Source organism: Dolichospermum sp. LEGE 00240, assembly GCF_015207875.1.
Lineage (GTDB): Bacteria > Cyanobacteriota > Cyanobacteriia > Cyanobacteriales > Nostocaceae > Dolichospermum > Dolichospermum gracile.
Genome location: NZ_JADEVZ010000002.1, coordinates 115343 through 172660, shown reverse-complemented (window position 1 = coordinate 172660; position 57318 = coordinate 115343). Strand labels below are relative to the sequence as shown.

The 57318-nt window shown below is 37.9% G+C and carries 57 protein-coding genes, 2 tRNA genes and 2 pseudogenes (2 of these 61 only partly in view); 43 read left to right on the top strand and 18 right to left on the bottom strand.

The genetic code is table 11. The features are described 5' to 3' along the window. A protein-coding gene (locus IQ226_RS00805; RefSeq protein WP_193890873.1) for a DnaJ domain-containing protein crosses the window boundary here: on the top strand, positions 1-573 show its 3' portion. Its footprint begins 9 nt before the window's first position; only the last 573 of its 582 coding nucleotides appear in the window; its start codon lies off the left edge, out of view; it ends in the stop codon at positions 571-573. A 75-nt stretch (positions 574-648) separates the two neighbouring features. Here IQ226_RS00805 and IQ226_RS00800 read toward each other — a convergent pair whose 3' ends face one another. Then, positions 649-1980 (bottom strand): Rieske 2Fe-2S domain-containing protein, encoded by a 1332-nt coding sequence (locus tag IQ226_RS00800; RefSeq protein ID WP_193890871.1) that lies wholly within the window; start codon positions 1978-1980, stop codon positions 649-651. A gap of 96 nt (positions 1981-2076) precedes the next feature. Between IQ226_RS00800 and IQ226_RS00795 the strand changes: the two genes are divergently transcribed. The 7 genes from IQ226_RS00795 (at position 2077) to IQ226_RS00765 (ending at position 11395) form a co-directional block, all read left to right on the top strand. Next, entirely contained in the window at positions 2077-3342 is a 1266-nt protein-coding gene (locus IQ226_RS00795; protein ID WP_193890868.1) for an ATP-binding protein, read from the top strand. Between the two features lie 99 nt (positions 3343-3441). Continuing rightward, complete coding sequence (locus IQ226_RS00790; protein WP_193890866.1) at positions 3442-6579, top strand: ABC transporter substrate-binding protein; 3138 nt, start codon at positions 3442-3444, stop codon at positions 6577-6579. A gap of 42 nt (positions 6580-6621) precedes the next feature. Continuing rightward, positions 6622-9327, top strand: coding sequence for an ABC transporter substrate-binding protein (locus IQ226_RS00785; protein WP_193890865.1), 2706 nt, complete (start codon positions 6622-6624; stop codon positions 9325-9327). A 26-nt stretch (positions 9328-9353) separates the two neighbouring features. Continuing rightward, positions 9354-9611: a MoaD/ThiS family protein gene (locus tag IQ226_RS00780; protein WP_193890863.1), complete on the top strand. Its 258-nt coding sequence runs from the start codon at positions 9354-9356 to the stop codon at positions 9609-9611. A gap of 37 nt (positions 9612-9648) precedes the next feature. Further along, positions 9649-10056: a hypothetical protein gene (locus IQ226_RS00775; protein WP_193890861.1), complete on the top strand. Its 408-nt coding sequence runs from the start codon at positions 9649-9651 to the stop codon at positions 10054-10056. Positions 10057-10442: 386 nt separating this feature from the next. Next, the gene (locus IQ226_RS00770) at positions 10443-10748 is read left to right on the top strand and encodes a hypothetical protein (protein WP_027400932.1); all 306 of its coding nucleotides are present in this window, start codon (positions 10443-10445) and stop codon (positions 10746-10748) included. A gap of 173 nt (positions 10749-10921) precedes the next feature. After that, positions 10922-11395, top strand: coding sequence for a hypothetical protein (locus tag IQ226_RS00765; RefSeq protein WP_193890859.1), 474 nt, complete (start codon positions 10922-10924; stop codon positions 11393-11395). Between the two features lie 126 nt (positions 11396-11521). Here IQ226_RS00765 and sbcD read toward each other — a convergent pair whose 3' ends face one another. Both sbcD and cysH read right to left on the bottom strand, forming a co-directional pair. Beyond that, the gene (gene sbcD / locus IQ226_RS00760) at positions 11522-12769 is read right to left on the bottom strand and encodes an exonuclease subunit SbcD (protein WP_193890857.1); all 1248 of its coding nucleotides are present in this window, start codon (positions 12767-12769) and stop codon (positions 11522-11524) included. 70 nt (positions 12770-12839) lie between these two features. After that, the gene (gene cysH / locus IQ226_RS00755) at positions 12840-13544 is read right to left on the bottom strand and encodes a phosphoadenosine phosphosulfate reductase (RefSeq protein ID WP_193890855.1); all 705 of its coding nucleotides are present in this window, start codon (positions 13542-13544) and stop codon (positions 12840-12842) included. 194 nt (positions 13545-13738) lie between these two features. Here cysH and psb32 point away from each other — a divergent pair, with 194 nt between their 5' ends. From psb32 to IQ226_RS00720, 8 genes and pseudogenes are all read left to right on the top strand, one after another. Continuing rightward, complete coding sequence (psb32, locus tag IQ226_RS00750; RefSeq protein WP_193890852.1) at positions 13739-14482, top strand: photosystem II repair protein Psb32; 744 nt, start codon at positions 13739-13741, stop codon at positions 14480-14482. 116 nt (positions 14483-14598) lie between these two features. After that, positions 14599-14805: pseudogene (locus tag IQ226_RS24825) on the top strand (IS4 family transposase); the annotation flags it as partial. Positions 14806-15085: 280 nt separating this feature from the next. Then, positions 15086-15259 (top strand): hypothetical protein, encoded by a 174-nt coding sequence (locus IQ226_RS00745; protein WP_193890849.1) that lies wholly within the window; start codon positions 15086-15088, stop codon positions 15257-15259. Further along, the gene (locus IQ226_RS00740; RefSeq protein WP_193890846.1) at positions 15256-17328 is read left to right on the top strand and encodes an AAA family ATPase; all 2073 of its coding nucleotides are present in this window, start codon (positions 15256-15258) and stop codon (positions 17326-17328) included. The genes IQ226_RS00745 and IQ226_RS00740 overlap by 4 nt, the downstream gene beginning before the upstream one ends. A 42-nt stretch (positions 17329-17370) precedes the next feature. Continuing rightward, entirely contained in the window at positions 17371-18009 is a 639-nt protein-coding gene (locus IQ226_RS00735; protein ID WP_193890843.1) for a Uma2 family endonuclease, read from the top strand. Positions 18010-18041: 32 nt separating this feature from the next. Then, positions 18042-18602 (top strand): Uma2 family endonuclease, encoded by a 561-nt coding sequence (locus IQ226_RS00730; protein WP_193890840.1) that lies wholly within the window; start codon positions 18042-18044, stop codon positions 18600-18602. Positions 18603-18706: 104 nt separating this feature from the next. Continuing rightward, positions 18707-19180 (top strand): DNA phosphorothioation-associated protein 4, encoded by a 474-nt coding sequence (locus IQ226_RS00725; RefSeq protein WP_193890837.1) that lies wholly within the window; start codon positions 18707-18709, stop codon positions 19178-19180. A 34-nt stretch (positions 19181-19214) separates the two neighbouring features. After that, entirely contained in the window at positions 19215-20204 is a 990-nt protein-coding gene (locus IQ226_RS00720; RefSeq protein ID WP_193890834.1) for an HNH endonuclease, read from the top strand. A 10-nt stretch (positions 20205-20214) separates the two neighbouring features. On the opposite strand, the gene IQ226_RS00715 is transcribed toward IQ226_RS00720, so the two are convergent. Beyond that, positions 20215-21813, bottom strand: a complete 1599-nt coding sequence (locus tag IQ226_RS00715; RefSeq protein WP_193890831.1) for a DGQHR domain-containing protein — start codon at positions 21811-21813, stop codon at positions 20215-20217. 180 nt (positions 21814-21993) lie between these two features. Here IQ226_RS00715 and dndC point away from each other — a divergent pair, with 180 nt between their 5' ends. The 9 genes from dndC (at position 21994) to IQ226_RS00670 (ending at position 30135) form a co-directional block, all read left to right on the top strand. Beyond that, positions 21994-23610, top strand: coding sequence for a DNA phosphorothioation system sulfurtransferase DndC (gene dndC, locus IQ226_RS00710; protein WP_193890828.1), 1617 nt, complete (start codon positions 21994-21996; stop codon positions 23608-23610). Between the two features lie 195 nt (positions 23611-23805). Continuing rightward, positions 23806-25794 (top strand): DNA sulfur modification protein DndD, encoded by a 1989-nt coding sequence (dndD, locus tag IQ226_RS00705; protein ID WP_193890825.1) that lies wholly within the window; start codon positions 23806-23808, stop codon positions 25792-25794. Positions 25795-25824: 30 nt separating this feature from the next. Further along, positions 25825-26103: a hypothetical protein gene (locus IQ226_RS00700; protein WP_193890822.1), complete on the top strand. Its 279-nt coding sequence runs from the start codon at positions 25825-25827 to the stop codon at positions 26101-26103. Positions 26104-26197: 94 nt separating this feature from the next. Beyond that, on the top strand, positions 26198-26593 hold the full coding sequence (gene dndE / locus IQ226_RS00695; RefSeq protein WP_193890819.1) for a DNA sulfur modification protein DndE: 396 nt from the start codon (positions 26198-26200) through the stop codon (positions 26591-26593). 37 nt (positions 26594-26630) lie between these two features. Next, on the top strand, positions 26631-28136 hold the full coding sequence (locus IQ226_RS00690; RefSeq protein WP_193890816.1) for an AmpG family muropeptide MFS transporter: 1506 nt from the start codon (positions 26631-26633) through the stop codon (positions 28134-28136). Beyond that, a complete protein-coding gene (locus IQ226_RS00685) occupies positions 28121-28522 on the top strand; it encodes an ABC transporter permease (RefSeq protein ID WP_193890813.1) in 402 nt (133 codons plus the stop codon). The genes IQ226_RS00690 and IQ226_RS00685 overlap by 16 nt, the downstream gene beginning before the upstream one ends. Before the next feature lie 108 nt (positions 28523-28630). After that, on the top strand, positions 28631-28768 hold the full coding sequence (locus IQ226_RS00680; protein ID WP_168466401.1) for a hypothetical protein: 138 nt from the start codon (positions 28631-28633) through the stop codon (positions 28766-28768). Between the two features lie 18 nt (positions 28769-28786). Beyond that, entirely contained in the window at positions 28787-29341 is a 555-nt protein-coding gene (locus tag IQ226_RS00675) for an N-acetyltransferase (RefSeq protein ID WP_193890810.1), read from the top strand. Between the two features lie 35 nt (positions 29342-29376). Then, the gene (locus IQ226_RS00670) at positions 29377-30135 is read left to right on the top strand and encodes a HEAT repeat domain-containing protein (RefSeq protein ID WP_193890808.1); all 759 of its coding nucleotides are present in this window, start codon (positions 29377-29379) and stop codon (positions 30133-30135) included. Between the two features lie 278 nt (positions 30136-30413). On the opposite strand, the gene IQ226_RS00665 is transcribed toward IQ226_RS00670, so the two are convergent. Next, complete coding sequence (locus IQ226_RS00665) at positions 30414-30662, bottom strand: plasmid stability protein (RefSeq protein ID WP_193890806.1); 249 nt, start codon at positions 30660-30662, stop codon at positions 30414-30416. Positions 30663-30802: 140 nt separating this feature from the next. On the opposite strand from IQ226_RS00665, the gene IQ226_RS00660 reads away from it, so the two are divergent. Then, positions 30803-31033 (top strand): hypothetical protein, encoded by a 231-nt coding sequence (locus IQ226_RS00660; RefSeq protein ID WP_193890804.1) that lies wholly within the window; start codon positions 30803-30805, stop codon positions 31031-31033. Positions 31034-31086: 53 nt separating this feature from the next. Continuing rightward, on the top strand, positions 31087-31263 hold the full coding sequence (locus IQ226_RS00655) for a helix-turn-helix domain-containing protein (protein ID WP_193890802.1): 177 nt from the start codon (positions 31087-31089) through the stop codon (positions 31261-31263). A 233-nt stretch (positions 31264-31496) separates the two neighbouring features. On the opposite strand, the gene IQ226_RS25800 is transcribed toward IQ226_RS00655, so the two are convergent. The 3 genes from IQ226_RS25800 to IQ226_RS00645 are packed head-to-tail and all read right to left on the bottom strand — an operon-like array spanning position 31497 to position 32103. Further along, the gene (locus tag IQ226_RS25800; protein ID WP_370567058.1) at positions 31497-31670 is read right to left on the bottom strand and encodes a hypothetical protein; all 174 of its coding nucleotides are present in this window, start codon (positions 31668-31670) and stop codon (positions 31497-31499) included. A gap of 15 nt (positions 31671-31685) precedes the next feature. Then, entirely contained in the window at positions 31686-31904 is a 219-nt protein-coding gene (locus IQ226_RS24820; protein ID WP_228039171.1) for a hypothetical protein, read from the bottom strand. Further along, positions 31891-32103: a type II toxin-antitoxin system VapB family antitoxin gene (locus tag IQ226_RS00645; RefSeq protein WP_039200777.1), complete on the bottom strand. Its 213-nt coding sequence runs from the start codon at positions 32101-32103 to the stop codon at positions 31891-31893. The genes IQ226_RS24820 and IQ226_RS00645 overlap by 14 nt, the downstream gene beginning before the upstream one ends. A gap of 259 nt (positions 32104-32362) precedes the next feature. Here IQ226_RS00645 and IQ226_RS00640 point away from each other — a divergent pair, with 259 nt between their 5' ends. Both IQ226_RS00640 and IQ226_RS00635 read left to right on the top strand, forming a co-directional pair. Then, positions 32363-32599, top strand: a complete 237-nt coding sequence (locus tag IQ226_RS00640) for a hypothetical protein (RefSeq protein WP_193890800.1) — start codon at positions 32363-32365, stop codon at positions 32597-32599. Between the two features lie 2 nt (positions 32600-32601). After that, complete coding sequence (locus tag IQ226_RS00635) at positions 32602-33006, top strand: PIN domain-containing protein (RefSeq protein ID WP_193890798.1); 405 nt, start codon at positions 32602-32604, stop codon at positions 33004-33006. A 149-nt stretch (positions 33007-33155) separates the two neighbouring features. Here IQ226_RS00635 and IQ226_RS00630 read toward each other — a convergent pair. From IQ226_RS00630 to IQ226_RS00615, 4 genes and pseudogenes are all read right to left on the bottom strand, one after another. After that, a pseudogene (locus IQ226_RS00630) lies at positions 33156-33608 on the bottom strand (HNH endonuclease). Continuing rightward, a complete protein-coding gene (locus IQ226_RS00625; protein ID WP_026103943.1) occupies positions 33605-33844 on the bottom strand; it encodes a hypothetical protein in 240 nt (79 codons plus the stop codon). Before IQ226_RS00625 ends, IQ226_RS00630 begins: the two are co-directional and overlap by 4 nt. Before the next feature lie 118 nt (positions 33845-33962). Continuing rightward, positions 33963-34340, bottom strand: coding sequence for a DUF6516 family protein (locus IQ226_RS00620; RefSeq protein WP_193890796.1), 378 nt, complete (start codon positions 34338-34340; stop codon positions 33963-33965). After that, the gene (locus IQ226_RS00615; protein ID WP_168644507.1) at positions 34337-34636 is read right to left on the bottom strand and encodes a hypothetical protein; all 300 of its coding nucleotides are present in this window, start codon (positions 34634-34636) and stop codon (positions 34337-34339) included. The genes IQ226_RS00620 and IQ226_RS00615 overlap by 4 nt, the downstream gene beginning before the upstream one ends. Positions 34637-34877: 241 nt before the next feature. On the opposite strand from IQ226_RS00615, the gene IQ226_RS00610 reads away from it, so the two are divergent. The 4 genes from IQ226_RS00610 (at position 34878) to IQ226_RS00595 (ending at position 38063) form a co-directional block, all read left to right on the top strand. Further along, positions 34878-35144, top strand: coding sequence for a transcriptional regulator (locus IQ226_RS00610; RefSeq protein WP_193890792.1), 267 nt, complete (start codon positions 34878-34880; stop codon positions 35142-35144). After that, positions 35141-35440, top strand: coding sequence for a type II toxin-antitoxin system RelE/ParE family toxin (locus IQ226_RS00605; protein ID WP_193890789.1), 300 nt, complete (start codon positions 35141-35143; stop codon positions 35438-35440). The genes IQ226_RS00610 and IQ226_RS00605 overlap by 4 nt, the downstream gene beginning before the upstream one ends. A gap of 559 nt (positions 35441-35999) precedes the next feature. Continuing rightward, a complete protein-coding gene (locus tag IQ226_RS00600; protein WP_228039170.1) occupies positions 36000-36617 on the top strand; it encodes a hypothetical protein in 618 nt (205 codons plus the stop codon). Positions 36618-36824: 207 nt separating this feature from the next. Then, positions 36825-38063, top strand: coding sequence for a GTPase (locus tag IQ226_RS00595; protein ID WP_193890786.1), 1239 nt, complete (start codon positions 36825-36827; stop codon positions 38061-38063). A 52-nt stretch (positions 38064-38115) separates the two neighbouring features. Here IQ226_RS00595 and gcvP read toward each other — a convergent pair whose 3' ends face one another. Together gcvP and IQ226_RS00585 are read right to left on the bottom strand one after the other, a co-directional pair. Then, positions 38116-41013: an aminomethyl-transferring glycine dehydrogenase gene (gene gcvP / locus IQ226_RS00590; RefSeq protein ID WP_370567055.1), complete on the bottom strand. Its 2898-nt coding sequence runs from the start codon at positions 41011-41013 to the stop codon at positions 38116-38118. A 150-nt stretch (positions 41014-41163) separates the two neighbouring features. Next, entirely contained in the window at positions 41164-42057 is an 894-nt protein-coding gene (locus tag IQ226_RS00585) for a rhodanese-related sulfurtransferase (protein ID WP_193890783.1), read from the bottom strand. 79 nt (positions 42058-42136) lie between these two features. Here IQ226_RS00585 and IQ226_RS00580 point away from each other — a divergent pair. After that, positions 42137-42209, top strand: a tRNA-Ala gene (locus IQ226_RS00580). 84 nt (positions 42210-42293) lie between these two features. Here IQ226_RS00580 and IQ226_RS00575 read toward each other — a convergent pair. After that, complete coding sequence (locus IQ226_RS00575) at positions 42294-42926, bottom strand: DUF938 domain-containing protein (RefSeq protein ID WP_193890780.1); 633 nt, start codon at positions 42924-42926, stop codon at positions 42294-42296. An 18-nt stretch (positions 42927-42944) separates the two neighbouring features. Here IQ226_RS00575 and IQ226_RS25540 point away from each other — a divergent pair, with 18 nt between their 5' ends. Both IQ226_RS25540 and IQ226_RS00570 read left to right on the top strand, forming a co-directional pair. Next, on the top strand, positions 42945-43067 hold the full coding sequence (locus tag IQ226_RS25540) for a hypothetical protein (RefSeq protein ID WP_255539946.1): 123 nt from the start codon (positions 42945-42947) through the stop codon (positions 43065-43067). Positions 43068-43130: 63 nt separating this feature from the next. Beyond that, positions 43131-44543 carry a 1-acyl-sn-glycerol-3-phosphate acyltransferase gene (locus IQ226_RS00570; RefSeq protein ID WP_193890777.1) on the top strand — a complete coding sequence of 471 codons (1413 nt, stop codon included), beginning with the start codon at positions 43131-43133 and terminating at the stop codon, positions 44541-44543. Between the two features lie 201 nt (positions 44544-44744). On the opposite strand, the gene IQ226_RS00565 is transcribed toward IQ226_RS00570, so the two are convergent. After that, positions 44745-45164 carry a hypothetical protein gene (locus IQ226_RS00565; RefSeq protein WP_193890775.1) on the bottom strand — a complete coding sequence of 140 codons (420 nt, stop codon included), beginning with the start codon at positions 45162-45164 and terminating at the stop codon, positions 44745-44747. Positions 45165-45365: 201 nt separating this feature from the next. After that, on the bottom strand, positions 45366-48389 hold the full coding sequence (locus tag IQ226_RS00560; protein ID WP_193890772.1) for a valine--tRNA ligase: 3024 nt from the start codon (positions 48387-48389) through the stop codon (positions 45366-45368). A gap of 451 nt (positions 48390-48840) precedes the next feature. Here IQ226_RS00560 and IQ226_RS00555 point away from each other — a divergent pair, with 451 nt between their 5' ends. From IQ226_RS00555 to IQ226_RS00535, 5 genes are all read left to right on the top strand, one after another. Then, positions 48841-51096, top strand: a complete 2256-nt coding sequence (locus tag IQ226_RS00555) for a DUF1796 family putative cysteine peptidase (RefSeq protein WP_193890769.1) — start codon at positions 48841-48843, stop codon at positions 51094-51096. A gap of 123 nt (positions 51097-51219) precedes the next feature. After that, a complete protein-coding gene (locus IQ226_RS00550; protein WP_228039169.1) occupies positions 51220-51516 on the top strand; it encodes a hypothetical protein in 297 nt (98 codons plus the stop codon). Positions 51517-51912: 396 nt separating this feature from the next. Next, on the top strand, positions 51913-52854 hold the full coding sequence (gene cysK / locus IQ226_RS00545; protein WP_193890766.1) for a cysteine synthase A: 942 nt from the start codon (positions 51913-51915) through the stop codon (positions 52852-52854). A gap of 201 nt (positions 52855-53055) precedes the next feature. Then, entirely contained in the window at positions 53056-54204 is a 1149-nt protein-coding gene (gene cas6 / locus IQ226_RS00540) for a CRISPR-associated endoribonuclease Cas6 (protein WP_193890763.1), read from the top strand. A gap of 64 nt (positions 54205-54268) precedes the next feature. Beyond that, positions 54269-55291 (top strand): tRNA-dihydrouridine synthase family protein, encoded by a 1023-nt coding sequence (locus tag IQ226_RS00535; protein ID WP_193890761.1) that lies wholly within the window; start codon positions 54269-54271, stop codon positions 55289-55291. Positions 55292-55329: 38 nt separating this feature from the next. Here IQ226_RS00535 and IQ226_RS00530 read toward each other — a convergent pair. Beyond that, positions 55330-55403 (bottom strand) — tRNA-Arg (locus IQ226_RS00530). 330 nt (positions 55404-55733) lie between these two features. Between IQ226_RS00530 and IQ226_RS00525 the strand changes: the two genes are divergently transcribed. Then, a complete protein-coding gene (locus tag IQ226_RS00525) occupies positions 55734-56396 on the top strand; it encodes an Npun_F0813 family protein (RefSeq protein ID WP_193890759.1) in 663 nt (220 codons plus the stop codon). Positions 56397-56479: 83 nt separating this feature from the next. Continuing rightward, positions 56480-57318, top strand: the 5' portion of a protein-coding gene (locus IQ226_RS00520) for a hypothetical protein (protein WP_193890756.1). The gene runs 19 nt beyond the window's last position; 839 of the gene's 858 nt are visible here — the first part of the coding sequence; its start codon is at positions 56480-56482; its stop codon lies off the right edge, out of view.

Sequence of the window (57318 nt, the reverse complement as noted above, 5' to 3'; positions counted from 1 at the left end):
GAAGATTATTACCGGATATTGGGTTTAAGGTCGGGAGTTTCTTTTGCTGATGTGAAAGCGTCCTATCGCCGATTGGTTCAGCAATATCATCCTGATATCAACCCAGATGATCTCAGAGCGAAAGATAAGTTTATTGCGGTGACTGAGGCTTATAAGTTTCTGCAAACGGTTTTACCACCGGAGGAAATTAAGCCAAGGACTAGTGCTACGGAGGTGCAAACTCAACCAGCAGCACCAAAAACAATGGTTACACCCCATCCACCAAATTTGGAGGAGATTGAACAGCGGTTAAAGTGGAAGACTTATGAACAGTTACAGCGATTTTTACAGGAAAAAAGGTTTCCCCAGGCGATCGCTCTAGCAGAGGCTTTAGTGGCGCGTTTACCGGGGGATGGGGAGGTGCGTCAATGGTTGGCGATCGCTTATCAAATCTGGGGACGAGCCTTAATTACGGAAAAACAACTCCCAAAAGCCAGAATTTATCTGAAAAAAGCCTTAAAAACTGATCCGTACAATAAAGCTTTATGGTCTGAAATTCAGCAAGATTTTCAACGTTTGGAATTGAAGCTTTAGTAATGGGTAATGGGTGATTGGTAATTGATAATTGGTAAGATATTATTATTGATTCATTTTTTATTTTTGAATTGTTTATTTCTCTGCGTGGATGTAATCTACAAAGTAGAATTTAGGAATGAGCGAAAATTTTAGCCAACTGTAAGCTCCTAAACCTAAAAGTGCAGTAATTACCAGTGGCAAACCTAACTGTAACCGCCAATGATCTGGTAATACAGCTACTCCAGATATAACAATTACAAAATATACTAAAAGTCCTATTTGCAACCTTTCTAGATTTTTAACTGCGGTTCGACAACTACTACAATGTTGGGTATGTTGTTTATATCTATTCAACATTTCCCCATGATTATCATTAATAGGTGCAGGTTCACTCACATTAATTCCTACTTCATGCCAAGGTAATTTACCCTGACAATATTTATCAAACCAATTGCGAAATTCAATTACTAATTTATCAGCATTTGTTGGTAACTTATAAGCAGTTTTCCAACTTTCATGTAATTGTTTCTTCTGTAATAAATACTCTTGCTGATTTAGTAGCATCATATCCCCATCTAATACTAGATTTCTTTCATGAATATGATTCCACCAACGAGGAATCAAGCGATGTAAGGTCTTAGCAAAATTGCGAGAAAATTGAGCAACGATTCTTGATTTACCAGGAGATACAGGAATAGCATAAACCAGTAAACCTAATTTTTTGCCAGTATTACCAAGATTAATGGCATATTCTAATCTACAAGGTGGTTCAAATGTAATGGTTGTGGGTAAACCTCTTTCGATATTTACTTCAATTAAATTAATGGTTGATTTGACTATATTAAGAGGTATAGGTCTAGCTTTTTCTCTATTACCTTGAACTCCATGATGAGAAAAAGGAACATGACTAGGATCTGCAACATTTTCTATTAATGTTTGCCAATCGTATTCCAAATCACGAACATAATTCGACCACACAAATCCTTTTTCTGCATCTATTTGTGGTGATAATGGTAAAGGTGTATTTTCTGCTATTGCTGCTGTTTTTTGATCTGGCCACACCCAAAGTAGTTCCTGTTGTTGACGGACTGGAAAGGAAACAACACAAAAATTTTCTTTATTTTTGGCAATAATTTCTGGGTTTTCTGCTTGGGGAACGCGCTGACAAATACCATTTTCATTAAATTCCCAACCGTGATAACTACACATTAAGTTACCTGTTTTAGTTTCTATTCTACCTTCGCTTAATGGTGCGAGACGGTGGGGACATTGATCTAAAAATACCCGATAGGTTTCTGAGTTACTGGGTTTCCAAATCACCAAGCGCATTCCCAGTAAAGTGAGGGATGTTGGTCGCTGGGGATCAATATCTTCGATTGGTATGAGTGGATACCAGTGCTGAAAGAAATTAAATTCAGATTGCATATTGCTTCTAAGAGATAAAACAAGTACACTACTGATAGTATACTGACGTTATCAGTAAAATCTGCTCTTTTCGCCGTCTTCAGAAATAAATTTACTATGTCTTCCAATCCTTTTTTTCCTGGAAAACCAGTTCTCCCAGAAAGTTTCATAGGACGGACATCAGAAATTAACTATGCTTTTGACCAAATCCATAACCGCAGCCATTTCGCCATTTGGGGTGGTCCAGGAATGGGTAAGTCTTCATTTTTGCAGAAATTGGCTTCTGAGGAAACATGGCAAGAATATGGATTAGATCCATCTCAAGGTATCGCTGTCATCCTAGATTGTCAAAGTCTCACTCCCTTCACTTCTAGTGGTTTTTGGCGAGAAGCTTTAAATCTGCTGCACAATAAATTAGACAGTGAACCAAAACTACAAGCTGAAATCAAGCCATTACTTGAAAAATCGGCGACAAATGATAGTCTGCGCCAAGCATTACGGAAATTGGCTAAAAAAGATAAGTTTTTAGTATTGTTGGTAGATAATTTTGATGCAGCATTGATACCAAACGATCAGTACACGGAAACAGAAATGGAAACATTTTTAGCTCAGTGTCGTAGTTTAGCGGTTCATGCGGAAGAAAGTCAATACCTCTCAATGATTGTGGCTTCACTCCAACGCCTCAGTGAATTAGGTCCTAAGCTTAACCCCAATGCTTCTCCTTGGTACAATCACTATTTGTTTCAATCTCTGAAATTGTTTACTACTAAGGATTTAGTTCAACTATTAAATATTATTAGACCACCCACACTACGGGGTGAAATCATGAATATCACCGGTGGACATCCAATGTTAGTCCAAACCGCTGGGTTTTTTCTATATAGAGAACTACAGCCTGGGAGTAATGCCGATATTAAATCATTTGCTGAGAATTTTGAAAGAGATACTCAACAGATTTTCAAAACAATTTGGCATAGATGCAATCCCAAAGAGCAAGTTTTGTTGATGCTGATAGCTTTATTAGATATGGAAGGTCATATAAAGGAGATAAAATTTAAATTAAGTGGGATTGGCCGCATTCTTACACAACATGAACGATCTTTAATCAAGTTAGAAGAACAGGGTGTAATTACTTCCAATTCTACAGAACCCGAAAAATTTTACTCTTTCACTTCATTACTTATGAAAAAATGGGTAATTCAGGAGATTTTGCAGACTCCAGAACAATCAATCAGAGATAGAGAAAAAGAATTTATGAATCTGATTAGTCATGGACAAGTAAACCAAGTTAAAGAAGTAGTTGCTTGGTTAGGAAAAAATCCAGATCAAGTAAAATCTTTCCTGGATTGGATTGTCAAGGTAGTACCAGTATTTCCTGGATGAACATTTATTTGGATGGAGAAGTTAAAATAAACTTCTCTACTAAGTTTATAGCTAATGATTGATTTGAAATTAAATTTATAGATTGCGAGAAAATAAAAAATGCCTAATTTTCCTCCAAATCCTTACATAGTAGGTACAGCGATTAGCGATCCAGAAAGATTTTTTGGACGCGACGATTTGTTAGGTACTATTAATGATAGTCTTCAAACTAATGTAAACCTGATTTTATTACATGGTCAACGACGCATTGGCAAATCATCTGTAATTGCACAGATTCCAAAAAAATTAGCTACAGATGAATTTGTTTTTATCAGTTTCGATTTTCAATGTACAGTAAACTCGTCTCATCAAGAAATTATCCGTTTAATTGCAATTGGAATTATAGAGAGACTAGAAACAAACGAGGAAATTTTAACCCATTTAGCGGAGAATATTTCAACCAATATTGAAATTTTTTATCTTGAGTTTCTACCGACAGTTTATCAACAATTAGGTAATAAAAAATTGGTTTTGCTATGGGATGAATTTGATGTGTTGACTGAAAGAGATACTGAATTATCTACAGATGGTGATAATTTTTGTAATTATATTAGACAATTACTGGAAAAAGATCAGAAGTTATTTATTATCCCAATAGTAGGAAGAAATATATCAAAATTGCCAAAATTAGTTTCTTCATTACGACCAGGAGCAAGTAAAGAAATTGGTTTATTGGATAAAAATCATACTAAAGAGTTAATTATTAAACCTGCTGAGAAATTTTTAAGATATAAAGAAGAAGCAATAGAAGCAATTTTCCAATTATCCGCAGGACATCCTTATGTTACCCAGTGTATATGTTCTGCCATTTATAATCTAGCACGCGATAGCTATAAGAGAACAAATGTGCTTCCCCAGAGTATAAATGGTCATCATGTTGAAAGTATCGTAGATAAAGCAATTGAATTAGCTGAAGGTGGTTTAGATTGGTTCTGGGGCGGATTAACTACTAAGCAGCAGGTTATTTTTGCAGCAGCAGCAGAGGCTCAAAATATAGCTATTCAAGAAAATAAAGCTATCCAAACTCCATTAATGCTATTAAGAAGCTATGGAATAGTGTCAGCAGACTATTTGATTAAAGCATACGCAGAATTAGATGAATATGGTTTTTTAGATGACACACAATGCAGGGTTAAAATAGAATTAGTCCGCCGTTGGTTAGTGAAAACGCATAAGCTAAAAGATGAAATTAGTACCTTAGAAAAAGTTGATGAAGAAGTTGTAAATAAACTTTTGTCAGCAGCTAATGAACTGAGAGGAATAAATAATGAACTAGCGTTGCAGATTTATGAAGAAGCGTTACAAAATAATCCCAACAACTTCACAACTGTAATGTCTTTGGCTGAAGAATATTTGAAGATTGGACAACTCAATCAAGCCCATGAGTTGTATAAACGAGCCTACCAGTTCTATTCTATCAATCATAAACAAGAATCTGTTTTTTCGTCTTTATTAAATTTAGCCAAAAAATACTCAGACGAAGAAAATTTTGAGCAAGCTTTGGAAATTCACACACTAGCTTATGACATTGATAAAGAAAGTAGCAAAGATGCCTTTATAGAGATAGCAGAAGATTATGGACATCAGTTAATAGTTAAGAGAAAATGGGCTGAGGCTGAAGAACAGTTTGAGTCTGTTTTAGAAATTGATCCTCAGAGAAAAATATCTCGACAAAGACTGGAAGAAATTCAAAGTTATAAGTCTAAAACTAATCTTAACGTTGGAGATACAAATTATGTACCTGTAAGTAAACCTTCTGGAACGATTTCCAGGTGGCTTAATCGTGGTTCAATACTCATAGCATCGTGTGGATTAGCTGGAATCATAGTTCTCGGTGCAGGTATTTCTCAAGTTTTCAAAACTTGTCCAACAGGTGAAAGAAAGGAATCAGGTGTTTTTTGTGTAGTAGATAATAGTAGAATTAGTCGAGGCGATCGCACTTTCTTCCCTGAGATTAATAATACCTTTCGTGACAAAGGTATTCAAGCCTTCCAACAAGGTAATTATCCCCAAGCTACTAATCTATTCCAAAAAGCTGTCAAAGCCAATCAAAATGACCCAGAAGTGCTAATTTATTATAATAATTCCCTAGCTCGCCAACAAGGTTCTCCCTTTACCTTAGCAGTAGTTGTGCCATTAGACAAAAACACAACTACTGATACTGCTAAAGAAATCTTACGTGGAGTAGCCCAAGCACAAAATCAATTTAATCAAAATAAAGGGTTAAATGGCAGATTAGTAGAAATTGTGATTGCTAATGATAGCAATAAAGAAAAAGCTAAAGAAGTAGCTCAAGAACTCATCAAGGATTCTTCAATATTGGGAGTGGTTGGACATAAACCTAGTGATGCTACCCAGGCGGCATTACCAGAATATGCAAAAGCCAAACTAGCCGTTATTTCCCCCACCAGCACTAGCATTTTACTAAGCAATCCAGTTTTCTTTAGAGCAGTTTATTCTGATGAAAGTGCGGGTAAAAAACTTGCTGAATATGCTTATAAAAGTCTGAAATTAAAAAAAGCAGTAGTTTTTGGAAATCCGAATAGTTCATATAGTAATAGTATCAGAGAGATATTTACAAATCAATTTGAAAAACTAGGCGGTGAGGTGGTTCATAAACCCCTAATTGATTTAACTGCTTCTACATTTGATGCAGAGAAAGAAGTGGCTAAAAGCGTCTATGGTGATAATGCAGAAGCAGCATTGTTGTTTCCAGACACACAAAGCGTTGAGATTGCTTTCAAGATTGCTAAAGAAATTACCAAAAGAAACGAAACACTCAAAACTCAAAATCCACCAAGACCAGAATTAAAAATGTTAGCTGGAGATACTCTTTATCAGGATGAAACCTTAAGCAACGGTGGGAAAAATGTAGAGGGTTTAATCATTGCAGTACCCTGGTTCAGAGGGATATCACAAGCTCAATCTTTTGCCAAAAAAGCAGATAAGCAATGGGGGGGAGATATTAGTTGGCGAACTGCAACTAGCTTTGATGCAACTTTGGTTTTGATTAAGGCCTTATCTAATAATCCATCTCGTAGTACAGTATTAGGAAGGCTGGAAAATGTCAGTCTTGCTGCCAATGAAACATCAGGCTATCCCCTCAAGTTCACACCACAAAGGGAGCGTCAAGGTGAGTCTATTCTTGTCGAGATTAAAGCAAGTAAATTTGAACAAATTGATCCAGTAAAACCGTGATTTCACAGATGCAATTAAAATGTTTGGAGGTATTATGAAGGTATGATTACTTCTTTTAAGTCTCAAAGAAACCCTTATATTATTGGTCGTCCTATTGACCAACAGTTGTTTTTTGGAAGAGAAAGGCTATTTTCGTCTATTCAAGATGATATTCATCATAACCGTCATATCATCTTGTTATATGGTCAACGACGCATTGGTAAAACATCTGTCATTAGAAATATTCCTGATGGATTCAATGATTTACATGAGTTTGTTTATGTGACATTTAATTTAGAACATTATAGCCAAAAATCCCTGAGTGAAATTTTGGCGGATTTAGCTCAAGAGATCCTTAATGATCTTTCGTTGGATAATGAAAATATTAAACTACCGGAAATTACAGAGTTAGAATTAGCTCCAGGAGTCTTTTCTCATGAATTTCTACAGCAAGTATATAAGTTATTAGAAAATAAGAATCTGGTCTTGGTGCTTGATGAATTTGATGCCTTAATGAATAGTCATGATTCGGAATTGTTAGAGCGGTTTTATCAATATTTATCTTCCCTTGTTAAGATTAATAAAAAATTATTTTTAATTTTGCTAATAGAACAAAAATCAGTAAATAACCACAGGATAAGTAAGATATTTAAGGATGTGCCTGTTCGAGAAATTAGGCTATTGGACGAAGATAGTACAAAAAAGTTGATTATTAACCCAGCAAAAAATATCCTTGAATATGAAGAAGATGCGATAAAAGAAATTTTTGATCTATCCGCAGGACACCCTTATTTCACCCAAGCGATATGTTTTACTATTTTTGGGAGAGCGCGAGAGGAGAATAAATGGACGGTTAGTAGTGAAGATGTAAAAGTCATTATTAACAAAGCAATTGAGTTAGCTGAGGCTGGTTTAACATGGTTTTGGGAAGGATTTTCAATTCTAGAAAGAGTTGTTTTTGCCGCGATAGCAGAAGCGCAAGAAAATTCAAATGATTATGTTGAATTAATAAAAAAATATAGACCTGACACAGAACATAAATTAATTATAGAAACAAACCAAATTCTGAGAAGTAATGGGTTTTTAGATGAAATAAAGGAGAATGTTAGAATAGAATTTGTCCGGCTGTGGATCATACAACGTCACCCACTAAAAGAAGAAATTCATGAGTTAGATAAAATTGAGCAAAAAAAAAATCCTAGTCATATAATTCTCCATTCAAGCACTCATTCCCAAACTATTGAGACTGGCGTTGTCAATCATAGTGGTATTAATATTAATTTACATCAATCAACCGAAAATCAATTAAGTGAAGTTAATATTCCAGATATTCGAGCAAAATCTAGTTTGATTATTTTAACTGCAATAGCATCTGCTGTTTTTATTATTTCTAGTATTATAGTGGCTAGTATTGCTCGCGGATCTAAATGTGAACCAGGTGAAAGAAAGCAATTAGGTGTTTTTTGTGTAGGAGACAATAGTATAATTAATGGTAGAATCAGTAGAGGCGATCGCACTTTATTTACTGAGATTAATAATATCCCGCGCAACAGAGGGATTCAAGCCTTTCGACAAGGTAATTATCAAGAAGCAACTACGTTATTTCAACAAGCTGTAACAGCTAATCGCTATGATCCAGAAGTGCTAATTTATTATAATAATTCCCTGGCTCGTCAACAAGGTATGCCTTTAACATTAGCAGTGGTTGTACCAGTAGACAAAAGCACAATTGTGACTCAAGAAGTATTACGTGGAGTAGCTCAAGCACAAAACCAATTTAATAGTAACAATGGCTTAAATGGCAGATTACTAGAAATTGTGATTGCTAATGACAGTAATATAGAAAAAGCCAAAGAAGTAGCTCAAGAACTCATCAAAGATTCTTCTATACTGGGAGTTATTGGACATATTTCTAGTGATGCTACCAATATGGCATTACCAGAATATGAAAAAGCTAAGTTGGCAGTGATTTCCCCTACCAGCACTAGCATTTCATTAAAAAATCCAGTTTTCTTTAGAGCAGTTTCTTCTGATGAAAGTGCAGGTAAAAAACTTGCTGAATACACTTATAAAAGTCTGAAATTAAAAAAGGCAGTAATTTTTGCCAACCCAACTAACGCATATAGTAATAGTATCAAAAAGATATTTACAAATCAATTTGAAAAACTAGGAGGTGAGGTAGTTCGTAAACCTTTAATTGATTTAACTTCTCCTACATTTGATGCAGAAAAAGAAGTTGGTAAAAGTGTTTATGGTGATCAAGCAGAAGCAGTAATGTTATTTTCTAATACGCAAAAGCTTGATATTACTCTCAAGATTGCCAAAGAAATTACCAAAATAAACGAAACACTCAGGAATAATTCCCAAAATTCACCTAGACGAGAATTAAAAATGTTAGGTGGAGATAATCTTTATCAGGGTGATATCTTAATCAGCGATAGTAAAAATGTAGAGGGTTTAATCCTTGCAGTACCCTGGTTTAGAGAAACACCACAAGCTCAATCTTTTGCAAAAAAAGCAGATAAGCAGTGGGGAGGAGCTATTAGTTGGCGAACTGCAACTAGCTTTGATGCAACTCAGGCTTTGATTAAAGCTTTATCTAATAATCCATCTCGTAGTACAGTATTGAAAGGATTGGCAAATGTTAGTCTTCCTGCCAATGAAACATCGGGTTATCCTCTCAAGTTTACACCAGAAAGAGAGCGGGAAGGTCAATCTATTCTTGTGCAAATTAAGGGGGGTAAATTTACAATAATTCCCAATGATTAAATGATCAGGTTGTATAGAAAAATTATATGTCCCAATCTATCACTGTAACCGTTAAGTTATTTGCTGTTTATCAAGAAGTTTATGGAGTGAATGAACTAGTGTGGGAGTTTCCCTATGGTACACCTGTGCAAACTGTGTGCGATCGCCTAATTGCTGAACACCCAAAATTAAGCAAATGGCGAGAAATAACCCGCTTTGGCGTGAATTTACAATTTGTTGCACCAGATACTATTCTCCAAAATGGTGATGAGGTGGTTTTAATTCCTCCAGTGAATGGTGGTTAATGAGGATATATGCAAATACATTCACAAGAAATTAAAGATGATTAAGTTAATTTTTACAACAATTTTGATAATTTTCCTCACAGCTTGTACTAGTATTGCCTTATTACCGACACCGGAATTAGTGCAAAAAGCGATCGCCCTCCAACTAGAACAAACCCAACAGCAACTTAACCAACAACTAGATTTAAACTTCCAAAAATTTAATATTCAGCGCATATCTATTACTCAACAACAACCCCTCACCATTGAAAACTTACCAGCTTATCGGGTACAGGGAAATTACGACTTTACTGTAAAACTACCAAAACGCAGTTTCAAACAACTAAAAAGACCCTTTGAAGTCTACCTACAAGTTCAAAAAGAAGGTAAAAGTTGGCGGTTATTAATACCAGAAAAAAACCATCAAAATCCTCAATCCAAATGGCAGAGTTACTTAATTCTTTAATTGGATGATTTCTAATTATGATATAGCAGGGAACAGGGAACAGGGAACAGAGTTAAAAGTCATTTGGTGTATGGTTTTTTAGGTGAATTCTGTATCTCATTCAAGTGCATACCGCTACAGTTATCTTATAAAAAAGATAAAATAATTTTATAACTTGATATAACGTCTCTGTACCAAAATAAATGTACATTAGCTGATATAATCAAGGTTCTAACCTCAGGAAAAAATATATCAGTCTCAGATTCAACCTGTGATATATGCTAGTTTAAGGTTAGACTCTAAATATATAGGAAAAAAATACTTCTTTCCTTAATTATTGTAAAATTCACTTAACAAACAAAGATTCAGTTTGAACAAGTGTCATCTAATGCAAAGGAGAAATAAAAATGACAGAAAATAATCAGGATAATATCAGTAATACTGAAGAAAGTTCTCAGGGAACAATCATAGTTGCTGGAATGCGTCCCATTACCACCGGGACATTACAAGTAGTTGATACCTTCAACTCTATGGGAATTCGTCCCATCGGTGCAAACACATTCCAAGTAGTTGATAGTATTAACTTGTCTGGTATTCGTCCCATTGCTTCTAGCACCTTGGTAGTTGCTGACAACTATTCCGTCTTCGGAAATCGGCCAATAGCACCGAATACCTTCGATGACTCCGAACTTTTGATGGGTTTTCTAGACTAATTACATTTCCAATATTGTCATTATATCAAATTCAACCTGGTTTTATCAAGAAACTAGGTTGTTTTATTAGAAGGAGTCAGGAGGAAGAATTAGAAGGAGATAAGAATAGTCTTAAATCTGGGAAAGTGATAGCTAAATGAATAGTTTCAAAGTTTATTAAGCAAGCCATAATTATGCCAAAATCTCCAATTTTATCAACATCTTTAAACTTTCAAGAAAATTATCCATGTCCAGTATGTCGCGTGGGTAAAATTTCGCAAATGTTGATGATGGAAGCTATGTGTTGTGATTTCTGCAATGAGATTTTTACAGTTAATTTGGAATTACAACAGGTGAAAATGCCTTCTAGAGAACCGCCTTTAGTTTGGAATTGGAATGGATTAAGGTGGACACAAGCACGATTAGGAAATGTGGAATTAGGTTGGGGTTATGGTTTATCCGCAATTGCTTTTATTATTTTACCGACTACCTTAATAGGAGTAACAGCATATTATTTTCCTCCCCATTCTCATGTTCCCCTGTCATGGCTTCCATTTGTTTGGACGGTGCTAACTTTTTTGTCACATTTAGGAATTATTATTTGGATTTTTCTTGAAGTTTATCAGATTCCTATTATTGCATATTTGCGAGCCATTACCCGTTGGTAAAATAGATTAATTAGGTAAATTTTCCCAATTTCCAGCGTTATTAAAAATTCCTAAAAAGCCTACGGCATATTAATTTTGACTTCCGTTCGCGTAGCGTCTCCGAAGGAGAAACTCCTAACACCGAACTCAGGTAACTTGGGGTAATAACAAAATTCCCTCATCATCTGTTAATAAATTTTGTGCTGCTTCTAACATAGAGGGCATTATTTCTTTTAAATCTTCTCGATTATTTAAGTAAGTTTGTAAAGCTGACATTGGGTCAATACTGCTACTCGCGGTTAATTCAGGAATACGAGGTTTTGCTAATTGACTAACTAATTCGGCTTGAATAGTGTAAGTGTGTGCAATGCTTAAAGCTTGGTGAAGAGAAGAGTTATCAATTAAATCCAATTGTTCTGACCGCAGTTTATAAATGAGTCGCACTACATTATCTTGAATATCATATTTAGTAATTCCTTTTAATAATGCTTTTTGTGGATCATCTTGTTTGGATATATCTATCTCAATAGTCCGAAATGTTCGCACGGGTAGGGGACAAAATTCCCAATTTACTTTCCCTTTTTCCAAATCTATCATTACATAACCTTTGTCTTCCTTCTCTTCACTAAAATCTACCCGTTCAATACTGCCAGGATAAATTACTGGTGGGTCATTAGATTTATTTAAATTCTGGTGTTTGTGGACATGACCTAAAGCCACATAATCAAAACATGGTCGAGTTAATAAAGATAAGGGTAAAGTAAAACCTTTCCCGACTGCTAATAAACGTTCTGCACCTAAAGTGGCATTATCAGCCATTAAATGGGCTAAAAGCACAGTGGGTAAATCCGGGTCAAGACGGCGAATTTCTGCTTCGATAACTACTTCTAAACGGTCTGTGAGGATTTGATTAACTTCTGCTAGAGAAGAACCCTGAGTTTCTTGACGAGTCATTAAAGTAGAACGAGTTAACCAGGGGAGAGTAATTATTTGTATATTTCCTGTTTGTGTGGAAATGCGATGAGTCGTTAAAGTATCACCAACCACAAACCCTGGTACTCCCAAAGTCCGATAAATATTTAAACTCGCACCCCCTAAACCTTGGGAATGTTGGTCATGATTTCCCACTAATAAGACTGTGGGGATATCTGCATCAACTAAACGGCGAAATTGATTAGCAAAGGCTTCTTGCACATAGGGTGCAGGTGTGGCATTAGGGAAGGCATCACCACCGAATAGGACTAAATCTACATGATCAGCGATCGCTCGGTCAATACACAAAGATAATGTTTTCACAAAATCCTCCAGTCGTGTGTTTAAACCTGTGGCTGGATTAACACGCCCATGACAAAAACCGCTACCAATATGGATATCTGAAAGATGGAGAATTTTCATAGTTTATTGGTTGTAGGGGTTAAGATCCCCGACTTCTTCAAGAAGTCGGGGATCTAGGGGAGTAGTGTGATTAAATGTGGATTCCACACTCAGTTTTTTCGCTGCCACGCCAACGTCCAGCCCGTTCGTCTTCACCTTCACCGACCTTGGTGGTAATAGGTTCGTCACCAATACTGGGATAACCTTGGTCATGAAGAGGGTTGTAAATTACTTGATGTTCAGCTACATAGGCCCAGCTTTGCTTGCGAGTCCAGGTGGCTAGAGGGTTGATTTTTAATCTTCCTTTACCGTCTAATTCAAATACGGGCATGGTAGCACGAGTAACTGCTTGATCACGACGACGACCAGTAATCCAAGCCACAGTTTTAAGTTCGTCCAAACCGCGTTGCAGTGGTTCAATTTTGGTAATGTCATGGAATTTAGTAATATCTGTATCCCAAAGGGCTTCACCGAATTTAGCAGCAAAGGCTTCACGGCTATCTACGTCTGGTGTCTTATAGGTTTTTAAATCTAGGTTATAGAGTTCTTTGGCTTTAGCTACCAATTCTAGGGTTTGAGGGAAATGATAAAGGGTATCTAGAAAAATAACAGGAACAGGATGCTGAAGTTCGCTATAGAAAATGTGTGTCAAGATGATGTCATCAACGTTGAAAGCACTAGTTTGGACTAGTCCCGTGGGGATGTTCTGTATAGACCAGGCTAGGATTTCTGTAGGGGTTGCCGTTTCAAATTGCTGATTTAGTGATGCTAAGTCAAAGGCGATAGAAGTTGTCATGATCTTTCTCTAAAACCAAGATTTTTTACTTTTATTAAATTTAATCTTATCGTATCAAGGCACATATCCCCGCTGATGATTGAGGAAATGGGGCAGGGGGCAGGGGGAATATTTCTTCCCAATGACAACTGACAACTGACAACTGACCCAATTATGTAGTATTTTGATTGCAAGTCTGTTTAAGGATTCATCCCATGCAACAGTTACTCAAGCAATTATTTAGTAACCAAAAATACGTTATTCGTCTTATCTTGCCTATATTGGTGATGATGATGGCGACTTCACTGTTTATTTTACCTGCTGCGGCCACTGGTGTATACGAAATACCCAGTTTGACAGCAGACACTTGGATTTTAGATCAAGGTGATGTGATTAGCCGATTGAATGAAGGTCAGATTAGCAAGGCTTTCCAGGATTTGGCGCAAAAAACTGGTAATGAAGCCAGAATTGTCACTATTCACCGCCTCGACTATGGAGAAACACCGGAAAGTTTTGCCAAAGGATTATTTAGTAAGTGGTTTCCAACAGCGGCAGAGCAAGCCAACCAAGTATTATTACTGGTTGATACTGTTACTAATAGAATGACTTTACTGAGTGGGGATAATGTGAAGTCATTATTAACTGACTCTATTGCCGAGAGTGTGGTTGAAGAAACATTAGGTACGGCATTACGTGAGGGCAATAAATATAACCAAGGATTTTTGGATGTGAGCGATCGCCTGGTTGCTATTTTATCCGGTCAAGCAGATCCCGGTCCACCAGAACTCAAGGAGACAGTCCAGGTAGAAGGAACTTTTACCAAAGCTGAAGAAACAGATCAAGGTAATGCTACTGCTTGGGTTGTCGGGCTATTAATTGCCGCTACTGTCATCCCTATGGCTACATATTACATTTATCTAGTGTTTCAAAAACCACCCTCTCAGGAATCTGAGAAATAGGAGGCTGGGGGCTGGGGAATAGCTTAACGGGTGACAAGGCGGTTGAAGATGAGATGTGGCAATAATTTGAGAAAATAAGGGGGTAAAAAAATAGAAGGATGCCCCCAAAGCAAAAAATGTTACCACAATCATATCAAACAATTTTCCGAAAGCATTTGAGTGAACAGCAGTATTTGATATTAGAGATACTGTTCCTATTAATACAAGCTCATCTCCGGGTGAAACTGTCAAAATTAGCCAGCTTATTTCCCCAACCAATTAAATATCAAAGCAGGAAACGTAATCTACAAAGATTTTTAGGAATAGGTAAACTCTGCGTAAAATGGAATTATGGGCTGATTTAAGTAGGTGAACACAATAAAACCAATCTGTGTAAAGAAAAGTAAAATCGCCCATACCCTCTTCACTCTTGCCTCTTGCCTTGCCATAACGACGATTTTCAATGCTAACTTACTTAGCTCTAAACTTGATTGCTCTCAAGCCTCATAAGCGCCTCTTTTTTCAACGTGGCTTTCAGGTTCTATCCCTTATGAAACAAGCTGTTTTGTCACCTTGTCACTCGTTAAGGGTTAAAATAGAAAATAAATCTATTGCAGTATTGAAATGATATCAGAAACAAATATTGAAGATGTTCAAGAACCAATTACCAGCGCACCACCGGAGGTAAAGCAAATTATTGAAAAGGTATGGAGATTGGAGAAAAGCAGATTAGATAGAAAGAGTAAAGGTCATATTAATGATGATATTCTCACTATTGTGAAGGAAGCGGTGCAATGAAGCTAACTTCGATTAAATTATGTAATTTTCGTTCCTTTTATGGGAAAACTCCAGAGATAACTTTAGCTGCTGGAAATGTTTGCAATACTACTATGGTTTATGGTAGTAATGGTGCTGGTAAAACCAGTTTTTTGAATGCGTTTACTTGGGTTTTATATGAAAAGTTTAGTGCGGCTTTTGCGTCAACTGAACAGTTAGTAAATAAACGCGCAATCGCCGAATCTCAACCAGGAGAACCTGTAGAATGTTCCGTAGAAATTGGTTGGGAACATGAAGGTATTCGCTATCGTGCTAAACGTGGTTGTCGGGTTTATAAAAATCAAAGTGATATTATTGAAGCTGGAAAAACTCAACTAAGAATGTGGTTAGGTGGAGAAGATGGTCAATGGAAAATTCCTAATCAATTACCAGAGGAAATTATCACTCAGATTTTACCAGCAAGTTTACATCAATATTTTTTCTTTGACGGTGAACGGATTGAGGAAATTGTCCGTTCTGATAATAAAGCAGAAATTGCAGAAGCAATTAGAACTTTTTTAGGGGTGGAAGTAATTGAACTTTCTATTAGACACCTAAAAGATGCTAAAAAGTCTTTGGAAACTGAGTTCAAGCATATTGGTGATGCAGAAACGAAACAACTATTAACTCAAAAGGAAAAACAAGAAATAGAAATTGAAACCATTAATCAACGTCAAACAGAAATAAATCAAGAGTTGGAATATCAACAAACGTTTAAAAAAGAAGTTAGTAATAAGTTACGAGAATTGAGTGCTGTTAAGGAATTACAGGAAAGAAAGCAAAGTTTAGACTCCCAAAGAGATAGTTTGCGAGAAGATTTAAAGAAAACACGGGAAAATTTAAAAAAAGTTATTTCCGCACGGGGTTATACTGTTCTGTTATCGGAAACTACGCATAAATTTCGGGAAATTTTTACAGATTTAAAACAAAGTGGTGAATTAACAGCAGGAATTTCGCGGGAATTTATCAATGATTTACTCAATACTGGACGTTGTATTTGTGGTGCAGATTTAAGAGAAGGAACTCACACCCATTTTCATGTCAAGAACTTAATGAGAAAATCTGGTTCTTCAACTGTCGAAGAAACCGCAATTAGAATGAGCGCGCAAGTTGATGAAATTGATAAACAAGCAGATGCTTTTTGGGAAGAAGCAGATAGAGAACAAACCAGAGTCAAACAGTTAAGAGACAATCTATCCCAAGTTGAATCTGAATTAGATAGTATTCAAGAACAACTGCGAAAAGATCCCAATGAGGAAATTAGCAATTTACAAAAACGTCTGGATGAAATTGAAGCCAAAAGTGATGAATTAAATCGAGAACAAGGTGCAAATCAACAGGAAGTTTCTCACCTTAAAACAACTATTGATGCTTTGATCAAACAAATATCTAAGCAAAAACAAAATGAGGAAAAACAATCTTTAGCACAGCGTCGCATTAATGCTACTCAAGATGCAATTGACAGGTTATCAGAAGTGAAAAACCGTCAAGAAAATCAGTTTCGTCTCCAATTGGAACAGCGAGTACAGGAAATATTTGCAGATATTTCTTTTACTCCCTATATTCCCAAAATTAGCGAAAAATATGAATTAAGTTTAGTGGAAAATACGACGGGAATTGAAGCACCAGTCGCAGCTTCAACAGGAGAAAATCAAATTCTCAGTTTATCTTTTATCGCTAGTATTATTGATAAGGTGCGTGACTGGAGTGAAAGACGAAAAATGATCATGCTTCCTGAAAGTAGCACTTTTCCCATTGTTATGGACTCTCCTTTTGGAAGTTTAGACGCTAATTCCCGTCGCCACATTGCGCGAACTATTCCTAAGTTAGCAAATCAGTTGGTTGTGTTGGTGACCAAAACTCAATGGAGGGTGGAAGTTGAGGAGGAAATTGCTGATAAGATTGGGAAGGAATATGTGTTAGTTTATTATTCTTCTAAACCTAATTGTGAACAGGATTTTATTGAGTTGGGGAGGGAAAAATATGCTTTGGTGCGACAGAGTTTGAATGGTTTTGAATATACGGAAATTGTTGAGGTTGAACGAAATTAATATATCTCACGCAAAGGCGCAAAGGCGCAAAGGAAGAAAGAAATGGTTGTTAGTTCTTTAAGTTTGGTGACGGATACGTGGGTAAGTGTGAGTTGGGATGAGTTTATGGAGGTTGCTGAACATTCTGATTATCAGCAAGGAAGATTTTATTTTTATCAAAATTATATGAGGGTAGAAATGTCACCTGTTGGTTCAATTCATGGAAATAATAATAATGTTGTTGCAAATGTTGTGAATTTTTATGCGACATTGAAAAATATTAAGATTAAAGGCTGGGTAAATACCAGTTTTCGCAGAACAAGTGAGGGAGAATGTCAACCTGATTTAGCTTTTTATATTGGGGATAAGATAACATTTCCACCTTTGAATAATTCTCCTGTCAATATTAATGAGTTAACAGCACCGACTTTAGTTGTGGAAGTTGCTGTTTCTTCTATTAATGATGATTTGGGTTTTAAGCGGTTACTTTATGAACGGTTGGGGGTAAAGGAATATTGGGTAATGAATGCTAATAATAATGATATTATTGCTTTTGAAATTATTGATGGTGGAAGTAGGAGAATTGAGGAGTCAAAGGTTTTACCAGGGTTGCAAATATCTACTGTTCAGGAAGCTATTCAACGCAGTTTAACTCAAGATGATGGTGAGGTTAATCGCTGGTTGTTGCAAATTTTTAGTTAATTTGTTTTACGGAAAGTCAGGAGGTAAATGTCATGGTTGCTAATTTTGATCCAATTTATATGAGTCCTTTGGAGTATTTGGAGTGGGAGGAACAACAAGATATTAAACACGAATATATCAATGGTGAAGTTTTTGCTATAACTGGGGGAACTATTCCTCATATTACTATTGCTTTAAATTTAGCTTCTGGATTAAAAAATCATTTGCGGGGTGGTAATTGTCGTCCTTTTATGGCAGATGCTAAAGTAGGTATATCGGAAAATGGTCTGTTTACTTATCCAGATGTCATGGTAAGTTGTGATGAACGGGATAAAAAAGCAATTAAGTTTATTCAATTTCCTTGTTTAATTGTTGAGGTGCTTTCTCCGAGTACGGAAGCTTATGATAGAGGAGGTAAGTTTCAGCTATATAGACGGATTGAATCTTTGCAGAAATATGTTTTAATTAGTGCTGATAAAATTGGTTTGGATTGTTTTCGTTTAAATGAGAAGGGTTTATGGGAGTTACATCCTTTTGTTGAGGATGATGAGGTACATTTGGTTAGTGTTGATTTTAGGTTTCCTCTTTCTCTGGTTTATGAGGATGTTTTTTGATTTTTTTCTCTCGCAGAGACGCAGAGGCGCAAAGAGGAGTGTGAGTATGTGATATTAATAAGTTAGGTTTGGTTTATGATGTTAAGGGTGTATATTTTATAGTTATGGCGGAAACTGGTAGAATCAGGGTTGCTAGGGATAAAGCTGAGTTGGTGAAAAGTTTAACTTCTGCTGATGGGGGAACTGGTCCTTTTCAGACTTTCGCTGATGTGATTGTTTTTGCTGCTGCTTTGGGTGTAAAGTATAAAAAGCGTGTCCCCTTGGGGGAAATTTCTAAACGTGAACCATCACCAATTCCTCAAGAACAATTTATTGTTAGAGGCTATGATACGGTAATAAATCTTTTAGGACTTATTGAAACTGAAGATATAGGAATTTTATCTTTTCATGATGGTAATAACAATGAAAAGCGTAATCATATATTTGAAGAGTATGCTAATGGTGGTTTAGAAGTATTAGAAATAGAAATTCGAGGTGCAGTAGATTATTCTGATCGAATTTTATTATTTCTCAATTCTGACAGGTTTAAGGATGATTTTGAGGGTGAAAATTATGATCTGAGAAGATTTAGACCATAAATCAAAAATTTAGATATTCATAGTAATAGTAAAAATGACCAAAGTAAAACAATCATCCAATCAGAGAAGTTTAGCTGATTATTGTCAATCTTTCTCTAACCTCAATGTATACAAAACTGATAAAAAAGGTTATGCACTCAACCAACCAATATTACTTTTATCTGTAATTGATCTAATTGCACAAAATGTAATAAAGGATGAAAAAATTTATATTTCTGATGATTTAATTGAGACATTTAAAAAGTATTGGCAGGTAATTGCATCTAGCCCGTTTAAAGGTAGCGATTTTGCCCTTCCGTTTTTTCACTTGAAAAATGTGAAAAATAATCAATGTAAGTTTTGGCATCTTCAGTTTAGTTCTGAATATGAGGGTGGTCGTCCTCAAACAATTCCCAGACTTAGACATGATGTTAACTACGCTTTTCTGGATGATGAACTTTTTAGTTTAATACAAGATGAAAGTACCAGAAAAGAATTAATTGATGCACTTGTATCAAGTTGGCTTTCATCTGATGAAAATGAGATAGGAGAAATTTTAAAAATTAATGAAAATTTTCAAAATGAATCCTTAGAACAAGAAACTATAACCGAATCAACAGATACATTAAAAATTATTCCTAAATGGAGTTTAAAAAAAACACTAATTAGAAATGCTTTCTTTAGAAAAGCGGTTGTTTCTGTATATGATTGTCAATGCGCTTTTTGTGGGTTGAAAGTTACTAAAACTGGTAATCAAAATATTGTTGACGGCGCACATATAAAGCCATTTTCTGCTTTTTATGACAGTAGAATACATAACGGAATAGCGCTTTGCAAAAATCATCATTGGGCTTTTGATAGAGGTTGGTTTGCTATTGATGATAAATACAAAATTATCGTTAGTAAAGAATTAGAAGAAGTATCTCCCCATGCTAGAACAATAACAGAATTTCATGGGGAAATACTCATATTACCGAAAGTAGAGAAATATTTTCCAGATATTGAAGCTTTACAATGGCATCGTGATCATATATTTCAGCCATAATGGGCTATTATTATAAAATAACTGGAAGTCCTACATCTTGAGGTTTAACTAACTTACCATCAAAACCTATAGTTTGTTCTTCTGTCGTCCTAGCATTAGCTAAAGCTTTACGTAAAGCAGTAACTTCCATTTTTTCAGTCATTCCTCCCAACATATAAATGAATAACTTCACAGCTAAATCTTTTCCTGCTATTTGTACCCGCTTTTTATTGGGGTCATATAAAACTCCATACCATAAAGATTGAGGATATTCCATATTACTAAAACCCCCTTGACGGTCAAATTTCTCCAACTTCTTAAAAATATCCGTCAAAGCAAAACCTTTTTTAAATACCAAAGTTCCCAAAGCTTGGGCTAAAGCTACTTGAGAAACTGGACGAAATAACATATTTCCCTCACCTCCGTCTTTTTCAAAATGGAAACGACGCAAAGCAGTTGTATCTTCGTGTTCCAATATTTTATAACTGGGAAGATTAGCTAAATTATCAAAAAGTAATCTAAAATCAGCAATTCCTTCCTGAATTTCTTCATTTTCTGGACGCATAGGAATTAACCCTTTTTCCAAAGGTTTCCAGTGGGGGAACTTTTGACCCAAATACCTTTCAGACATATCTTGTAAGGCTTGCAAGGTCGTCAAAACCGTAGAATTAGCGGCTACTGTGGCACTATTCCAATTAACACGGGGATTGCGATTTGGTTTTTGTTCTAAAAGTGGATGTGTAACCGCAATTTTTCGCGCTACAATAGCAAAACCATCATCTTCATTTAATTGTGCTAACTGACCTTTAGTTAAAGGTGCAGCCATTAAATTCACATGAACAAAAATTGATCTGACCCGTCGTTTTGCTTCTGTATAAGTTTCTCCAGTATTCACCGCACAAATAAATTCAATGCCAATTTTTTCTTTAGATAAATTTTGTAAATAAGCAGGTTCTACTTGATATTTCTCAATCAAATCAGATAAGGTAATAAAACTATCATCCGCAGTTTTATCCTTTTTATAACGTTGGAGTTTACCAGATTTAATTAACTCCATTAAACCTTGGACACCCATTAATCTATGCTGACCATCTAAAGCATAAATTGTCACATTTTCTTCAGAAATATTCAGTAAACCGACTTTACCATCTTTATCTAAAGGTATAAAATCAGTTGTCGCTTTTTTAGCCCGTCCTTGACTATCCCACTCCGCTGCTTTGGGGTTATCTACCCAAGGTTGATTAATTACTACCAACACAGCCGGAAATTTATGGTTTTTCCTCGCTGCTAAATACTGTACTAACGGGGCTTGACGCGACCAGTCAACAGGACGTTGTTGAATATCATCAATACTATCAGCATCAATTTCAATATTCTCTGTCTCTGGGTTGTACTTTTTTTGCAGCAGCGGTAAACCAGACGCAAAATGTACCCGTCCCGCAAACCATTCCAATGTCACAGAACCTATATAAGCCTCTGTACCACCCATTTCGGTTTTTTGGACAAGAATTTGGTCTTTCTTCTCTAAAAACCTGTCTAGCAGCAAAGCTAATACCTGTTTATCCTTATTTTCCCGTTCTAGATACTCGTTAGCGAGTTGATTATTTAGTGTATTTGTATTATCATTCATGTTAATTTTTGAAAACTTAGTGATGAACTCTTGCTTTATTGTCCAAAAAAATGGATACTAGGGATGCAATTTTTAAAAATATGTTGCACGCATAGCTTAAGTTTATTTATATACTAGATGATTCCATTCCCACAAAGGGAAGTATTGATTCTATGTTCATATATCCAGAGGTAGGGAAAAATGACTACAGCACAACAGCCAGAAAATAAAAATCAGCCGAATCGTACTGTACCAGAATTAGTGGAGTATATCCAAGCTTTGACAACAGAAATTCAAGAATTGTATTGTTTAGATGAGATACCTTGGGTAGTAGGTTATTCAGGTGGAAAAGACAGCACTGCTACTTTACAGCTTATTTGGAATGCGATCGCTGAACTCCCACCGGAAAAAAAAACTAAGCCAATTCATGTAATTACAACAGATACATTAGTAGAAAATCCTGTAGTCTCTGTTTGGGTACGCAACTCCTTAGAACGAATGAGAGTTGCCGCTGAAGAACAAGGAATGCCAATTCAAGCCCATCTGCTTTATCCAGCAATTAAAGATACCTTTTGGGTGAACTTAATAGGTAAAGGCTATCCAGCACCACGTAATCGTATGCGTTGGTGTACCGACAGATTAAAAATTAAACCCACTGACAGCTTTATTCGGGAAGTAATTCAAACTAACGGTGAAGTAATTCTTGTATTGGGTACTCGTAAATCTGAAAGTATCAAACGTTCTATTACGATGGCTAAACATCGAGAATGGCGGATACGTGATCATATGAATTTGAATCCAAATAGACCTAATTCTATGATTTATCTTCCTATAGAAGATTGGATTACTGATGAAGTCTGGATTTATCTCAATCAGCTTGAAAATCCTTGGGGATATAGCAATAAAGATTTATTTACTATGTATCGAGGTGCAACAGCAGATAATGAATGTCCTTTAGTTGTTGATACTTCTACACCTAGTTGTGGCGATTCTCGATTTGGTTGCTGGGTATGCACAATTGTTAGTAAAGATAAATCAATGGAGGCAATGATCCAAAATGATGAAGAAAAAGAATGGATGCAGCCTCTATTAGATATTCGCAATGAATTAGATATTAAAGATGACAGAAGTAAAAGAGATTTTCGTCGTATCTGGGGAGAAGTTCAATTATTTGAACGTAATGTAAATGGTGAAACATCTGTTGAACCTATACATGGTCCTTATACAAAATATTGGCGAGAACATTGGCTAAGACGAGTATTAACAGCGCAAACACAAGTCCGTCAAACAGCACCTAAAAATATGGGTGATATTACTCTAATTACTCTAGAAGAATTGAGTGCTATCCGCCGAATATGGTTAGAAGACAAACACGAATTTGATGATAGCTTACCCCGCATATATGAAGAAGTCACAGGAGAAGTATTTAAAGATCCTCGTCCTGGTGCAGATCAAAGCATACTTGGTAGTGATGAATGGGGAGTATTAGAAGAAATCTGTGAAGGTGATGGAATGCACCTAGAATTAATGGCCAGACTATTAGATACAGAAAGACAATTTAAGAAAAAAACTCGCCGTGTGGGTATCTATGAAAGCCTAGAAAAATGCTTTGATACAAGTTCCCGTTCACCAGAACAAGCGATCGCAAATGCCCATTTAAAACGGGATTTACGACAAGCAGCATTAGAAGGTGATGTTGCGACAATTCGGGAAAAATTCAAACAATTAAGTTTAGGAGATAACGCTGAAAAACAAGAGAGTAAACCACAGACTTGGGCTAATTTCAAATACGCACAAAAGGATAATAATGGGGAATAAAGGGCGAATGGAATAACGGGCGAATTCTATTCGCCCCGTATCTCTCAAGAAAAACCAATAAATTGAACCCACGAAGGTGGGTTTTGCCTGTGTAGACGCGTTCGCCCTTGGCGTTGCGAAGCAATATTCCATTCGCCGGGTATCATTCGCTATATCATTCACCCCATATTCTATAAACCAACATTATTAAAAACCATGATCTTCCTAGAATTAGTCCTGCAAAACTTCGGTCCTTATGCTGGAAAACAAATCATCAACCTCAACCCCCACGTTGACGAAGATAACGCCCGCCCAATTATCCTGTTAGGAGGAATGAACGGCGGTGGAAAAACCACCCTTATGGATGCCATTCGTCTGGCCTTATATGGACAACGTGCCCAATGTTCAACCAGGGGAAATCTGAGTTATAGTGATTTTTTAACCCAATGTGTAAATAGTAAAGCTAACCCCACAGAAAAAACCAGAATTGAATTAGTTTTTGAACATATTGAAGACGATAGACCTATCAAATATCGGGTTGTAAGAACTTGGGAAAAAAATCCCAAAGACGGAAAAGACCATTTAGGAATATTAGGAGATGATGAAACATGGCCAATTGATTCATTGGTAAATATTTGGGATGAATATATAGAAAATATCTTACCTATAGGCATTTCCAATTTATTTCTGTTTGACGGTGAACAAGTTAAAGAACTTGCAGAACAGGAAATCCCACCGCCCATAGTTGTTGATGCTATTAACGGACTTTTGGGTTTAGAATTAGCTGATAAATTGGCAATTGATTTAGAAATATTAGTAAATCGCAAAAAACGAGAATTTGCAGATAGTAAAGATCTAGCTAAATTAGAAGAAATTGAAACCCGACTCCATAAGAAACAGGAAGAATACGAAAATAATCAGATAAAACTTGCAAATCTGAATGTTGAAGTTAAAGAATTAGCCAAAATTCATGAAGAAGCTTTAGATAGATTTGTGAATGAAGGTGGGAAAATTGCCGCTGAACGTAGTCAATTAGAACAACAAAGGGAAGCAAAAATTAAAGTTGCTAATAATCTCCGTGAATCCTTATGTGAATTAGCTGCTGATGTTTTACCTTTAGCTTTGATTAGTCCTTTATTATCGCAAGTGCAAAGACAGGGAGAAAAGGAACTGAAAACTCAACAAATCCAATTAGCGAAAGATGTCTTAATTGCTAGAGATGAAAGATTACTAAATTGGCTACAACAATTAAATCTAGAAACTAATAAACTTACTAATATTCAATCTTTTTTAGCAGAAGATATCAATAACTTATATACTAATAACTTATCAACGGAAAATAATTGGTTAAATGGAGATGAAGAAAGTTTAAGTTTACTTGACAATATAACTTATCGGTTACAAATTTACCAAAATACCGCCCAGAAGCAATTAGATGAATTAACTAATTATGAAGAAGAAATACTAACTTTAGAAAGACAAGTCCAAACTGCGGCTGCACCGGAAGAATATACAAAACTACAAACAGCAGTAAAAGAATCCCAAACTGAATTTAATAAACTTAAATCTCAGTCGGATATAATGACTCAAAAACTGATAGAATTAGATACAGAAATTAAAAGATTGAGACAGGAATTAAATGAATATACAGTAGACAATCTCAAATATCAAAATAGTGAACATATTATTGATTCGGCGTTAAAAGTTCAACAAACATTAAAGGTGTTTCGAGAAAGATTAACCTTGAGAAAATTGAATAAATTAGAAGAAGAAGTAAAAAATTGTTTTCTATATTTATTACATAAATCAGACTTAGTACATCGTATAGCTATTGATAGCAAAACCTTCGGATTATCATTATATGATTTAAATGGAAAACCAGTCCCTAAACACCGACTTTCCGCCGGTGAAAAACAACTATTAGCGATCGCCTTCCTGTGGGGATTAGCCAAAGTATCAGGAAGACGCTTACCTATCGCCATAGACACCCCATTAGGAAGACTAGACTCCTCCCACCGTAACAACCTAGTAGAAAGATACTTCCCCTCAGCCAGCCATCAAGTAATCCTCCTTTCCACCGACACCGAAATCGGCAAAAAAGAATATCAAAACCTGCAAGAAACCGAAGCCATAGCCCGCGAATACCTACTCCAATACAACTCAGGTAAAAGAGAAACCACAATCAAACCTGGTTATTTTTGGTAAAATGTTATTTAGTATTTCATGGATTTAAATATGACAATTCCTCTACTACCAACTTTACATAATTTACCTGCTACCTTACTCTTAGAAGGTGCTGTCACAATCGAGTTACAAGAAGGAACACCTATCTTTCGTGCTTCTAGTAATGTCCAGAATCGCATTGAAACATTACTTTTTAAACAACAAAATTCTCAACTCACACCAGAAGAAGAACAAGAATTAGATAGTTATGAAGAAATAGATGATTATCTGAGTTTTCTAAATCGCATAGTCCGTAATCTAGCCCACAATCAAAATAAACAAACTATATAAAATTAGCAAATTTTAAACTTCTGATTTATTTCTTCCTTTGCGTCTTTGCGCCTTTGCGTGAGACTTAAATTTATTATCACCAATCACCAAAATCATGGAATCACCAATAGAAAGAATCAAACTCTCCCAAACAGCCAAAGAACAACTCCTCAAACTCAAACGCAGCACCAAAATAGAACAATGGAATATATTATGTCGGTGGGCGTTTTGTCGTTCCCTTGCAGAAGCTGCTGCACCTTCTCCCGTACCTATCCCCCAAGATAGCAACGTTGAAATGACATGGCGGGTTTTTGGGGGAGAAATGTCCGATATTTTACTTTTAGCCCTCAAACAACGCTGCTACAACGACGGCTTAGATACAGATAGAGAAACCCTAATTACGCAATTTCGCTTACATTTACATCGGGGTATTGGTTACTTAGCCGGAGATCAGAATATTAAGAAAGTTGAAGATCTAATTGAACAGGCTACAAAGAACGTAAAATCCTGATTTTGCACCGTCTAGTAGAAATGACAAGATAACTCTTATGAAAGAAATTCAAGCACTCCGACAGGCGTTCCAAAGCCAGAAAATGGGTGCTTTATTATTACTAGGTTTTGCATCAGGTTTACCCCTATTTCTGACCAGTAGAACCCTACAACTATGGATGCAAGATGCCAAAGTTGATATTGCCAAAATCACCTTATTTGGTTTGTTAAGTTTACCCTATTCCTTAAAATTCCTGTGGTCGCCCCTATTAGATAGATTTACACCACCATTGCTAGGTGGCAGACGCGGATGGTTAATTATTACCCAAATTGGGTTAGTATTGGCGATCGCCGCCCTGGCCATTCAACAACCCGCCCAAAGCGACCAAATATTACAAATCCTCGCCATCAACTGCCTAATTATTACCTTCCTCAGCGCCACCCAGGACATCGCCGGGGATGCCTACCGGACAGACATTTTAAACCCCCTAGAGGCACAGCCAGGGGCATCTGTGTGGGTATTAGGCTACCGGATCGCCCTATTTATTACCAGTTCCCTCGCCTTAGTCTTAGCAGATTACTTACCTTGGAACGTCGTATATTTACTCATGGCAGTAATTATGGCAGGGAGTATATTTACCACCTTGTGGTCGCCCAAAGAACACAAACTCCCAGATAAAACACAACTAGCGCCCATTTCTAGGCAAGACGTGATTTTCATAGTCCTGATCACCTTACTAGTAGCAGGGTTAATTGCCGGCGTTTTTGTCGGTTTCATTCCCCAACCCGTATTTTATTGGTTACTAGCAGGATTATTAGTAGCTTGGATCACTACATCCGCATTATTACCAAACTCCCTCCTCAATGAAATTACGGAAGATAGTTCCCCTCAAAACTTACAAACAGCTATTTTCCTACCTTTCAAAGAATTTTTTCACCGCTTTGGCATCAAACAAGCCAGCTTAACACTCAGTTTTATTCTCCTCTATAAACTAGGTGATTCCCTGGTTGGGATTACAGCCAACCTATTTTTACGGGAAATAGACTTTACCAAAACCGAAATCGGCGCAATCCAAGCCGGAATGGGATTTATTGCCACCACCGTCGGCGTATTAGCTGGGGGGGTGATCATGACCAAAATTAACTTAAATCGCAGTTTGTGGGTATTTGGATCGCTGCAATTACTGAGTAACTTAGGTTATTATGCCCTAGCTATGGCTAATAAAAAAGATTATTCCCTACTAGTCATCGCCGTTAACATCGAAAACTTCTCCGCTGGATTAGTCACAGTGGCTACAGTCGCCTTTTTAATGAGTCTCTGTAACCACCGATTCACAACCACCCAGTTTGCTTTATTCTCCAGCCTCATGGCCATTAGTCGAGACGTACTTTCCGCCCCCGCCGGTAGTTGGGCGACAGCCACAGGTTGGCCGACATTTTTCTTACTTTCTCTTGTGGCGGCGTTACCTGGTTTGCTACTATTACCTATTGTCGCCCCTTGGCATCCCAAGGTATTAGCAGCCACCAGACCAGGACTAGAAAAAGATATATGGGAACACAAGTAGTTATTATTATCGGTACATTTGTTCTAATAGTCACAGGTCTATTACTGGGCTATGTCCTCTCACAATTAGTGCTGCAAAATCTGCCTTTTAACCCCGTCACACTACTAGGAACTATCAGCCTGATCCTAATTTTTGGAACACTTTATTACGTCCTATTTTGGCAACTGCGACGCGAACCCCTGCAAGCACTCAATCCCAGCATCCCCAACCAACTAGATGAAGAAGTGACCGGCAACTACCTCAAAAATCGCCTCATCGCTAGATTATCTGGAGACGTAGCGGCGGCGGAAAGACTAATTGAACAAGCCAAACAAAACGTTCCGGGAATGCCCGAAAATTGGTACTGTGAAAAGGTCTTAAATGAATTAGACCAGGATCAGCCTTAATATTAGGGCAGAAAAAGACAAATTCATTTTGCTTAGTGCAAGTTGGCTAATTTATTCTTGAGAATTCGCTAGAATTAATACTGTTGCTATTTATTCATAAACAAAAACATGGCTATTTTTCGTCAATATATTGCCCCTTTGATTGCAGTGTTGATATTTACCCTGGCTTTGGTAGCAGTCAGCGCTCGCATCTTTTTACCCTCGGATATGGTAGCTCCCGCTCCCATTGGCATGATCATTAGGTAATTAGGGAATAAGTCTATTTTGAATTTCATCGCCGGCTATTCTCTTCGCCAAGGTTCTACCCTCGATAAAGCCCTCTTGGTCAAGTTCATGCAGCGCACTTACCAAGAACAATTCCCTGATCAAGACTTTTCCCATTTGGCACATACAGTTGAGCAATACTTCTGTCGTGATACCCCCCTCTGGTGGGTGTATGAAGAGGTAGGGGCGGTAGGAGAGGTAGGGGAGGTAGGGGAGAAAATTCCTCACCAATTACCAATCACCGATTACCAATCACCCGTAGCTTGTTTATGGGTGGGGAATGCTATAGATCAGGTTAGTGGCGATCGCCATCCGCACATCTTTCTCCTCTACGTCATCCCAGAATATAGGCGCAAAGGCATTGGTAAAGCATTAATGGCTTATATAGAAAATTGGGCTACACAAAAAGGCGATGTCTCCGGTAAGCCCAACTATCGCCAAATTGGACTACAAGTATTTCTCTCCAATACACCCGCATTAAATCTTTATCATCAACTTGGTTATCAAGAACAATCCCTCTGGATGATAAAATCACTTGAGTTAGGGAACTCTTAACAGGGAACGGGGAATAGGGTTACAGTAAAATAATTATGTACGACGAATACGAACTAAGCCTACTCGACACCGAAGGGGAGCTTATTACCCCACTAGACCAAATAGAACCACTGAATGATGAATCAGAAGTGGAAAAGCCTGATGTGGAATTAATGCTGGTACTCCTAGCCAATCCCCAACCCCAACAACGGATGTTAGCAGCGCGTGCTTTTTGTGATATTCAAGATGAACGGGCAACACCTCATCTCATCCATCTGTTGATAGATAACTGTCCCCTCGTCCGAGTCAGTGCCGCCTACGGTATCGGTCGTAATCCTGCCCAAGAAGCCGTAGAACCCTTAATTAGGCAACTCAACCGCGATTTTAATGGTTATGTTCGCAAAGGCATAGTCTGGGCTTTAGGTAATTGCCGCGATCGCCGTTCCCTAGCACCCCTCACCAATGCCCTCAGAACCGACATTCCCGCCGTCCGTCTCTGGGCAGCCAGCGCCCTTGCACAGATGACAGAAGTAGGTTATGAAGCCATCGTCGGCGCAATTCCTGCCCTAATCGAAGCCTTGGTTAAAGACCCTGTAGCTGCTGTGCGTAGTAACTCCGCTTGGACAATCGGCCAGCTTTGCAAAGAACTACCTTCCAATGTCGTCTATGCTACAGCCATAGACGCACTAATTCAAGCTTTTGCTGAAGACAAAGACTTAGGAGTAAGAGAAGACACCAAAGCCTCACTACTGGGAGTCGGCGATCCTCGCGGACTACAATTAATCGAGACCCTCGAACAAGAAGGATGGTTTTAGACCATGGATATTTAGGTGACTTATGTGTATAGATATGTGTATCATACACTATTTTGTCTGAATCAGATATTTTCATTATATTGATTCAGGTTTCCAAGGATTAATAATAGAAATACCACATCCTTCAAAATCAGTAACATTGCGCGTTACTATAGCTGCTTTATGAGTGTAACAAACAAACTCATTAAAGGTTGTGCTGCTACCCATTCACGAACTATTGCTGATTTTTGAGTTTTCATCAGTTCAGAAATGACGTTTGTATCCAAAATAATCATTTTTTAATCGGCAAATATTGACACTGTGCGAATTGCGTCTCTCTCTATTTCCGGTAATTCCAAACCTTCAAAATCGGCAAAACGTTTTTCAATTAAAGTGACTAAATTGATCGGATTTTGAGGATTTTCTGAGAGGACAAGACGAAGAATTTCTGTAATTTCTTGTTCTAGGGAATTTCCATGTTTTTCGGCTCGTTTTTGTAACTGATTTTTCAGATCATCATCAAGGTTAGAGATTGTGATATTAGTCATAATCAATTGAGAGAATTTTTATGTGTCTATCATTAAAGAATAAATGTATTATACACTATTTTATCAGAATCAGGATGTCTAGGATTTAAGGATTTTCAGGATGTTATAATATTTATAAACTTTCACCAAAATATATAGTTATGGCGATCGCTATTTCCCTAACTCCAGAACTAGAAGCAAGACTACTTGAAAAAGCAACCCAACAAGGAAAAGATATCAGTTTAGTTGCGGCTGAATTATTAAAAAATATCCTAGACTGGGAATTAGAAGACTCACAAGCAGCTATTCAAGGTATTCAACAAGGATTAGATGATTTTGAAGCAGGAAGATTTCGGTCTTTTGATGATTTTGCCAAAAAATCAACATTTTGACTTGAAATATTAACTATAAACATTCACAAAAATACAAGGTTGTGGCAATCCTTATGAGTCAAATAACATTACCAGAAGTTCTCACAATTGATGAAGTTGCCGAATATTTGCGTTTACCTCAAGAAGCGGTAATTCGTCAAACATTACTGGGGAATATTCCCGGACAAAAAATAGAGAATAACTGGAGATTTTTGAGTATTTTTGTGTCAGAATCAGGATATCTAGGATGAAAGGATATACAGGATGTAATTTTTTTATTGTTTAGGAAAAATGGCAATTTTTGGATGATAGATAATATTCTGTGATTGTAATTATCATTTTTGAATATTCACAGACAATTCATCAATAACAATCCTGTACATCCTAAAATCCTGGACATCCTGATTCAGACAATTACAATTTCAGCATCTCACCAACAACTTACAAATTACCATCCTGTACTCTTTTAATTTGGTGCTAATTATTAATTTCTAGAAGATGAAAAACGCAAACATAGTAGAGGTCTTACTTGTTGAATAGTTTCAAAATCACGATCATTATGAATTAGGGTTAGCTGGGTTTCTATTGCTATTTGGGCAATACAACAATCTATACTACTTCTAACAGTTAACCCTTGTCTTTGTAAATCATAATAAATTCGTGCGGCGAAAACTCAAGTATTATCAGTTGCTTCAATATAGTCTTGTTCTTGCAGATAGGTTTGCAATAACATCCACTCCCTTTCATCTCGACAACCTTGTAATAATTCCATTTGGGTAAATCGAGTCAAAAAAACATTCTCACCTTTTATAAGTGTCTGGAGATTTTGACGTGCAACTCCTGTTTTATCGCGTAAAACATTTATCCAAACGGAAGTATCAATCAGAAACATTTCGATTTTCTCGCAATGCTTTATAGTCGTAGTCAGGAGTAAATTGAATTTGTCCACTTAAATCAAGTAAGTTCCGCTTTTTACGAACGCGAATTAGTTCTTGTAATGCTAGATTAATTAATTCTTTTTTGGTTCGCACGTTAGTTAAACGAAATGCTTCTTCTACTAACCCGTCGTCAAGTTCAATATTGGTTCGCATGATATTTAGGTAGATTATGTGTATGGATATGTGTATTATACACTATTTTGTCTGAATCAGGATAAAAAGGATGTACAAGATGTTATAATATTGATAAATTTTCACCAAAATATACAGTTATGGCGATCGCTATTTCCCTAACTCCAGAACTAGAAGCAAGACTACGCGAAAAAGCAGCAGAACATGGTTTAATTTGATGTGAGATTTGCTATTATTGAAAATAAGGTTTAAGACAATTAACTGAATTAGGTAAAAATCAATGATTTCAGAACAAGAATTATTAACAAAGTGGCGATCATTACCCCAGGATAAACAACAGGAAGTCTTAAAATTTGTGGAATTTATGCAATTGAAAACCACTGCAAAAAAACCGCCTTTGGGGGAACGTTTGCGAGAAATTCGCTCTAAAATTGTTGCATCTGGTAAACCTTTATTAAATGCAGATGAAATAGAAAAAGAATTAGCTGATCGTAGGGGTGGAATCCAAGGTAGATAAGAATGATTATAACTTATATTGATTCGGGTGTGTTATTGAGTGCAACCAATGGTGCTAGTTTAATTGCAGAAAAAGCATTAGAAATACTATCAGACTCACACCGGGTATTTGCTGCTAGTGAGTTTGTCAGATTGGAGGTAAGTCCTAAAGCAGTTTATCATCAGCAAACGGAAGAATCTCAATTTTATGAAGAGTTTTTTAATGATGTTATTTACTGGGCAAATGATTTAAATTATATTGTACAAGAGGCTTATAAAATTGCTTCTCGGTATGGATTAGCTGCTATGGATGCACTTCATGTAGCTGCTGCTTTTTCTGTTGGTGCTGAGGAGTTAATTACTACTGAGAAGAAAACAAAACCTATGCACAAAGTTATTGGTATTAAAGTAGTTTCTATTTTTGATTAAGATGTTTTTTGTCTGACAATGAAAATTTCAGCATCCCACCAATAATCTACAAATTACCAACGAACCATACAAACTGTAGGTTGGGTAGAACGCAGTGAAACCCAACATTTTGATCATCATCTATATTATTGTGAAAGTGCTGGGGTTTCTCAACTTTGTCGCGGGTCTTCATCTGGTGGATGCCAACCACCTTTTATCCAAAAACGACGCGCTTTGATAATAGAACCTTCATTATGCCTATCATCATTGAGGTCTAAGCGATTACAAGTAGCCCTTCCTGTAGGAGTAATACCAACAATTTTTCAACCATCTGCTGACCAAAGAAAATGATCTGACCATTTCTGTTTTCGAGGATTAAATATAGGAATTAAATCTCCAGTTTCCGGGTCAATACCAGTTATAAAATTATAGCGATATCCGTTACAACGTTGACAAGCTAAAGCTAAATTATCAGGGTCATCTGATGAACCAGGAAGAGACTGGGGGATAATATGATCAATAGCAAATAACGCTGCACTTGCTTCTTCTAAAGAATGACAATATTCACAAAGGAATTTTGCTCTTTCCCTGACTAATTTTTTGGTTGTCTCGTTAACTGTCATGATTCAGCAATTATTTTTGCATTCAATAAAGTAAAAATCCTGTCCAGTTCTAATATTCCTGCTAGTTCAGCTTCTTCTGTTGTAGTTAACATTCCTGCTTTATTTTTATCAGCAAGTTCTTCTAACCTAGATTGTAATTCTGGAGTGAATTTAAACAAGTTCAAATTTCTGACTTTGCTGATTTCAATTCCAGATTCTATCCAGTATGAGGGTTGAATCATTACTTGAGTCATCATAGAATTATTTTAATAATTTTGATAACTTTTATATTATAACATAGTAAATTTTTAAATTAATAATTTTAAATATTTTTTGTCTGATAGCCTGGCGCAAGCCATATCAGGATAACCAGGATTAAAGGAGTTTAAAAATATCTTCAATATCAACAGGTAAATAGGGAAAAACAGAGTCTTCAGAACCATCATGTACATGATGAGGATAGGTGGCAATTTCGGGGTGATGGGGTGCGTTATCCCAACGTTTTATTAGTTCTCTATTTTCAGTTTGCCAATGAAAACTATATTTAATTATTTCTACTTGTCCAGATTCTATTTTAAAAAACTCAAACATTTCTAAAAAACTACCATCTTTTAATATCACACGATAACGCCATAAACCTTTATCAGTTTGTGCTTCTTCTCTAAGAATTTTAAAATTTACAGCTTTTGGACAAAGTGTAATTATAGATTTGATCCAAGCTAAATAATCATCAGCGTTTTTAATATTTTTCATAAGGCTTGTTCTAACTTATGGATTTTTGTTAAAATATCTTTGCGAAGTTCGCATAAACCGAACCATTCAAAAAAATCCATTTCATCCCCTAAACTTCCTGAGTTAAATTGTTCTATAAATTGTTCAGAAGTGAGTTGATATTTTTTTTCAAACTTATCTATATCTAAGTTATATGTAGCTAGTTTTTGACGATGACGAGTTAAAATTACATTTAGGAGTTGCCCAATAATTCTTTCTAATTCTGTGTTGTCTCTACAGTTTTCACTGAGCAATTCTAATTTTTCTAATGTATTCATAATTATATATACCTTTGGTGAGGTTTATCTTTATTATACACTATTAATCTGAATTTTTTGTCTGATAGCGTAGCGTGGCGCAAGCCATATCAGGATGTCCAGGATTTTAGGATTTACAGGATGTTATAATATTTATAAACTTTCACCAAAATATACAGTTATGGCGATCGCTATTTCCAAGAGTCTGAAATTAGATTACAATAGTTTATATATACCTAGCAAAAATTGACTATAACTCACTATGACTATCAATCTAACACCAAAACAAGAAGACTTTATTCAAACAAAACTGCAAACAGGAAAATACCAATCTGTAGAACAACTGATGGAAATTGCTTTCCATTTACTAGATGAGTATGATCGGAATGAAACAGAATGGGTTAAGAAAGTGCGAGAAAAAATTGATGCAGCAATTTCCATTTCTGAAAATACACCACCTATTGATGGAGAAACATTTGTTAATCAAATTTTAGATCGTTTTCAGCAACAAAGACAGGTAAAAAAATGAATCGTTATGTTATTAATATTCTCGCTAGTTATGACCTGAATGAAATTGCTGAATACTTCTCACAAAAAAACTTAGAAGCAGGTGAAAAATTTTTTCAGGAGTTTAACCGCAAATGTAAACAATTAGTTTCCTTTCCCAATAGTGGTAAAAGCTACTCAGAAATCAACCCTGATTTACGCGGATTATCCCTTGAAGGATATATAATTTTTTATCGAGTATTGGATGATGGAATTGAAATTTTACGAGTAGTAAGTGGTCGTCGTGATCTTTCATCTATGTTTGATGATTCTCAATAAAATTAACAGGTATCACTGTCATAATATCTTTTTTGTCAGAATCAGGATAACCAGGATTGGAGGATGTACAGGATGTAATTTTTTTATTGTTTAGGAAAAATGGCGATTTTTTGATGATAGATAATATCCTGTGATTGTAATTATCATTTTTCAATATTCACAGACAATTAATCAATAACAATCCTGTACATCCTAAAATCCTGGACATCCTGATTCAGACAATTACAATTTCAGCATCCCACCAATAACCTACAAATCACAATCCTGTAAATCCTAAAATCCTGGACATCCTGATTCTGACAAAAAATATGAATCAGATATTTTCATTATGTTGGGTTGCGTTCCTTAATCCAAGCTAGAAGATGAGCGATTCCTACGAATCGCTTCGCTATCGCACTAAAACTGAGTGTTGGTGTACCTTATCCATGCTTTTACAGTTTTATTGCTCAACAAGTAGTTTATAAATTTCTGTTAAAGTCAGTAAATATATTGCTTGTAAAATATACACTTAAATATTAATGTAATAGAATAATTACTCTGTTGCAATAGATTAAGGACTATGCTACATATCAAAATCGTTCGTTCTTTTTTGACACTGATTCTTACCTGTGTGATAATTTTAAACAGTTTTGTTAGTCCAGCTTTTGCTAATTGTGATCCAGGCATTGAAGTAAGCAACACAAAGGTAATACAATCTGTTGGAGAGACTGGTATCGCTGTTGGTGCTGCTATCGGTACAGCTACAGGGTTAACTGTTGCTGCAACTTCGGGAGCAGGAATCGCTTCAGGTCTAGCTGCTGCTGGTGGTATAGTAGGTGGTGGGATGGCCGCCGGACCTGCTGTGTTCGCTGGAGGTCCTGCTTATGCTGGAGCAAAAATACTTAACGAAACTTTGTTTAAAGAAGAACCTGGTTTGTCTGAGAAAGAATGTAATGCTCGTTCAGCAGCAAGAACCGCTACAAATATTGGCGCTGCGGCTGGTGTAGCTGGTGCTGGTGCTGTAACGGTAGTGGCTGGTGCTTCTGGTGCTGCAATTATGAGTACCCTTGCAGGTATTGGTGGTGTTGTAGGCGGAGGTGCGATTGCTGGTACTGCTATAGTTGCTGCTGCGCCTGTAGTTGCTGCTGGTGCTATTGGATACGGAATCTACAAACTTTTTGGCGGCGGTAAAGAATAGTCTGTAGTCCGTAGGGTGCGTTAGCGTCAGCGTAACGCACCTTATTCACAATCAAAATAGTGCGTTACATTTCAATAACGCACCCTACAATTAACTAACTTAATCTAAGCTAGAAGATGAGCGATCGCACTTTGCCCATACAAGTGTATAATCATCATGTTTATAAATCATGACCTTTTAATGATATTCAAATTTGGAGTTAGAAATATGACTGATTCTCAGGAAGTAAACGAAGCATTGGATCGTAACGAATTTCTAGTAACAGAACTCTTGAAATATATAGACAAACTACCAAACATTTTGGGAATGAAAAGCGATATTCACGAAAAATTAGAAAATTTACGTTCTGTGATGCAAGGAATACGTCCACCACGAGTTATGGTAATTGGTCGTGCTAGAAGTGGTAAATCATCCCTAATTAATGCCATTTGTGGTTTAAAAGTTGCAGAAGTCAGCGATACAGAACCAGAAACAGGCAAGGCTGAATGGAAAAATTACTACCATGAAGGTAGTGATTTGCTTCACATCCTGGACACAAGAGGATTACAAGAGGCTCAAGAACCAAGGCAATATGATTCAGCAGAAACACCTTATGACAGTATAATGCAAGCTGTTAAAAAAAAATGTCCAGATGTTATTCTCTTTTTGTGTAAGGCTACAGAGGTTCATAGTGCTAGTGGAAAAGACCTTGATGAGTGTGAATTAGTGGTTAAAGAAATTAACAAGCAGTATCAGCGTAAATTGCCTATTATTGGAGTTCTTACGAAGTGCGATGAATTATCTCCTCCGAGAGTGCCTTTGCCAACTGAAAATGAAAGAAAAAACCGTAATGTTGAGGAACAAGTTAAAAGTTTTTTCGCTTTTTTAAAAGAAAGATCCGAATTACGAGATCATGTAAAAAATGTTGTTCCGACTGTTGCGTATGCTGAATATGAAGATGGTAAAAATGGTTTGATTCTATCTGATCAAGATTATCGGTGGAATATTACAGAATTAGTGGAAACAATGATTAAGTATACGCCAAGGGAGACACGCGGATCTTTGTCCCGAATGGCTCATATTACAGAGTTTCAATTGAGTGTCGCTAGAACAGTTGTTACAGCCTGTACTGTTTTATCTGGTTTTGTTTCTGCTAACCCAATTCCAGGTGCAGCAATACCAATAGTCTTCGGTATTCAAGCTTTTATGGTGATGTATATTGGCTGGCTTAGTGGCAGAGAATTTTCCGTACAAACGTTACAAACGCTACAAACGCGCAAAGACCTTCTTGTAACAGGAGGAGTAACTGTAGGTGCAAATGCTGGATTTGTGAGTATGGCTGATATTGCTTTAAAATTTCTACCTGGTTATGGTAGTGTGTTAGCTGCGAGTGCTGGAGTGATCGCTACACAAGGTTTAGGAGATACAGCGATCGCATATTTTCTCAACAATGGCAAAAGTGATTAAAAATATCAGTCCGTAGGGTGCGTTACATTTCATTAACGCACCCTACAATTAACTAACTATAAGCCTCCATCGGTAAACAAGAACAAACAAAATTCCTATCCCCAAAAGCAGCATCAATTCTCCCCACACTTGGCCAGAACTTATATTCCTTATTCCAACTTGCAGGATAAGCAGCTTGTTCACGGGAATAGGGATGATTCCACTCACCAATAATCAAACTTTCCGCAGTGTGAGGGGCATTTTTTAAAAGATTATCGTGAATATCCATCTTACCAGATTCAATTGCGGCAACTTCCTCACGAATCGCAATCAAAGCATCACAAAATCTATCTAATTCCTGTTTAGATTCACTTTCCGTTGGTTCAACCATAATTGTCCCAGCCACAGGCCAAGAAACAGTAGGTGCATGAAAACCATAATCCATTAACCGCTTCGCAACATCATCAATTTCAATCTGCGCTGATTTCTTCAAACTTCGCAAATCTAAAATACATTCATGTGCCACTAAACCATTTTTTCCCTGATATAAAACCGGATAATATGACTCTAATTTCTTAGCCATGTAATTAGCATTAAGAATGGCAATTTTGGTTGCTTCCGTCAACCCATCTGCACCCATCATGATAATATACATCCAAGAAATCACTAAGATACTTGCACTACCCCAAGGTGCAGCGGAAACAGCACCAGTGAATTTTGGATTTTGGATTTTGGATTTTGGATTATTTTCCTGTATTGTCGTCACAAAATGGCCGGGTAAGAACGGGACAAGGTGGGAAGCGACACCAATGGGACCCATACCGGGACCACCACCACCATGAGGAATACAGAAAGTTTTGTGTAAGTTCAAATGACAGACATCTGCACCAAAATCACCAGGACGACAAATACCTACTTGGGCATTCATGTTAGCACCGTCCATGTAAACTTGTCCACCGTGACTATGAATTATCGCACAAATTTCTTGAATTGCTTCTTCAAATACCCCATGAGTTGATGGATATGTCACCATTAAAGCTGATAATTCATGACTATGTTTTTCAGCTTTGGCTTTTAAATCTTCAACATCAATATTACCTTGTTCATCACAAGCAACTCCCACTACTTTCATCCCACACATTACCGCACTCGCGGGATTTGTACCATGTGCTGATTGCGGAATTAAACAAACATTTCTGTGTCCTTCTCCCCGACTTTGATGATATTCATGAATTACCAAAAGTCCCGCATATTCACCTTGAGAACCTGCATTTGGTTGTAAGGAAATTCCGGCAAAACCTGTAATTTCTCCTAACCATGCTTCTAGTTGTTGGAAGAGAATTTGATAACCTCTAGTTTGGGAAATTGGCGCAAAGGGATGTATTTTCCCAAATTCTGCCCAAGTTACGGGAATCATTTCCGAAGTTGCGTTTAACTTCATGGTGCAAGAACCCAAGGGAATCATTGAAGTTGTTAATGATAAATCCTTGCTTTCTAGTTGATGTAAATAACGTAATAATTCAGTTTCTGAATGGTAACGGTTAAAAACTGGGTGAGTGAGATATTTACTTTCACGCGGTAATGGGCAATGGGTAATTGGTAATTGGTAATTGGTAAGAGAAGTAAGTTCTGTTTCACTGAAAGGTAATTGATCTTTGAGTGCGAAAATTTGCCAAAGGTCAATTAAATCTGCTTCTGTGGTAGTTTCATCTAAAGAAATACCAACTGTGGAATTATCAAAAATTCTCAAATTGATATTTCTCTCATGTGCAGCGTCGAGAATTGCTTCTAATCTGGTATTTCCTAATTCTACCCGCAGAGTATCAAAGAAATTTTCCGAAGTGATTTTGTAACCTAACTTTTTCAATCCTGCGGCTAAAGTTGCGGTAAGTTCATGGATATTTTGAGCAATTTGTTTCAGTCCATCGGGTCCATGATAAACTGCATACATACTCGCCATCACTGCCAATAAAACCTGCGCTGTGCAAATATTACTGGTGGCTTTATCTCTGCGGATGTGTTGTTCACGGGTTTGTAACGCCAAACGTAACGCAGGTTTACCATTCACATCCTTGGATACCCCGACAATTCGCCCTGGAACGAGCCGTTTATACTCTTCCTTCGTCGCAAAATAAGCAGCGTGTGGTCCCCCAAAGCCCAAGGGAATACCAAAGCGTTGGGTACTGCCTACGGCAATATCAGCCCCTAATTCACCGGGGGGTGTGAGCAATAATAAGCTCAGAGGATCTGCGGCTACAGTCACCAATGCACCCTGAGCATGGGACTGTGTGATAAAATTGCGGTAGTCGTAAATTGTCCCGTCAGTTGCGGGATATTGCAAAACTGCACCAAAGATAGTTTCGGTAAAATCAAAGGTTTGATGATCACCGATAATGATGTTTATACCCAAAGGTTTGGCGCGTGTTTGCAATACATCAATGGTTTGGGGATGACATTCACTAGAAACAAAATAGTTATGGGATTTGTTTTTGCACACACCATAACTCATACTCATTGCTTCTGCGGCTGCTGTCCCTTCATCAAGTAAAGAAGCATTAGCAATTTCCAACCCTGTCAAGTCAATAATCATGGTTTGGAAATTTAACAACGCTTCCAAACGTCCTTGGGCAATTTCTGGCTGATAAGGGGTGTAAGCTGTGTACCAACCGGGGTTTTCTAAGATGTTGCGTTGAATGACGGTAGGGGTAATACAGTCATAATATCCCATACCGATAAATGAGCGATAAACCTGATTTTTATCGGCTATTTGCTTTAATTTTGCCAGTGCTGCGTATTCGCTTTGCGCTGCTGGTAGATTTAGGGTTTGATGAAAGCGGATTGCCTGTGGTACTGTTTTATCAATGAGGTCATCAAGGTTGGAAAGACCCAATAAATCTAGCATTTGCTTGACATCATCGGGGTTTGGTCCAATATGTCTTTGTGTAAAGTTGCCCAATTTCTGATCTACCACAAATCGTTCTCCAAAGATTTCTATATTAATATATTGTAATAGTGACTTTTATATATTAGTGTTTTTGCTATATCTTGATTTTGTTTCGCGCAGAGACGCTAAGGAGCAATCACGCTTCGTGATCTCGAAGAGTAGACGCAAAGGAAGAAATTAAGGATTGGTTGATTGGTAATGGTTCCATTTTTGCTGTAGTCGTTTTCTTTTTTCGGGTGTTAAGGTGTGGAAACAGTGAGGACAGGAAATATTTTTTTCATATTCTGGGGAGGTTTTATCTGTTTCAGAAATGGGATATCCACAAGCAAAGCATAATTCTTGATTTCCTGTTTCTAAGTCATGACTAACTGTGACTCTTTGATCAAAAATAAAACATTCTCCTTCCCATAAACTTTTTTCTGGGGGAATTTCTTCTAGATATTTGAGAATACCTCCTTGGAGGTGATAAACTTCTGCGAAACCTTGGGAGAGTAAATAGGAAGAGGCTTTTTCGCAACGAATCCCTCCAGTACAAAACATTGCTACTTTTTTATGTTTTTTGGGATCAAGATGTTGTTGTACATATTCGGGAAAGTCTCTAAATATTTGAGTTTGGGGATTTTCTGCACCTTTAAATGTCCCAATGGTAAATTCATAATCATTGCGGGTATCAATGACTGTGACTTCTGGATTAGAAATTAAATCATTCCAATCTTCTGGTTTGACATAAGTTCCTACTTTTTCCGCTGGGTTTACTTCTGGTAATCCTAAAGTGACAATTTCTTTTTTTAACCGAATTTTCAACCGTTCAAACGGGGGAATTTCTGTGTAGGATTCTTTATGTTCTAAATCTGCAAACCGCGAGTCACTGCGAAGAAAGGCTAAAACTGTGTCAATTTGCTGACGAGAACCAGCAATTGTGCCGTTAATGCCTTCTTGTGCTAATAAGATAGTTCCTTTTATCCCTTGTGATTCACAAAAGGATAATAAGGCTGCTTGTAGTTCGCTACAATCAGGTAGATTCACAAATTTATATAGTGCAGCAACAACTGTCTGATTTTCTTGGTTCATGGTCTTGAAAAATTAATAATAATAGTTTATGATGGTGTGGTTATGTAAAATTAACCCTTTTTACATAAAAAACAGACTTGGGGGTTTAGCTCAGTTGGTAGAGCGCCTGCTTTGCAAGCAGGATGTCAGCGGTTCGAGTCCGCTAACCTCCACTAATTATACATAACCAAACAGAGAAATTCCTTTGCTCCTTAGCGTCTACCCTGCGGGATCTCTAAGAGAGATTACGCGAAACATTATTCATGTTTAAATACTAAGGAAAGGTTATTTGCTGGCATGGGGTAAGTTTGGTGCAATATCAAATTTTTGGCTTCAGCAGCTTTAACTACATCTTCTAGGTTACGCACTCCCCACTCTGGATTTTGTGCTTGTAAAGATTCATCGAAGGCAGCGTTACTGGGTGCTGTATGTTCGCCATTTTGTTTGTAGGGACCATACAAGTAGAGTATACCACCCGGTAGGAGAATCCGCCCAGCCCCTGCCATGAGTCCTAGACAGGCTGACCAAGGGGAAATATGAGTCATGTTAATATTAACAATAGCAGAAATAGATGGTTGTGGTATTATTTCTGTTTCTACTGGCCATATTGGTGAACTAGCATCTAAATCTATGGGTGGTTGCATGGCTTCACAGGGGAGAAATTCAGCCCATGCGGTGATACTAGCACGCAGTTCGGGGTTAGGGTCGGAAGGTAGCCATTGCCGGGGTGCGAGGTGGTGAGAGAAAAATGTAGCGTGTTCACCTGTGCCACTGGCGATTTCTAATATAGTCCCATGTTGAGGCAATATTTGTAAAAGCAATTCTAGAATGGGTTCGCGGTTGCGCTGGGTTGCGGGGGCAAATTTTCGCTGGTCTGGTGGTGTGTTCATATTGGGTGAGCATTCACTATGATAATTAAATTAGCAGCGATAGGCATTCAGCTATCAGCTATCAGCAGTCAGCCAAGAGCAGGAATCGCAAAAAAGGAAGCTTTAATTACCTGTATTTCCGCCTTAAAAGCTGATAGCTGACGGCTGACGGCTGAATGCTCACCTCAATTTTAGCTTTTTTTTGCCACACCACAGGAGAACAACTTGCCTAAATCTATTCATTCCACCCAACCACCGCTAAAATTTATTCCTCAACGTCATAATCCCTTTGTGGTTAAAGTTGTGTCTTGGTTTTTGCCTTTGATTTTGCGGGTGAGAACTAGACCTTGGCTACCTGCGGGTATTGTCAATGTTGAAGCCAAAAATGCGGAAGTCTTAGCTAAATTATACCACGAATTTCAAGCAGGTAAAGTCCGATTTTTAATTGCTTTCCGTCACCCAGAGGTGGAAGATCCTCTATCTATGTTATACTTGCTATCACGGATTGTTCCCCAGGCAGCTAGAGAAAAAGGTATTAGTCTCAAATACCCTGTTCACAGTCATTTTATGTATGAACGAGGAATGACTTTATGGGCAGGAAATTGGTTAGGATGGTTATTTTCTAGACTTGGTGGGATACCAATTCGTAGGGGAAAGCGCGTAGATAGAAATGCTATCCAAATGGCCAGGGAATTATTTGCTAATGCTGAAATGCCGATAGCGATCGCTCCTGAAGGTGGTACAAATGGACATAGTAGTATAGTCAGTCCCTTAGAACCTGGTGTGGCACAATTGGGTTTTTGGTGTGTGGAAGATTTAAAAAAGGCTAACCGCGAAGAACAGGTTTTTATTATTCCTATTGGTATTAAATATAGTTATGTTAATCCCCCTTGGCAAAAAATAGATTGGCTATTATCTAAATTGGAAGCTGATAGCGGTTTACCCATGACGGAAATTACTGCAAATGGGAAGGAACAGGAAGGAATTTTATATCAGCGGGTTTTGCGTTTAGCTGCATATCTAATTTCGGAAATGGAGGATTTTTATCACCGTTTCTATCATCAAGATTTTCCAGAAATTATCAGTTCAGAAGTTCCTATAAATGAAGTGTTAATTACTAGATTACACCGTTTGATGGACACTGCTTTGAAAATTACAGAACAGTATTTTAATCTTCAGTCTCAAGGTAATTTTATTGATAGATGTCGTCGTTTAGAAGATGCTGGTTGGAATTATATTTATCGAGATGATATTGCTGATATTCCCAGTTTACCACCTTTTAAACGTGGTCTAGCTGATTGGATAGCCCAAGAAGCCGATTTGAAAATGCAGCACATGAGAATTGCGGAAAGTTTTGTGGCGGTTACTGCTGATTATATTCTCGAAAAACCCACGCCGGAAAGATTTGCAGAAACCCTTTTATTAATGTTTGATATGTTGTCTCGCATTCAGGATTCTACTTTACCAGGAAGGCCACGTTTAGGTTTAAAACAATCCATGATTTTGGTTGGTGAACCGATTAATGTGAATACAAGATGGGAAAATTGTCAAGGAAATAAACAAGCTTTGCGTAAGGGTGTTAGTGAGTTGACGCAGGATTTACAAGTGATGTTGGAGGGGTTAATTAAGGATGTCTGAACTGTGATTTTTTTGATTTAGGTGATTCAGATGATTAATCAATCAGAAAAATCAACTTAATCATGTAAATCATAGTTCTGATATTTTTCTTCTAAGGCTTCAATTTGTTCACGTCGTGCTTCTAATTCTAAACTAGGATGTCTGAACTGTGATTTTTTTGATTTAGGTGATTCAGATGATTAATTAATCAGAAAAATCAACTTAATCATGTAAATCATAGTTCTGATATTTTTCTTCTAAGGCTTCAATTTGTTCACGTCGTGCTTCTAATTCTAAACTACGACGGGCTAAATCTTGATTTTGTAAGGTTAAACTTTGCTGCCAATTCTCCATTTTTACCGCTTCTTGTTTGAGAAATTCAGGAGTAATTCCCTTAGAAAGATAGATTTCTACTAGATTAATCACCCAGTCGGTAGCATCTTCAATTGTTTCAATTTCACCGGTAGGAGATAGTTTAACTAAGACTAATAAGTTATTACTTGTGGTATTTCCCTTTCCTAAAAGAATTAAAGTTTCTTCCGAAATTGTTAACCAAAAGTTTTCTGATTCTTGTCGTGCTAATAAACGTAATTGATATTGATCTAAAAAATCATTTTTATGTACTTGGGCAAGATATAACATAATTTTTAAGGAATAGGGAATAGGTAATGGGTAATGGGTAATGGGTAATAGCGAATTTTCCCAACTAATTACTAATTACCAATCACCCATTAAAGCAATATCTACGATATAGCGGTATGCACTTGAATGAGATACAGAATCTAGAGTAAAAGCCTTATGATAAGAGACTCTTAACTCCTGACTCCTGACTCCTGACTCCTCCTATAATGTCTCCAGACGTATGCGTAAAATTTCTGCTTGTTTTTGTGCTTCTGCTAAAGTCTCTCTTGCAGTCTGTACCACGTCTGCGGGGGCTTTATCCACAAACTTAGAATTGCTTAATCTGGCACTTAAAGATTGGGCTTCTGCTTCGGCTTTTTGTAAGCTTTTCTCCAGTTTTGCACGGACAACTTCAATATCTACAACTCCTTTTAAGGGAATAACTATCTGTACAGTCCCGACAACACCAGCAATGGAATTTTCTTTTTCTTGGGGTGCGGTTGGTGGTAATTCTGGTTCAGTTGGTGTTTCACTGGGTGGAAAGTATTTTGCAAATAACTCTTCTCTTGCTTCCGCATTGAGTAAATAACGGAAAGCAAACCAACTAACATAACCTAAACCAACTATTTCAAAGCTAGTACCAAAGAAGGGAATATCTAATGCAGTATTACCCACAAATATAGCTACTTTCAAACCGATAAGGGCGACAATTGTTAAACCAATTATCTTTAATCCACCCCCATATTTATTATCTTCAACTTGTGCAATCTCTTGGGGAACAACAACAGAATTAGCATCAACAATTGTTAAATTTTCTACCTTGGCTAAATCTTGAATATAAGCTTGTCCCGCAGTGAGAATAAATCTTTCACCTTCGCTTTCAGTTTGCAAATTAGCAGTAATTTTTACCCCTGGTTTAATATCTGCTTCTGCTCGTAAATTGCGAATTGTCCGAATTGTGCCAATTAACAAATCAAACTGTGTTTCCAAAGCTGAATCAATCAGATGATTATCGGCTTCAGGATATGCTTGCAAAGGTAAAAGTTGGGGATTTTCGGTGGGTTGTTGGGTGAGAGTTTGCCAAATTTCCTCTGTAATGTGAGGCATAAAGGGATGGAGTAATTTTAAAATCCCTTCTAAAATATAGGCAATAATTTGTTGGGCAACTTTACGAGATGCGGGTTCTGCATCTTTCTGTAATCTGGATTTGACTAATTCAATATACCAATCACAGAAATCACCCCAGATAAATTCATAAAGTCCCTTTGCTGCTTCACCTAAACCATAATTTTCAATATCATGATTTGTTTGTTTAACAACTTGGTTGAACCGGGAAACAATCCACTTATCACTTAATTCTGTGGGAACTGGTTGACCTAATTGGGCTGGGGTTTGTCCATCCAAATTCATCATTACAAATCTGGCTGCATTCCACAACTTATTGGCAAAATTGCGAGAAGCTTCCACAGACATAGATTCATCTTTTTTGCGGTCATATTCTAAACGAATATCCTGACCAGCACCCGCAACTTCCTTAATTAAGGTATAGCGTAAAGCATCAGTTCCATATTTAGCAATCAACAATAATGGGTCAATCCCATTATTTGCTGATTTCGACATTTTCTTATTATTTTCATCCCTAACTAAACCATGAATGTACACAGTTTTAAACGGCATTTTTCCGGTAAAATGTGTTCCCATCATCGTCATTCTAGCTACCCAGAAAAAGATAATATCAAATCCAGCTACTAGGGTCGCTGTGGGGTAATAGGCCGCTAAATCTGGTGTTTCCTCAGGCCAACCTAAAGTGGAAAATGGCCACAGTCCAGAGGAAAACCAAGTATCTAAAACATCGGGGTCTTGAACTAATTTGACATCTTCCCCAAATTGCACTTTGGCTTTTTGTAGCGCTTCCTCTTCATTACGGGCGACAAAATAAGGTGTAGAATCGGTAATTTCTCCTTCGGTTTCGCTGACAGCATACCAAGCGGGGATTTGATGACCCCACCACAACTGGCGAGAAATACACCAATCACGCAGATTTACTAACCAATCACGATAAACTTTAGACCAACGTTGGGGGACAATTTCCGGGGAGTCTTGATTATCGAAAAAATCTAGGGTTTTATCAGCTAGGGGGCGGATTTTCACAAACCATTGAGTAGAAAGCAGCGGTTCAACGGGGACTTTGCCGCGATCGCTATAAGGTACTGTATGTTTATATTCCTCAACCTTGACTAAAACACCTTCAGCATCTAAACGGGCTACCAAATTTTTCCGCGCCACAAAGCGGTCTTGACCTTGAAAATCACCGGCATTTTCATTCAGCGTGCCGTCTTTGTTCATAATATTAATCAACGGCAAATCATGACGTTGACCCATTTCAAAGTCATTGGGGTCATGGGCGGGTGTCACCTTCACGCAACCTGTCCCGAAAGTCGCGTCCACCAATTCATCACCAATAATCGGGATTTCCCGGTTCATAATTGGTAAAGTTACGGTTTTCCCAATCAGGTGTTTATATCTGTCGTCATGGGGATTAACCGCCACACCTGTATCACCTAACATGGTTTCCGGGCGAGTTGTCGCCACTTCCAGAAAACCCGAACCGTCGCTGAGGGGATAACGGAAATACCACAGATTCCCATTTACCTCTTTGGGTTCTACTTCTAAATCAGACACCGCTGAACCAGAAGCGGGACACCAATTCACCAAATAGTTACTACGATGAATTAATCCCTCTTCATGGAGGCGAATAAATGCTTCTAAAACAGATTTTGATAAACCCGCATCTAATGTAAAGCGTTCCCGGCTCCAGTCTACGGATACACCTAACCGTTTTAACTGATTAATAATTGTCCCACCAGATTCCGCCTTCCATTGCCAAGCCCGTTCTAGGAACTTTTCCCGCCCTAAATCATGGCGAGTTTTCCCCTCGGCTTTGAGTTGTTTTTCTAAAATCGTTTGTACAGCAATGCTGGCGTGGTCAGTTCCCGGTAGCCATAGAGTATTCCGTCCTTTCATGCGGTGGTAACGCACCAGGCTGTCAATGATGGCCCCCTCAAAAGCATGACCCATGTGCAAACTGCCAGTGACGTTAGGTGGAGGGATAACGATGCAGTAGGGTTCGCCTTTGTGGTTGGGGTCAGCTTTGTAAACTTGATTGTCTTCCCAGAATTTTTGCCATTTGGCTTCTGTGGAGAAGGCTTCGTAAAGACTGGGGAGATTAGGAATAGTTACAGTCATGCTGGGAATATTAATTTTATTACAACTTTACTAAATTTTGCCACAGGCGTGGAAAACCTTGGTCATCTGTTGGCAATTTTAGATTTTAGATTTTAGATTTTAGATTAAGTAGGTCAACCACAAAATTTCAAGGTATGTGAAGAAAAGTAAAATCGCCCAAAACTCCATTCCTGTTCCCTGTTCCCTTCCCCCAACGACAATTTTTAACGCCAACCTACTTACAGCATTTTTCATGTATTTAGACCACACTCTTGATTCCTCTTTGCGCCTTTGCGCCTCTGCGTCAGACAAAAAAATGTGGTTCATTTATCCGAAAATCGCTGTAAAAAAATTTGGTACAAATGTACATATTTTTTATCTTTACTAGGTGTTCTATGTGATAGTCTGTCAAGGTATTTGCCAGGATTTTGCCTTTACCCATGGCATTGTACACCTAAACCAGCAAAAACATATGTATCAATTCCAGGTTAGTGCCTCCACACAAACTGGTGAATCCATTGGTATCGTCGGTTCTACTCCCGAATTGGGATTGTGGGATATTACCAAATGTGTTCATCTTCGGACAAGTGGCGATCTTTATCCTTTATGGTGGACAGATAAAGACATTGACATCCAACCGTCTTTGGAGTCTGATAATTGCCAAAGAGTTGAATACAAGTATGTACGCATTGATGCCGAAGGACATGGACAATGGGAAGCTATGGGTGCAAACCGTTGGCTACCAATCAACCGTGAACAACAGTCCGGTACTATTGTTGTGGATGATGGGGCCTATGGTTATTTACAGCCCTATCCCTTCGGATACTTTCGGGATGTGAGTGAGATTAAACCCATTGAAAAAGATTCGGGTGGTCTGAAAATAGTCGTGATTGGCAGTTCTGTCGCCTTGGGCTATAAAGCTTGGTTATTGAGGGGTTGGGCTTGGCAGTTGGCAGAGGAGTTGCAGCAAAAATATGGGCATCAAGTCATAAATCTATCAGAATCGGGCGCAAATGTCAGCAGAACGATCGCTCGATTTGCCTCAGTTGTCACCCCAGAAAAACCAGATATAGTAATTATTGCCCTATCTCTGGGTAACGAAGGGTTAGCCTATTGTTCTCCCCACGAACGCAGGGCAGTACAGCGACGGTTTGAAAGTGGCTTGCAGCAGTTGGTAAAAATGACCCGGACACTGGGCGCACGTCCCATTCTCGGTGGTGTCTATCCCAATGGCGACTTTTCCCCTGAACATCATTGGTTGTTGAAAGATACACACAACCGAATGTTGAATTGGGGTGTGCCGGTTTTGGATTGGTTAGCACCATTAGATAATGGTCAGGGACGCTGGCAAGAGGGAATATCTTTTGACCCATCTCACCCTAACACCATCGGTCATAATCTGATGTATGAGGCAATTGATCTGAGTCTCTTCCAAATTGAAAAAGAGGAATTAGCAAAAGAAAAACAACGCTTCTGGCAACCGAACGAAATTCCCATTTACCTTGATAACGCAGGTTTCTATGTCTGTGCCTGTATCGAGGAGAAGAGTTTGCGGATGAGAAATCCATCTAAGTATAATTATACCATTGCTCCCTATTGGCAAGAATTACAAACTGTGCTGCAAAATAAGGCAGGATTAATCCCCGGTATTTACATTGCCAAAAATGCTGAAAAAGGCATACTCCCTTTCTTTGCGGTGCAAGAGAATGGAACTATCTCCACAACCGTGAATATTCCCCCTGGTGCTGATTTGGAATACAGTGCGGCTTTCAATCTTTTTGCACCGAATAACTCCCAGGTTTTATTCTATGATGGGCATCTGGGGATTTTACAAAAAGACGAACATCACATCTGGATGATCAACGAATCAGATAATGAGTACAATATCCAGCCAATGTGGCCGGAAATTCGCAAAGCATTAAAAGCCATACCATCCGGTGTATATGAAGATCCCCTTCATCCCGATGCACCTTTTCGCACCATGATGATTGGTAGGGATGGCTTAGAAAGCCGAGTGAAAGCACCACCGAAATCAGCAGTATTTTTGCAATATAAATGTCAATTATCAGACATTAGCCGTGTGGCTATTCTACCTTTAGGCGATCGCTGTGCTGTCCGCATGATGTTGTATAAGATGGAATACGATGGTCCAGCTTTTCCCTTTGATTTGACCCGCACTACCAAGATTGCAGATATTGCAGATATCATTGAAAACCGTTTTTATGATATGTGGAATCCTCATTTGCTGCATTACAATTCCGAGGAACGCAGAATTTATCATAGCAAATGGGGGGGTCTATCCTTTGCCCATGAAGTTGAGGACACGGAAGACCCTGTTAACGATATGTCTCCTATCTATGAACGGATGCGAGTCCGTTATACCGCACGTTCTCAAAGGTTTTGGTACGCCCTCGATCATTGTGATCAAGTGCTATTTATTCGCACAGGAATTGCTGACCGAGGTGGAGTAATTGATCTGTTGAATAAGTTGGAAAAACAATGTCAAGGTAAGCCTTTTCAACTGTTGATTCTTTCCCCCCAATCCTCTGATGAGTTCTCAAATCTGCCTAATGTATTACATGACAATTTCGAGTTTAATCCTGATCGAATGTATGACGATTTGGGACATTGGATGTACTGTACAGATGTGATGAAAGGGATTTTAGAATCCCTGGGAGTTTCGAGTAAAAATCTCTTCTGGTGTCCACCAAATCCACCGAAGAACTAAATATCTATAGTAGAGTGCGTTAGACATAAACAGATTTTTTATATCTAACGCACCCTATAAATATACTGGTGAGCGATACCTTCGACAAATGTAGTTATTGCTATCAATCCCAAGGTTTTAAAAATGCAAATTCTGTCAACAATCGGAGCCCTCTTAATTTGGTTTGTCGAATTTTATGGTAGAAAATCTAACTATAAAGATTTTATTACTGATGGTGATAAAGATAGTTCTTGCGACATTGTTTTTGATAACACAAACAATCAGGGAGATAAAATTTTTTATGTCGTGCAGTCAAAATGGAACAATGCTGATAATTCAGAAAAAGAAACTAATAAAGATGAAATACTGAAAGCACTTAATGATTTTGATACAATTTTACGAGGGAAAAAGCAAGCTGCAAAACGCATCCTATCAAACTAATATGATGAAACAGAAATTTCCGTTGAGGATATTGAAAATGTAACAATTAAAGATAACGAAAAACTTATTCAGGTAGAAACTGGTGAAGAAAATAATAGCGAAAACAACGATTAACATACAAGATTGGGTTGTGGAACGTAAACGTATTCCTGGGAGACACTGCGTGAACGCGGAGCAATTAGCATGAAAACCAACATGAGCGTTGGGTTGCGCTGTCGCTTAACCCAACCTACGAATCAAGACTTTTTTCAATTTGGCGAAGGTATTAACAATTAGGAATATTTTCTTGTGGGAATAGACAGAAATTGTGGTAAAATGGTCATGTCTACTATAAAAAATTAATCAAATAAATACCTAATCAAAATAGATTAATATATAAATTTTAGGAGTTAAAAAATGCGAATTGCTAAAGACGTAACAGAACTTATTGGCAAAACTCCATTAATTCAGTTGAATACAATTCCCCAAGCCGAGGGAGTAGTAGCGAGGATAGTCGTCAAACTAGAAAGTATGAATCCTGCGGCCTCTGTAAAAGACAGAATTGGCGTAAGTATGATCCTTTCCGCTGAAGCTGAAGGTTTAATTTCACCGAGCAAAACCATTTTAGTTGAACCAACATCTGGTAACACAGGTATTGCTTTAGCAATGGTAGCAGCCGCCCGTGGCTACAAGTTAATTTTAACTATGCCGGAAACCATGAGCCAAGAAAGACGGGCTATGTTGCGGGCTTATGGTGCAAGTTTGGAATTAACACCAGGAACTCAGGGAATGCGCGGCGCAATTAACAAAGCCGAGGAGATTGTTGCCAATACTGCCAATACCTTCATGTTACAACAATTTGCTAACCCAGCCAATCCGAAAATTCACCGAGAAACCACCGCAGAGGAAATTTGGGCAGATACGGACGGAGAAGTTGATATCATAATTTCTGGGGTAGGAACGGGCGGCACAATTACTGGTATTGCTGAAGTAATTAAACAACGCAAACCGAGTTTTCAAGCGATCGCAGTCGAACCTAGTAATAGTCCGATTCTATCAGGTGGTAAACCCGGTTCTCACAAAATTCAAGGGATTGGTGCGGGATTTATTCCTGATGTTTTGCGTCAAGATCTAATTGATGAAGTAGTTCAAGTGGAGGACGCAGCAGCAATGGAATATGGACGGAGATTAGCCAGGGAGGAAGGTTTATTATCAGGAATATCTTCTGGTGCGGCTTTAGCTGCTGCTATTGTCGTGGGTAAACGCCCAGAAAATGCGGGTAAATTAATAGTAATGATTCAACCTTCTTTTGGTGAACGCTATTTAAGCACCGCATTGTTTCAAGATTTGATGAGTTAAACATTTCTTAGGTTGGGTTGACGCAAGGAAACCCAACAAAATTCTTGCTAATTTTTGTCTTTGTTAATTTAATAATTTCATCAGGCAGTTGTTTTTCTAGACTTTTGCCCTGCGGCACTATTTTCCTCATAACTCATCCCCGCAAGGGGACGGAAATACAGTAAAATATTCAGCATTAACATATTGCAGGATCAAATAAAAATGCCCAATTCAGCTACATCCAGCAACCGTAAAACCCCATCAAAAACTACCTATTTAGCATGGGCGGATGATACGGAATTAGTTAGCTTAGTCCTTGACTTAGAAGCAACCAATTCCACCAACCTATACTCACAATATACCATTGGACTTCATGCTTGGTTTCTAGACCAAGTGCGGCAAATTAACCCAACACTTTCAGCCTATTTGCATGATAGTGAGTCAGAAAAACCTTTTAGTATTTCCGCACTAGAAGGTCAATTATTTCCCACGGGAAAACAACTACAACTACAAGCAAATCAGATATATCGTTGGCAGATTAACGCCATTTCTCAACCAGTGGTCAAGTTTTTGAGTGAGTGGTTAATACAACCTCCAACAACTTTAAAATTAAGAGATGCCGTCTTACAAATAAAACAGATAAGTATTATCCATCCACCGACTACTTACAACCACCTCCTACAATCATCTACAGGAAATCATAAAAATATTAATCTGAGTTTTGTTTCTCCTACCAGTTTCCGTCGGAAAGGACATCACTTTCCCCTACCCGTTCCTGTTAATCTTTTCCATAGTTACCTCAGACGCTGGAACGACTTTTCAGGAATATCTATAGAACCAGAAGCTTTTCTAGAATGGATAGATGAAAATGTCATCATTCACAAATATCGCTTAGAATCAGTCAAGGTTGCGGCAGGTAAACGGGGTTCTGTCACTGGGTTTACAGGGGCAATTTCCTTGGGTTTGAGTCAAAGCGCTTTAACTAATATCGAATTTACTCAGTTATTTTATGCCTTAGTGCAACTTGCTCCCTACTGTGGAACCGGACACAAAACCACCTTTGGACTCGGACAAACCTGTTTAAATTGGGTAGAACCAGAATCAAACACACCTGTTGAAGTTGTCAATAACCAACTACCAAAGCGTATTGAAGAATTAACAGCAATATTCACAGCCCAACGGAAACGCATAGGAGGAGAACGCACGGAAAAAATTGCTACAACTTGGGCAACAATTTTAGCCCGGAGAGAGATGGGGGAATCATTACAGACAATATCTGAAGATTTAGAAATGCCTTATACCACAGTCAAAACCTATGTCAAATTAGCTCGGCGGATGCTTGTACAGCATGAGTCACCGAGTCAGGAGTAAAATGAGCTTGCTCATTTTGCGGAAAAGTCCCAATCCAAAATCCAAAATCTAAAATCTTTCTGTCATGTCCCAAGTATCGCTACCCCAATCGCTTCAGCAAGACTTACCACTTACCGCTCTTGCACCTATGCAGGATGTGACCAATCTCTGGTTTATGAAAGTCATTGCCCACTACGGTAGCCCTGACTACTTCTTTACTGAGTATTTTCGCGTTAATGATACCTCACGACTCAATCGGAAAATCCTGGCGGCAATTACCGAAAATGATACCGATCGCCCGGTTTTTGCTCAGATGATTGGCGAAAGTATTCCCGATTTAGCCAGAACGGCAAAGGAACTCTGCAACTATAATATCGCTGGAGTAGACTTGAATATGGGCTGTCCTGCGCCGAGAATCTATCGTAAAAATGTTGGGGGTGGATTGCTGCGAGAACCGGAAAAAGTCGAGCGGATTTTGGGAGAACTGCGTTCTGTGGTTAATGATAGACCTTTAACGGTGAAGATGCGTGTAGGCTTTGAAAATACAGATAACTTCTATAAAATCCTAGATATAATTGCTGATCACAATATTGATTTATTGAGTTTGCATGGTCGCACGGTCAAAGATATGTATCACGGGGAAGTTAAATATGATTTGATTGCGGAAGCGGTGAGACGGGTTAACTGTCCAGTGCTGGCTAATGGCAATATCAAGTCGGCGACAACTGCCTTGGAAGTGCTTTCGCAAACGGGGGCTGCGGGGGTGATGGTGGGACGTTGGGCGATTGGCAATCCTTGGCTGTTTAATCAAATTCGTCAGGCTTTACGGGGAGAACAAATCACCCTAGTGCCGTTAGTGGAGGTGCGCCATTACATCGATCGCCTATGGCAAACCCCTACAGCTTCCACTATGCCAGAACGAGCGCGGATCGGCTACCTGAAAATGTTTCTGAACTACATTGCTTTGAATATTGACACTGATGGTCATTTCCTGCGAATGATGCGGCACACTTCTACAGAGATAGAATTATTTAACCTCTGCGATCGCTTTCTCCTCACAGATTTAACGAAAACTTTAGCCCTGACACCCTCAACTATTCTTGTGTAAATCTAGCTAACTGGCAGATAAACAAGATATCTAATCAATGGGTACGGCTGGACTCGAACCAGCGACCGTCCGCTTAGAAGGCGGATGCTCTATCCAACTGAGCTACGTACCCGTGAAGCCTTTACTATCATATCTCAAATTGTCTAAATAGGCAAGAGGAAATTAAAAATTTCCTAATTTTAGTAATCAACTACAAGTGATTGAGCAGTCGGCGTAGAATAAGAAACAAAATAGATACGATATTCAGATATATTGTGATGTCAAGGGGTGATTGCCCAGGAATATGTATACTTACATAGAAGCTTACCCCAGTCAAGTATCCAGTCCCCGGCAAATGCTCTTTGCCAACTCGATAAGTAATTATACTTCATCGTAATGATACTAAAAACCATTACATATTCTTGATCAACAAAGCCAATGTGAGGAGTTATTTACTAGTGCTATGTTTATTCTCAAACGGCAGGATGTTGAAATTTCAACGGTTCAGCACCCCAACAAAGAAGATCGGCAAGTGCCAATTCTCTATTATCAGGGGCAGACTTTTCGCTTGATTACGGTTTTTAAGTCCAGTGAAGAAGACGAAGCTAAAACTTTTTGGAAGTCGTTAACAGATAACCGAGGCAAAGCCTGCATCTTACTAGAAGAACCAGAGCGCTATAGCATTTGGGGAAAGGTTAGGCTAGATCAGATCAGTAGTGATACTGGCAGTCATAGCAAAGCCGATATTTTGACACTAAGTGTTCTGACGCTGTTACAAGCTGTTTATCTAGATATTGAAGATCTATTAGGGAATCGTCAAGCAAGTTTATTTGCCAAGGATATAACAGGGGTATTACAGCAAAAACAATTTCCCGATATATCTTCTGCCGATACAGTAAAATCGTTCTTGACCGAGGATTTGTCACAAATGAGTAAAATACCGACTTGGCAAGAAACTCATGTGATTATTCTTTTAGAAGAACTGCACAAATTAGGAAAAACATACTTTGGTGATACCAACTTTGCCCATCAACTAGATGACCGATTACAAGATATGTCAGTAGAAGAACAAGAACTATTTATCAGTTGGGTGCAAAAATCTCCCCTGAATAAGCTTTGGCAGTAGGGTGGATATTGGTTTGTAATCTGCTATATTTCATTCAATGTGCAAAAAATATTACATTCAGAGCATTTGCCTAGTTAGTCCCTATGAGTAGATCTTACAACAATTCATCTCCCGTTAAGTCCCTATTAACTACTCAAAATCTCGTTTTGGCTGGTTTTAGCTGGGCTGTTTTAGCATTGTTATACTTTTTGTTGTTTAGTGCCAAAATCCCTGACCCAGAGCAACGGGGAATGGAAGTCCGCGATCAGTGGTATGTGATTGGCACAAATATTTTTGAAGCTGTGGCTTATTTGGGTGCAAGTCTCTTATGCTGGAGGAACTGGCGGAGTACCCAAATGGTTAGTAGTGGAAAAGTCTGGCTGTCAATCGGGTTAGGAATGTTTGCCTATTTTATAGGTGGACTCGTTTTCGGCTATACAGAAATCGTCCTCAAACAAGATCCAGATGTATCTATTGCTGATATATTTTTTGTCCTCACATATTTATGTTTAGGGGCTGGTATGGCTTTAGCCTTGGTTTATCGCCGAATTCACTTGGAATTATGGCAATGGCTAATTGTGGCGGCAGTTGGAGCATTAGGCAGTTTTCTGGCTTGGTTGATTTCTCAAAAGGAACAAGCATCAACTGAACAAATTGCCTTTTTGCTGAATTTGTTTTACATAGTTAGCGATGTGGCGCTATTAATTATTGCCACAATTATGCTACTGGCTTTTTGGGGAGGTAAAGTCTCCTTATCTTGGCGAATGATTGCCGCAGCCGCATTTTCGCTCTACATTGCAGATATGTGGTTTAAATTCGCTCAAGGACCGGATTATCAAAGTGGAGACATACTAGAAGTATTCTGGGTGTTTAGTGGAGTGTTATTCGGTCTGGGTGCTGTCCTAGAATACGACGCATCATTGAGTCTTAAACGCCGAGACCG

What these genes read in the sequence shown, in the direction of transcription:
- dndC (WP_193890828.1), top strand. Translation starts at nt 21,994, where the DNA reads ATGACTACAGCACAACAGCCAGAAAATAAAAATCAGCCGAATCGTACT.
- IQ226_RS00660 (WP_193890804.1), top strand. Translation starts at nt 30,803, where the DNA reads ATGGCGATCGCTATTTCCCTAACTCCAGAACTAGAAGCAAGACTACTT.
- IQ226_RS00615 (WP_168644507.1), bottom strand. Translation starts at nt 34,636, where the DNA reads ATGAATACATTAGAAAAATTAGAATTGCTCAGTGAAAACTGTAGAGAC.
- sbcD (WP_193890857.1), bottom strand. Translation starts at nt 12,769, where the DNA reads ATGAAAATTCTCCATCTTTCAGATATCCATATTGGTAGCGGTTTTTGT.
- IQ226_RS00680 (WP_168466401.1), top strand. Translation starts at nt 28,631, where the DNA reads ATGGCTATTTTTCGTCAATATATTGCCCCTTTGATTGCAGTGTTGATA.
- IQ226_RS00585 (WP_193890783.1), bottom strand. Translation starts at nt 42,057, where the DNA reads ATGAACCAAGAAAATCAGACAGTTGTTGCTGCACTATATAAATTTGTG.
- IQ226_RS00780 (WP_193890863.1), top strand. Translation starts at nt 9,354, where the DNA reads ATGTCCCAATCTATCACTGTAACCGTTAAGTTATTTGCTGTTTATCAA.
- IQ226_RS00790 (WP_193890866.1), top strand. Translation starts at nt 3,442, where the DNA reads ATGCCTAATTTTCCTCCAAATCCTTACATAGTAGGTACAGCGATTAGC.
- IQ226_RS00785 (WP_193890865.1), top strand. Translation starts at nt 6,622, where the DNA reads ATGATTACTTCTTTTAAGTCTCAAAGAAACCCTTATATTATTGGTCGT.
- IQ226_RS00645 (WP_039200777.1), bottom strand. Translation starts at nt 32,103, where the DNA reads ATGCGAACCAATATTGAACTTGACGACGGGTTAGTAGAAGAAGCATTT.
- IQ226_RS00730 (WP_193890840.1), top strand. Translation starts at nt 18,042, where the DNA reads ATGGTTGCTAATTTTGATCCAATTTATATGAGTCCTTTGGAGTATTTG.
- IQ226_RS00605 (WP_193890789.1), top strand. Translation starts at nt 35,141, where the DNA reads ATGAATCGTTATGTTATTAATATTCTCGCTAGTTATGACCTGAATGAA.
- IQ226_RS00795 (WP_193890868.1), top strand. Translation starts at nt 2,077, where the DNA reads ATGTCTTCCAATCCTTTTTTTCCTGGAAAACCAGTTCTCCCAGAAAGT.
- IQ226_RS00665 (WP_193890806.1), bottom strand. Translation starts at nt 30,662, where the DNA reads ATGACTAATATCACAATCTCTAACCTTGATGATGATCTGAAAAATCAG.
- IQ226_RS00560 (WP_193890772.1), bottom strand. Translation starts at nt 48,389, where the DNA reads ATGACTGTAACTATTCCTAATCTCCCCAGTCTTTACGAAGCCTTCTCC.
- IQ226_RS00595 (WP_193890786.1), top strand. Translation starts at nt 36,825, where the DNA reads ATGACTGATTCTCAGGAAGTAAACGAAGCATTGGATCGTAACGAATTT.
- IQ226_RS00535 (WP_193890761.1), top strand. Translation starts at nt 54,269, where the DNA reads ATGTCCCAAGTATCGCTACCCCAATCGCTTCAGCAAGACTTACCACTT.
- IQ226_RS00775 (WP_193890861.1), top strand. Translation starts at nt 9,649, where the DNA reads ATGATTAAGTTAATTTTTACAACAATTTTGATAATTTTCCTCACAGCT.
- dndE (WP_193890819.1), top strand. Translation starts at nt 26,198, where the DNA reads ATGGAATCACCAATAGAAAGAATCAAACTCTCCCAAACAGCCAAAGAA.
- IQ226_RS00525 (WP_193890759.1), top strand. Translation starts at nt 55,734, where the DNA reads ATGTTTATTCTCAAACGGCAGGATGTTGAAATTTCAACGGTTCAGCAC.
- IQ226_RS00700 (WP_193890822.1), top strand. Translation starts at nt 25,825, where the DNA reads ATGACAATTCCTCTACTACCAACTTTACATAATTTACCTGCTACCTTA.
- IQ226_RS00715 (WP_193890831.1), bottom strand. Translation starts at nt 21,813, where the DNA reads ATGAATGATAATACAAATACACTAAATAATCAACTCGCTAACGAGTAT.
- IQ226_RS00770 (WP_027400932.1), top strand. Translation starts at nt 10,443, where the DNA reads ATGACAGAAAATAATCAGGATAATATCAGTAATACTGAAGAAAGTTCT.
- cysH (WP_193890855.1), bottom strand. Translation starts at nt 13,544, where the DNA reads ATGACAACTTCTATCGCCTTTGACTTAGCATCACTAAATCAGCAATTT.
- dndD (WP_193890825.1), top strand. Translation starts at nt 23,806, where the DNA reads ATGATCTTCCTAGAATTAGTCCTGCAAAACTTCGGTCCTTATGCTGGA.
- IQ226_RS00745 (WP_193890849.1), top strand. Translation starts at nt 15,086, where the DNA reads ATGATATCAGAAACAAATATTGAAGATGTTCAAGAACCAATTACCAGC.
- IQ226_RS00575 (WP_193890780.1), bottom strand. Translation starts at nt 42,926, where the DNA reads ATGAACACACCACCAGACCAGCGAAAATTTGCCCCCGCAACCCAGCGC.
- IQ226_RS00765 (WP_193890859.1), top strand. Translation starts at nt 10,922, where the DNA reads ATGCCAAAATCTCCAATTTTATCAACATCTTTAAACTTTCAAGAAAAT.
- psb32 (WP_193890852.1), top strand. Translation starts at nt 13,739, where the DNA reads ATGCAACAGTTACTCAAGCAATTATTTAGTAACCAAAAATACGTTATT.
- IQ226_RS00735 (WP_193890843.1), top strand. Translation starts at nt 17,371, where the DNA reads ATGGTTGTTAGTTCTTTAAGTTTGGTGACGGATACGTGGGTAAGTGTG.
- IQ226_RS00655 (WP_193890802.1), top strand. Translation starts at nt 31,087, where the DNA reads ATGAGTCAAATAACATTACCAGAAGTTCTCACAATTGATGAAGTTGCC.
- IQ226_RS00800 (WP_193890871.1), bottom strand. Translation starts at nt 1,980, where the DNA reads ATGCAATCTGAATTTAATTTCTTTCAGCACTGGTATCCACTCATACCA.
- IQ226_RS25540 (WP_255539946.1), top strand. Translation starts at nt 42,945, where the DNA reads ATGATAATTAAATTAGCAGCGATAGGCATTCAGCTATCAGCTATCAGC.
- IQ226_RS00690 (WP_193890816.1), top strand. Translation starts at nt 26,631, where the DNA reads ATGAAAGAAATTCAAGCACTCCGACAGGCGTTCCAAAGCCAGAAAATG.
- IQ226_RS00725 (WP_193890837.1), top strand. Translation starts at nt 18,707, where the DNA reads ATGGCGGAAACTGGTAGAATCAGGGTTGCTAGGGATAAAGCTGAGTTG.
- IQ226_RS24820 (WP_228039171.1), bottom strand. Translation starts at nt 31,904, where the DNA reads ATGTTTCTGATTGATACTTCCGTTTGGATAAATGTTTTACGCGATAAA.
- IQ226_RS00565 (WP_193890775.1), bottom strand. Translation starts at nt 45,164, where the DNA reads ATGTTATATCTTGCCCAAGTACATAAAAATGATTTTTTAGATCAATAT.
- IQ226_RS00625 (WP_026103943.1), bottom strand. Translation starts at nt 33,844, where the DNA reads ATGATGACTCAAGTAATGATTCAACCCTCATACTGGATAGAATCTGGA.
- IQ226_RS00635 (WP_193890798.1), top strand. Translation starts at nt 32,602, where the DNA reads ATGATTATAACTTATATTGATTCGGGTGTGTTATTGAGTGCAACCAAT.
- cas6 (WP_193890763.1), top strand. Translation starts at nt 53,056, where the DNA reads ATGCCCAATTCAGCTACATCCAGCAACCGTAAAACCCCATCAAAAACT.
- IQ226_RS00555 (WP_193890769.1), top strand. Translation starts at nt 48,841, where the DNA reads ATGTATCAATTCCAGGTTAGTGCCTCCACACAAACTGGTGAATCCATT.
- IQ226_RS00685 (WP_193890813.1), top strand. Translation starts at nt 28,121, where the DNA reads ATGGGAACACAAGTAGTTATTATTATCGGTACATTTGTTCTAATAGTC.
- IQ226_RS00550 (WP_228039169.1), top strand. Translation starts at nt 51,220, where the DNA reads ATGCAAATTCTGTCAACAATCGGAGCCCTCTTAATTTGGTTTGTCGAA.
- IQ226_RS00720 (WP_193890834.1), top strand. Translation starts at nt 19,215, where the DNA reads ATGACCAAAGTAAAACAATCATCCAATCAGAGAAGTTTAGCTGATTAT.
- IQ226_RS00600 (WP_228039170.1), top strand. Translation starts at nt 36,000, where the DNA reads ATGCTACATATCAAAATCGTTCGTTCTTTTTTGACACTGATTCTTACC.
- IQ226_RS00740 (WP_193890846.1), top strand. Translation starts at nt 15,256, where the DNA reads ATGAAGCTAACTTCGATTAAATTATGTAATTTTCGTTCCTTTTATGGG.
- cysK (WP_193890766.1), top strand. Translation starts at nt 51,913, where the DNA reads ATGCGAATTGCTAAAGACGTAACAGAACTTATTGGCAAAACTCCATTA.
- IQ226_RS00670 (WP_193890808.1), top strand. Translation starts at nt 29,377, where the DNA reads ATGTACGACGAATACGAACTAAGCCTACTCGACACCGAAGGGGAGCTT.
- IQ226_RS00640 (WP_193890800.1), top strand. Translation starts at nt 32,363, where the DNA reads ATGATTTCAGAACAAGAATTATTAACAAAGTGGCGATCATTACCCCAG.
- IQ226_RS00620 (WP_193890796.1), bottom strand. Translation starts at nt 34,340, where the DNA reads ATGAAAAATATTAAAAACGCTGATGATTATTTAGCTTGGATCAAATCT.
- IQ226_RS00610 (WP_193890792.1), top strand. Translation starts at nt 34,878, where the DNA reads ATGACTATCAATCTAACACCAAAACAAGAAGACTTTATTCAAACAAAA.